Below are 48,911 nucleotides of genomic sequence, written 5' to 3' on the forward strand. Positions count from 1 at the left end.
AGCTTGCCTCGCGATCTTTTAAAGATCAAAAGATCGCGAGGCAAGCTCGCTCCTACAGGTCCAGGCAGGGTTAGCTGAGGACTCTGGCCAGTTCTTCGCGGCAATAATCGACAAACAATTGCACCGGTTTGGTCAGCGGCGCCCGGCGCAGCCAGACGGCTGAAAGCCCGGAGCCGGTGACGGTTTCGGCCAAGGGGATGCTCACCAGTTTCTGCCCGTCGTAGGTGTATTCGGTGAAGGGTTTGGTGACTAGAATCGAGAACCCGAACCCCCTGCCGACCATGCCCCGCACCATCTCGATCGACGGCGAGCTGAAGACGATGTTCGGGGTCAGTCCACGCTCTTCGAAGATGCTCACGAAGTAGGTCCGGCTCGGCAGTACGTCTAGCAAAATCATCGGTTCCAGTACCAGGTCGGCCAATGACACTTTGGCCTGCTGCGCAAAGCGGTGGTCTGCCGGTAACAGCGCGTAGGGCTGCTGCGGCGGCATCAATGGCGTGGTTTCGATACTGCCGCCCAGGTCGTGTTCGAAAAGCATGGCCATGTCGATGCTGCCGGCGGTCAGCGCCTGCACCAGCTCTTGCTGCTCGCCATCGCGAATGCGGATTTCCACCCCCGGCCAACGCTTTTTGAACCCCGCAATCAGACGCGGCAAGTACAGCGGCGCGACGGTCTCGAAGCAGCCGATGTCGATCTGGCCCGACACCACATCATTATCCGCCAGGGCGTTTTGCTCAAATTCATGGGCCACGCGAAGCAATTCCTGCGCCTTGCGATAAAACCGCGCGCCGCTGGGCGTCAACGAAACGCCTTGGGCGTGGTGACGAATAAACAGCTGCACACCAAAGCTGTCTTCCAGCTGCTTGATGGCGGTAGACACCGAAGGCTGGGCGATATAAAGCTTGCGTGACGCCTCTGCGACACTCCCGCATTCGGCCGTGGTAATAAAATATTTGAGTTGGCGCAGGTTGTAGGCAGCCATCCGGACCTCGATAAACGTGGGGTTTCGCCCCAAACAAGTGCAGAAAAAAGCCAATTTTTTCAGCGTTGACGGTGTATGCAACATACCGGAGCAAAAAAAGACATGAGCTATATTTTTTAAGGTCTATAGCAACAAACTTACTAATTTACCTGCTTGCCACCATTACAGATGATCACTCCAACAACAAAGCGCTGCCCTGAAAGCGCACTGCGAAGTACGCCCACGTACTCTTCCTGCCTTGGAGTTCATCATGGTCACCACTGCAACATCCTCCGCCCCACTCATCGAAAAGCACACGATTGGCTACGTGCCCCCGGAAGATCGCCATGGAAAGGTAAGAGACCTCTTCACCCTGTGGTTCGGCGGTAATATCGCGCCGTTGCCGATTGTGACCGGCGCACTGGGTGTACAACTGTTCCACCTGAATCTGGTATGGGGCATCGTCGCCATATTGGTCGGTCACTTGCTGGGCGGCGTGCTGATGGCGCTGCACTCGGCCCAAGGCCCGCAAATGGGCATCCCGCAAATGATCCAGAGCCGCGCCCAGTTCGGTTCTCTCGGCGCGTTGCTGGTGGTGGTGATCGCCGGCGTGATGTACATCGGCTTCTTTGCTTCCAACATCGTGCTTGCCGGTAAGTCCCTGCATGGTGTGGTCGATTCGGTGCCCGTCCCGGTCGGTATTGTGATCGGCGCAATCGGCTCCGGGATCATCGGCATCATCGGCTACCGCTTTATCCACGTGCTCAACCGCATCGGCACCTGGGTGCTGGGCGCCGGTATCGTGCTGGGGTTTGGCTATATCTTCACCCACGTCCAGACCACGGACTTTCTGACCCGCGGCGAGTTCAACATCTCCGGCTGGCTGGCCACTGTGTCGCTGGCGGCCCTGTGGCAGATCGCGTTTGCCCCGTACGTGTCTGACTACTCGCGCTACCTCCCGGCGGATGTGCCGGTGGCGTCTACCTTCTGGGCCACTTACATGGGCTCGGTGCTGGGTTCCAGCCTGTCCTTCATCTTTGGTGCGGTGGCGGTGCTCGCAACGCCGGTCGGGATGGACACCATGGACGCCGTAAAACTCGCCACCGGTGCGATTGGCCCGTTGATGCTGGTGCTGTTTCTGCTCAGCGTGATCAGCCACAACGCCCTTAACCTGTACGGCGCCGTGCTGTCGCTTATCACCCTGATTCAGACCTTTGCTTATCGCTGGATTCCAACGGCCAAAAGCCGTGCGCTGATTTCCACCGTGGTATTGGCGGCATGTGCGATTGCGGCGGTCTTCGCCTCGAAAGACTTTATCGGCCATTTCGTCGACATGGTGCTGGTGCTGTTGGTGGTCCTGGTGCCGTGGACGGCGATCAACCTGATCGATTTTTACGCGATTCACAAAGGCAAATACGACATCGCTTCGATCTTCCGCGTCGACGGTGGCATTTATGGCCGCTACAACCCGCAGGCATTGCTGGCCTACGCCATCGGCATTGCGGTGCAGATCCCGTTTATGAACACTCCGCTGTACGTCGGTCCGATCTCCGCACACCTCGACGGGGCGGATTTGTCCTGGATCGTAGGGCTGCTGGTGACGTCGCCGCTGTACTACTGGCTGGCGAGCCGGGACAGTGCGTATAAGCGCCGAATGAACGAATCGAAACTGGTGGGTAGCGTCTGATTAAAGGCCCGGCTTTTAAGCGCTGACGATGTATAAGGCTGCTATGGGATGCGAAAGCACTCATCGCAGCCTTCGTGCCTTGGCAGCGACTACAGGGTTTGGTGACAACAGTTGCCATTGGAAGACCCTGCATGCGAGCGTGGAGACTGTACATACGACATGATCTACTGCACGTAAGCGCACCCTGCCCTGCTACGCTATGTGTCTTGTCGCGTGAACAGGGAGGACGCCATGAGCGTTATGTTGAAGCGGGCTTATGAACAGCCGAGTGACACGGATGGCCAGCGCATTCTGGTCGACCGGCTTTGGCCACGGGGCGTGGCCAAGGCGAAAGCCAGGATTGATCTGTGGCTCAAGGAGGTCGCGCCCAGCACCGAACTTCGCCAATGGTTCGGGCACGCACCTGAAAAATGGCCCGAGTTCAAAAAGCGTTACTGCGAAGAACTCAAGAACAACCCCGCGCTGTCGCAACTCCAGCAACAGGCGCAGCAAGGCGACATCACGCTGATTTATGCGGCCAAGGATCAATCACATAATGAGGCGGTGGTGCTCAAAGAGATGCTTGAGGGCCGCCTTTTGCTGGGTTGAGTTGCTTTTTTCTGGTGTGACAGGAATACAGCGTATGGGCGGCCTACTTACGCGATTTACCGAACATCATGCGCCAGCGATTGCGGTTGAGCAGTACCCAGCCGGTCAACTGCATGCACCCGGCCAGCACCAGACTGCGCATGAGGGCAGGCTCTGTAGGCTTTGGCCCGGTATAGATGCTGTACAGGGCGAAAAGGACACCGAGCAAGCCGAGAATGAAAAAGATCAAACCGAGGATGGTGAGGCGATGCAACTTGAGCGAGGACATGGCGTAAATCGTTAAGGACTGGAGGCGTAACGTTACCCGGTAATGGGTCTGGCTGCCAATCGGTCAGCGATTCGAGGGGGCGACTCGCTGACACGCTCAGGCAACTTCAGCCCACTAGAACGTCAGCCCTCCTTGTTCGAGGGTCAAGATCAAGGCGTTCAAGTTATCGGGGGCCACGCGTATCAAGCCTTTGCCCGGCACATCGATCTCCGCAATCATGAACAGTGCCAGCGCTGTAAAAATTGGCATGATGCACACCAACACATTGCTCCCGGACTTGCCCCGTGCATTGTAGCCAATCAAAAAGTTAGAACAGACCGCACTTAACACAAGCAGTGCCCATGCAACGACCGGTATCTGATGCCGCCAGCTAGACATGGTTTTTTGTTGGGCCACATACAACTCACTGCTTGCATTAAGCACGGTCACAATGACCGGGTTGGGGTTAACCTTCGCAAGCTTGCTGATTTGAAACCACATATAGGCTTGTTTTTTGATGGACTCCATCCGGATATCCGCGCGTTTGGCATCATCATCGGTGGCATAAAATGCAATCCGCAGGGCCAAGTATTCCTCCAGCAGTTTCTCTGCGGTTTCCTGCTGAGACTCTGTGAGCAACGTCGTGCGCTGGAATGCATTACCGATGGCGACGGCTTCATTTTCTTCGGCGGCCATGCGTGAGTTCAAACCGCTTATTGCAAAAGAAAGAATAAAACCCACCAATAAACCGAACATCGACAAGATGCAGCCTAGAACAACTTTTAGCTCATCATCGAAATCAGCATTGCGAACAGCTTTACCGCCCCATACCACCTTGCCTGCAAACGCTGCCAGGCACAAAACCAGCAGCATCGACACTAAAATCAACCACGAATACATATCAATGGGATGGAATATTGAGAGCATGTTTTTAATTTTTAAGTTGGGATTTGAACTAGGTATAGCACGCCAAAAAATCGCGCACGCATGATTTATCAGGCGCACCTGCTGCAGGAAGGAAATGAGGATTTGTGGCAGTGACTGGTTTCGCGAAAAAGCTCAGGGGCACACAGCCCCTGAGCTTTTAATATCGTGCGCCCGAACAGCGCACATCAGTTCTGTGGAATAACTCGCGCTCCGCTACCGGAGCCTTCGATGTACACGTGCATGCCGGGCGCCAAGGCCGGGTTAACCGGCTGGGTTACTGACACCAGAACACCGCTTTTCAGACGCACAATGAGCTGTTGCGCTTCACGGGGTTTGTCGTAATTTTGCTTCTCGGCGTAATTACCCCCCACAGCCCCCGCCAGCGCCCCGGCCACCATGGCCACATCACGCCCGGTGCCTGCACCGATCAAACTGCCCAAACCGGCACCCGCGATACCGCCCACAATGGCGCCAATACCACTGTCATGGTTTGACTTGACTTGCGTGAGTTCAACTTGCTCAAGCACGCCCGTACGGATTTCAAACTCCCCACCGTTATTAGATCCACCAGTGACGCAGGCGCTGAGCACTAGCGCTGCGAGGGTGATTGTTAACGTGGATATGATGCTTCTCATTGCGCACTCCCTGTTGAAAAGAAAGGTAGATTCAAACCCGAATGAGCGTAGCACATGGTTTTCGCAGGTTCGGGTGGATGTGTGCATAGTGGGTAGGCGTGTTTTGGCGGGATGTTATGGGGGCTGACAGGCTATTGTTTGAAGAGAATTCCGTCACGTTGCCTGCCCAGCTCAATGTTCTTGGCGAGTTCATCCTGCCATTGTTTTTTCTGCTGATCCGTTGTCAGGTCCGGGTCCAGTTTCCCACTTTCGGTGAGGTTTGCGGCACGTTGCGCCGCCGATGGAATCTTGTCAGCGCTGAGTCGGTACCACTTGTAGGCCTTGGCCATATCAGCGGAAACGCCATAACCCTTTTCATACATGTAACCTAGATTGGCCTGTGCCATCGGGTCGTTGGCGAGTGCCGCGATTTCATACCAGCGAAAGGCAGCCTTGAGATCCTTGGTCTTTCCGTTACCCATTGCATAACATTTCCCTGCCTGGAAGGCTCCTTGCGCCAATCCTGCCTCACCTGCTCGCTCATAGAAATCACAGGCCTTGTACATCGACGCATCGGTAAGGATCTTGCGCTCATTGAGCGAGCCCAACTGTAATAACGCCTTTGCATAGCCAGCTGCGGCTGCGAGATTGTAGAGTTCGAGAAACTTCTGCTCAGAAAACTCAACTCCAAGTTCATGCTGGTACATAAAACCCAGGTTGTAGGTAGCTTCCGGATTTTTCTGCCTGACTGCTGCTTCCAGGTAGGTCTTGGCCAGGTCGAGGTTTTGCTCGATATCGCCACCGGCCAGATACAGGGCGCCCAAGGTTGCGTTGGCCCGCTCATAATTCTTGGCCGCCAGCGCTTTCCAGATGTCCAGCGCGCCGGGAACATCCTTGGGCGTGCCTCTGCCCGTCAGCTTAAGACCCGCCAGCATGTGCCTGGCCGCCAATTCATCGGGATTCGCAGCCAGTTGCTGAGCCATGGTGAACGCAGTGTCATAGCGCCCTGCCGAATACTCGGCGCGAGCATCCTCAATCGTTAATGCACTGGCAGAGGTATGCAGAACAACCAGTGCAAACAAGCACGGGAGCAGTGTCTTAAGTGGTTTCATATCAAACACGCCCTTGCAGATTTAACGTTGTAAACCAAGTGGTAGTGAGAGAAGCCCCTCCAGCCCAACACATAGGGTGCAGGTAGCTTGCGAGTCGCCGAAAAGATCGCAGGCATTCGGATTGTTTTATTACCCGCCCCCACCTCGACCTCGGCACTGTAAGGTTGCTCGTAAGCCGCCCCGCGTGCGTCGTTGACGACACCACTGGATGTGATGTCCCGCACAGCACCTTGCGGCATGATCGCAGTCGCCAGATAGTCGCCCGAGTACCCGGAATCCAGTGCCACGATCGTACTTTTGCCATCCACTTTGGCGATGAAGTACAAGAATTGGTTAAAGCGCATGAAATCGCTGTTCAGGAACACCCTTGCTCGACACTCTTTTTCCAGGTTTGCAAGTTCATGAGCAGACAGGTTGATGGCAATACGCTCCGGCGAGAGATACAAACTGTCGAATCGCGAGATCATATCCAGACCAATAAGCGTCATTTGTCCTCCAACCAACACCACAACATCGCGCATCTGCGTATTGCCGATCTTCAGTTCCTTGATCTGATACAAAGCCGCCTTCACTTTGCCAGCCCGATAATAAGTGCCTATCTCGGCGTCATAGTGCAGGGGCGTTAACTCAAGTTGCCTTGCATCCTGTTCGCTGATAAGGGTGACACTGGCACCGGTATCAAGTGCGCCGCTTACCTTCTGCCCATTTATTTCGATATCGACAACAGGCTTTGTGCTGTCTTGCAAAAAGCCCTCGCTCTCCGTACTCAAGGCAATATTGGTTTCAGCTTGGCTGATTAATCGCGTAGGCGATAAGGCTGCCAACTTTTCGAATAGAGCAACAGGAACGAGCTGAAACAACTGATTCTTTGCACGAGTATCAAGCGTTGCGAAAATACCGCGCAGATCATCGAATCTACCGTCACTGATCGCATTGGCGCTGACCAACAGCAGGCAACCCGACTTTAAACTGTCCTCTACATGCTCACAGGGCGACCCTTGGGCGCGGTCAGCTCGTTTTCTTATCAGCGCCCTCTCCAGTATCAATGCCGATACAACATCCCCACCCTTGCGTTCGGCTATCTTGGCGATGACTTCTTTTCGCGGGTAGGCCAACGCGACGGCAATCTCCTGCAACCCCTCTGCCAAAGCCGTCTGTGCCTGCAAGACCATGCACACGATCACTACCACTCGCTGAATCACCCTTATCACCACCCTCCTGGTCGTTTGATGTTGCGCCGGCCATTGCTTCACCGCATATCGGATTCATCCTACAACTGGATTTTTACAATTTAAGTGTCCAGCGAAATCACGCACGCAGGCCTGCGCATAACCTCATTACCACTGGGATACATAACGGGGCTGGCAAGCCAGGTGGATCAATGATAGTTAGATGGCTGCCCATCCAGAACTGCAGAAGTTGTGACAATGCCGAAGAAACAAACTGCAACATCTGCAGCCGCTACTGCTGCAGATATCGAGCGCTCCATTTTGACACTCAATAAAATGGCAGAACGTTTATGGGGCGATGGCAGAGAGACCGAGGCTAAAGCACTGCTTGAAGCACTTGATGCATTAAACCGGGCGTTAGACAGAATCCGCATTGGCGAGAGCCGCCGTGTTGTGACTCTCCACTGAACACAGCAGGAACCCACCCCATGAACAAGCCTTCAGGTAACGAGGGAATAGCCAGAGCCTCCGAAAACCTTTATGACCACGGCCAGAGGATGCGCGTCAAAGCCTGGCGACTGATTCAGGCAGGTGATAGCGAAGAAGCGCAGAAGCTACTGTCCATGGCCAATATGTGTGATCGGTCGCTGGTGCCGATGCTTTCGGGTAATGAGATGGCCTGGAAGCGGGAGTGAGGGATGGATGCGTGGCTTGGCCGGGCAACTCACCGGGTCTTAAACCATCATTCAGTCATTGTGGGGGGGCAGTAAACCCCACGGCGTGCCGTGAGGCTGTATGCCGACATCAACCAGTATTATCGCTGGCCGAAAAGCCTGAGCCCCTCGCTGTTAGATGCCCATGAGCACTGAGGGGTCGCCCGTGCGCCACACGTTGTCGACCGTCACCCGTTGAATACTCCAGACCTCACCGAGTCTGACCAAATTGATGTCGTAGCGGTTCTTCATCAAGTAGTGGCGCGCAGGATCGCTTTTAAGCACATGCTGTGCCTCCACCAATGCATCAAGATGTGCCGTGTCGCCCGCGATTGTCACTCGGGGATTGCTGACCGAATGGGTCGTATCAACTTGGCTTAGCGAACTGGATAACGCGCCAACGATGACGTCCCGACCTTCAAGCACCGGATATTCAAAGCCAGCCTTGGCTGCAGCAGGCCTGAAGTCGGAAACAGCATCCTGTGTGAAAGCCGAGCGAAGCAATGCTTCGTCACGCAAATCAATGCCAGCAGCGAAGCGGTAAAGAGTGTCAACGACAGCGAGATGATCGACTGTGTTTGTTTGATAGAGGGATGACATGGGCAACTCCGGATAGGTAGAAGTCCAATGGTATATTTTGTATACCTAATATCAATTACGCACTTTGAAGCTATCAGGTATACCCAAGGAAACCCATGCGCGAAACCACCGCTCAAACCGCAGCACACTCAGGCTCTGCATCCCCGGACCGAGGCGTAGATTGCTCCAGCCGCTTTCTACTCGATCAGATCGCTGACAAGTGGTCGGTGCTAATTCTCGCAGCGCTGTGCGAGAAACCATTGAGATTCAATGAGCTTAAACGGTGCCTGGACGGGATCACCCAAAAAGCCTTGACCCAGGCGCTGAGACGTCTGGAGCGCAATGGCATATTGGCAAGACGTGTCATTCCCTCCTCGCAGGTGGCGGTTGAATACAGCATCACCCCACTGGGCAGGACACTTGAACACCCCTTCAACGCCCTGTATCTCTGGACGCTCGACCACTTGGCTGCGGTCATGCAGGCCCAGGCTGATTTCGACTCCCGAGAAATCGAGACACTACCGACTTAAATGTTAGAGAAATGTGAGCCATCCCCCTAAGTTTTCCTGGAGCGCAGCTGTGGATCAACTTCTCGCCATACGGGTTTTCATTCGGATCACTGACGCCCGCTCGTTTGCGAAAGCAGCCGATTCGTTGAACATTCCACGCTCATCCGTCAGCAAACTGCTTCAGGACCTTGAACAACACTTGGGCACCAAGCTGATCGAACGCAGTACACGCTCATTCACTATTACCCAGGCCGGTGAAGCCTACCGGGAGCAAGCCTTGAACCTGCTCGCAGGGCTCGACGAAATGGATCTCGCCGCACGTCAGGCACGCGCCAGCCCCCGAGGCAGGCTTCGCGTGGACATTGGTTCATCGCTGGCCAATCTGGTCATTATCCCGGCACTGCCGCATTTTCATGCCCGCTACCCTGACCTGCAATTGCTGCTTGGGGTCAACGATCGCCCCGCGGATCTCATCGGCGATGGCGTCGACTGTGTCATTCGCGGAGGCGCATTACCGGACAGTTCGCTGATTGGACGCCACCTGTGCAATGCAGACTTCGTCACCTGTGCGACGCCTGATTACCTGGCCTCTTTTGGCATACCGACTCACCCACAAGCGCTTGAGCAAAACCACCGCACGATTCGCTATTTCTTTTCGAACACCGGAAAGACACTGCCGTTTCATTTCGCCAAAGGTCATGAGACATACGAGGTCAATGGTCAGCCAGCCCTCTGCGTGAGCGAGAGCACGGCACTGACCGAAGCGGTGCTGACCGGGATGGGGATCGGGCAAATTTTTCGTTTTAGCGCGCGGGCGCACCTGGCTGCCGGGCGTTTGGTGCCGTTACTTGAGGACTGGGCCCCTGCCCCCCATCCACTGCAATTGGTCTATCCGGCAGCGCGCCACCCCAGCGCAAAATTGCGTGCCTTTATCGACTGGGCAGTTGAGCTGTTCAACAACGAAAGTTGTAGCACCCAAGCCGTTGAGCGACGCTGAAGGACCCGTTGCAATACACACGTCTGATTATCCATCCAGATGAATTATGTCTCTATTTTCACGGGCTTCTGCCCTAGAGACGACGCTCCTAGACTCCCCCCAAGTTGCTGACCTGAACCCTTCAGGCCAGGCTCTTCAGGCACCAGGAGTATTCATCATGTCCGACAGACTCGACGGCAAAATCGCACTCATCACCGGCGCCACCCAAGGTATCGGCCTGGCAACCGCCAAGCTGTTCGCCGCACAAGGTGCACATGTCTACATCACCGGACGTGACGCAGAGGCGCTAAAAACGGCGCACAACGCTATCGGCGCTAACGTCACGTGCATCCAGGCAGACTCGACCCGGATGGCCGACCTTGATCATGTGTTCGAACAGATCAAAACCGAGGCGGGGCGAATCGATGTGCTGTACGCAAACGCGGGCGGTGGCACGCTACTGCCCTTGGGACAGATCAGCGAACAGCAAGTGGATGAGACGTTTGGACTGAACGTCAGAGCGCTGATCTTCACCGTCCAGAAAGCACTGCCACTGCTGGTCAGCGGTTCGTCAGTCATTCTTGCAGGATCTAGCGCCAGCATCGCGGGCACGGCGGCATTCAGCGTCTACTCTGCGTCCAAAGCGGCGGTACGTAATCTGGCTCGCAGCTGGATTCTTGACCTCAAAGGCACCGGCATCCGGGTCAATGTGTTAAGCCCGGGGCCTGTGCACACGCCTGCTTTACTGGGGTATGCGGGGGATGATCCGGCGCAGCAGCAAGGCATGATCGACTATCTGGGTACCCTCATCCCGATGGGCCGAGTCGCTGAAGCGGATGAGATCGCCAAGGCTGCTTTGTTCCTGGCGTGTGACGACTCCAGTTTCGTCAATGGCGCCGAACTCTTTGCAGACGGCGGCATGGCCCAAGCCTGATCCGGTCGTTTACCCGCCAACCGACACTTCAGGCGCACGCCAGCGTGGGCCTGAAGGTTTACCCGTCGCGCTAGTAACCGACACCGCGCACACCGCCCGCTGCGCGGATGGATTCGCCTGTCACCCAGTGCGAGTCTGCAGACGCCAGAAACACGGCCAGCGGCGCGATGTCTTCAGGCTCTGCAAAACGTCCCAGCGGAGTTCCGGCAATAAGTTTCTCACCGAACGCCCCGGCGAAATTGCCGTCGGTAGCAGGAGTGTTCGTGTGCCCCGGCAAAATCGAATTGACTCTGATGCCACGCGGCCCCAGCTCTCTGGCCAGTGCGAAGGTCAATGTATCGACCGCGCCCTTGGTTGCCGAGTACACACTCGACGCGAGGTAGGGATCAGTACTCAGAATTGAGCTGATATTGATGATGCTGCCTGTCGGCCCCAACAGTTTGACGGCCTCACGTACCGCAAGCAGGTAGCCCAGCACGTTCAGATTGAATTGTTTGTGAAAGGCCTCTTCGGTCAGGTCATCGATCATCTGAAACACCGCGACGCCGGCATTGTTGACCAAGATATCCAGGGAGCCGTACTTCGTGCGGACTGTTTCAAACAGGCGCACAACATCAGTTGCCTGACTCATGTCAGCCTGTACGGCGAAGGCTGAACCGCCGTGCTCTATGATATGGCCCACCACAACATCCGCATCGGCCTTGCTGGAGGCATAGTTGACGATGACTGTTGCGCCCTGCGCGGCCAAAGCTTTGGCGATCCCGGCACCGATGCCTTTCGATGCGCCCGTGACAACCGCTATTTTTCCTTCGAGTTTCATGACCAGCCCTTTTGACGTTACGTGACAGAAGGCTTCGGTGCAGTCAGGCGATATACTACCGCAAGGCATCGAGCCGCTTGCCATCAGTATTCGGGCATTGAAGCCGCCGAGGTTTGCCGGTTAGTCGCACATACTTGCCTATTCTTATCAGTTGGCTTGCTATGCCCCGGGGTTTGGCTCACGGTGGAAGGCATGGAAAAACCAATGGCAGAACTGCGCAGCATCGTGATGCGCGCGCAAGACAAGTGGACCGATACCGGATTGCCCCGCGTGGCGATGGTGCGGGCCGAGGCCTGTGCAAACCAGGTTTATCAACCGATGCTGCATTTGGTGCTTCAGGGCACCAAGACCCTGTCAATCGGGGAAGAAGTTTACAGTTACTCGCCAGGCCACTATTTCCTGGTGCCTGTCGATGTGCCCGCTACGGGTCAGATTCACGCAAATGCAGTGGATCAACCCTATCTCGCGGTCAGCCTGACTCTGGACATCGAGGTGATCGCTGCGCTGTTGATGGACGAAGGCAAAACGCCAAGGGCGGCGCAAAGCGCATGTTTCGAGGGCGTGCTTGCACCCGCGCACATGATCGACGCATGGCTGCGCATGATGCGGCTCATGGATCACCCGTATGAGGCTGCGATTCTGGCGCCTATGATTGAGCGCGAAATTTTGTTCCGCGCGTTACAGGGGCCACTAGGGGGGATTCTTCGAGATGTCGCGCGGCCGGATGGCCGGATGATGCAGATCCGCCGTGTCACCCAATGGATTCGCGATCACTACACCGAACCTTTTCGGGTAGAGCCGCTGGCCGTGATGGCAGACATGAGCGTGGCCGCCTTCTACCGGCACTTCAAATCGGTAACGGCCATGACCCCGATTCAGTATCAGAAGCGCCTGCGTTTGTTGAGGGCGCGATGGTTGTTGCTGTTCGACACACTAGATGCAACATCCATCGCCTACACCGTTGGGTATGAAAGCGCCTCTCAATTCAACCGGGAGTACGCGCGCCTGTATGGTCTGCCACCGGCGCGGGACGCTGCGCGATTCAAGCCCTCAAGGCCCGCGAAGATTGAGAGCAAAGCGCTCGCAACAGCCTCATGAACAACTGCCCCAAGCCTTAAAAATCGGTGATCCGAGTCCCTTCGATACTCTCGGCAAAACCACTTCCAAACACCTTCGCCGGTGTTGCAAAACCCGACAGGCGCTCACCGTTCAATACCCGCCGTGCCGCTTCTACTGCCGCCAGCGGCGTGTAGGTATAGCCATTCACGGTTTCGATGACTGAGTGTGCAATGGCGCCATCGCTGCCTGTGACCTCAACTGCTGCACGGGCGCGATGCGCATCCCGCTGCTCCGGGGTGGGCCCCTCGGGCAACAGTGACAGATCGCCTTCTGGAAAAGCGTCGCCCGAAATATGCACAAACATCGCGATATTAGGGATGCCGGTCGAATGCCATCCCGTCACCAAATCACCGAAAGAGAGTGGCACGCAGAGAACCGGACCTTCACCAAAATCAAAATGACGGGGCGCCGCATCGGGTGTTGCAACGAGTTCGCCAGCGACCCTAGCGAGCACCCCCGCACCGATGATTTCGCTGACACTCATGGCTGATCCACGAGACATTGAGCCTGGCACCTGAAGTGCAATGCTCAGTGCAAAAGGCTGCTCAACACGCTTGGCCACCTGCACCGACAGCGCATCAGTTGGCACTACATCCCATCCGACGCCTGGCAACAGCATGACCTGCTGTAAAGCGGCTTCAGCGCCTAACCGTTCTGCCAAACGGTACACGTTGATCTCGGCCGTAATGTCCAGATAGTCGACTCCGGCCCTGATGCAGGCGCGCATTAATACCTCAGCCGTGTGCACAAACGGTCCCGCGAAATTGAGCAATACCGAGATGCCAGACAATGAGTTCTCGGCATCATCGGCATCGAACACACGAAACGGTACGCCCAGATGCGCTGCCAGTGCCGCCAGCCGGGTATGATTGCGCCCGGCGATTTCAAAATTCAGACCAAGCGCCTTCGCCCGCTCTGCCGCCATGCGGCCGGTGTAGCCTGTTGCTCCGTAGATCAGAAGAGTGCTCATTGGGTGTGCTGCCATTTTTTATAGACGAATTCCAGGCTGTATCCATCAGGGTCCAGCACATTGGCGGCGTAGTAATCGGGGTCGTAGTGCAAACGGGCACCAGGCGCACCATTGTCGACGGCGCCCTGCTTCATGGCTGCACTGTAGGCCGCGTCCACCTCGGCTTTATTGTTTGCAACAAAACCTACGTGAGCGGCACGCCCTTCGACGATCCCTTCGCGCAACCAGAAAAACACTCGCCCCCTGGCGCCAAAGCCTTTCAAGTCAGGATGCCCCGGCGGGCCGTCCTTACCGTCGTAGTCCAGACGCGCAGTGATACCCAACGGCGTCAACACTGCTTCGTAAAAGCGTACGGAGCGGCTGATATCGCTCACGGATAAAAAGACGTGATCCAGCATGACAAAATCCTTCTGGGTTCAGATGATGTAGCCGCCCGCGACTTCGAGGGTCTGAGCATTGATCCACTCGCTGTCCTGCGACAGCAACATTGCAATGACGCGCGCGACGTCATCCGGCTCGCCGACTCTGCCCAGCGCAGTTTGCGCGGCCAGCATCGCTTCGAACTCGTCGTTCAATCCCCCGCCCAACTCAGTACGAATGGCACCGGGTGATACGGCATTGGCCCGTATACCCCGCCCGCCAAATTCCTTGGCCATATAGCGGGTCAGCACCTCTAGCCCACCTTTGAATGCCGCATAAGGTGCAACGCCGGCGGTGGCTACACGCGTCGTGGCGCTGGTCAGATTGACGATGCTGGCGTTTTCCGCCAACAGCGGCAGCAATGTTTGAGTGAGGAAAAACGGACCTTTAAGGTGCACCTTGAACAGTCCATCGAACTGCGCTTCGCTGACGGTTGCCAAGGGATTGAACAAACCGTAACCGGCATTGTTCACCAGCCCGCTCAACGTGGTGACAGCCCAAGTCTCGTGCAACGTCTCGACCACTGACTGGCGAAACGCCTCAAAACTGCCAACGTCGGATACATCAAGCTTGAGCGCTACCGCCTTGCCACCCGCCTTTTCGATGCGTTCGACCACCTTGGCGGCCGCCTCTGGATGAGCGTTGTAAGTGAGGATGACCCCCAGACCACGCTGAGCTATATGCTCGGCGGCACTGGCACCGATGCCGCGGCTGCCGCCCGTTATGACGATTACGCTCATATGCTATTCCTCTGTCATTCAAATGTATGACCAGAGTACTTATCGGTCCTGCCAGGAACGTACCTGTTCCTGCTCCAAACCTGCCTGTTTGTGCTTTTCGCTTGCAGGCTGCTGGCACCTGGCCTCAGCATGCCTGTATGGACAATCAACTGAACGAACTCAGGTCACTCGCGGCCACTGCTGAAAATCGCCGTACCGAAACGGGCATCCCCCGTGTGGCCATGGTTCAGGGGGAAATTCCTGAGCACATGCTCGCAGCGGTCTATGACCCGATGATCAATGTGATCCTGCAAGGCAGTAAGAGCATGACGGTAGGGGACAGAACCTTAAGGTATGACCCTGCGACATACTTTGTCATGTCTATCGAGTTGCCCGCTGTGGGCTCGGTACATCCTGCCGAATCCGGAGAGCCCTACCTGGCGGTCAGCCTGACGCTCGACCCAGTGGTGTTATCAGCGCTGTTCAGTGACCTGCCCAAACCTGCTAGCCGTATCGAGAGCAACCCTGGGTTTTCAGTCGCGTCAATGACCAGCGACCTCATGGATGCCTGGGTCCGGATGCTGAGGTTAATGGGTGATCCGGACGCTATCGCTGCCCTGGCCCCGGTTTACGAACGTGAAATTATCTTCCGGGTCCTCCAGGGGCCTCATGGCTGGATGTTGCGAGAGATAGCGGCGCCGGACAGCGCAATGGCGCGTGTAAACATGGCTATCCATTGGATCCGCCGAGACTTCGCGCAGCCCATTGGGGTTGAGCGCCTGGCAGAACGAGCGTCAATGAGCGTCTCGGCGTTCCATCGGCACTTCAAGGCAGTGACCAACCTGAGCCCGTTGCAATATCAGAAACGCGTGCGCCTGCTTCAGGCCAGAACCCTGATGGTGGCAAGCGCGAAGAGCGTCATGACGGCTGCATACGAAGTAGGCTATGAAAGTGCAACACAGTTCAGCCGTGATTATGCAAAAGTGTTTGGGCTTCCCCCTGCGCAAGACGCCAACAGAATTTTAGGCCGCACCAGAGCCCGATAGCGTTTCAGATAACAGTGACTGCCAGCTATGAGAATCCGGGCGATTCAAAGAGCCCGCCGCCGAGCGCAATGCTGTTCACATAAGCGAAAGCAACCCTGTAGCGAGCTAGTCTCGCGATCTTTTGACCTTTTAAAAGCTCGCGAGACAAGCTCGCTACTACAGTTACCCGTACGCATCTCATAAGTGAACAGCATTACGCCGCCGAGCGGGCTTTTCTTTGAGTGGCAGCAACAGTACTGACCTAGCCGAAATGCATGCGCTCTGAAAGAAGCGCACGACCTCAGGCCGGAGCAATTTCATTACTTGTCGACCATCTCTTTAATGGTCCCGGTAGGGACGCTAATCAATATGTACTTGCCCTTGATCTCCACCCACTGCTCATGCTGCTCAGGTGCTTTAAGCTTGCGATTTTTCCAGTCTTTGATTTCCAGGCTCTCACGTTGATATTCAGCCGGGACTATATCGCCAATCTTCATTTCCACTGCGCCGGCACCTGGTCGATCAAGCGTCACGCTAGGCTCATCGGCGGCAAAGGACAGGCTGGACAGTGAGCAAAGCAGCCCGATGGTTAAAGCGGCAAATGGTATTTTGTAAGTCATCAGTTATTCCCTCTGTGGACGTGGCGGAGCGAGTGTGCTGATCAATCCTCTGTCAGACCGGGCAGTGCTAAGGCAGGGCTTTCAGAATCCTTTAGCCCACTCATAGCGGATACGTTGCTGACCCAATCAAGCAGACTTTATGAAGAAGCAACCACATCTGTGCGCTCGCTGGGGTGGTATGAGGTTGACCAGCCTGCACAGGAAGCGTTCATTAAAATCCCGGCTAAGTGAGAGGTAATCCCGCTTGAACAATTGAGCAGGGGTTTATGCATCGTCCAAAAGACAGGATCGGGCATGCTGCATGAGTGCCATTAGCCACCATCTACCGCAACCGACTGAATTAAAGCGAAAAAAAATTCCCGGAAAACTGGCACGGCAAATGCGACAGGCATAGAGACATTGCCGGCAAAGATCGGCACCAGCCATCCGTGATAGTGAGGGAATACCATGAACGCCATCGACCTTCTGAAAGCCGACCACGAAAAAGTAAAAGGCATTCTTAGTCAGTTAAGCGAGTCGACTGATCGGGCCGTCAAGAAACGCACGGAGCTTTTGGAAAAGCTTGAACTGGAAGTAAGCATTCATACCCAGCTAGAGGAGGAAATCCTCTACCCGGCCTATAAAGCTGCAGGCGGTAAAGCTGAGGCTGAAATGTACTATGAAGCCAAAGAGGAGCATCGTACAGTCGACTCCCTGGTACTGCCTGACCTGAAGGGCACAGATCCGACAAGCCCAGAGTTCGCCGGTCGCGTGAAAGTGATCAAAGAACTCTTGGAACACCACATTGAAGAAGAAGAAACCGACATGTTCCCTCACGCGAAAAAGATCTTGGGAAAAGCCAAACTTGATGAGCTCGGGGATCAAATGCTTACTCTCAAAGCACGCCTGAAGAAAAGTTTGACCCCATCGAAAGCTGCTTGATAGTACCTTTTTGATTTAAACCCAAGCCCGCTACTCAGCGGGCTTTCAGTTATGGACCTAATACAAATAAATAGTGGCCGCATGCCACGAATGGTAAAGCTCATCCATAACTTGGACACACCCCAATGAAAGTCTTCGCTACGTTTATCCTGAGTAACCGATATCTACAAACCGAAAAACAGCTCTGCCCAAGACAAAAAAACAGGCAGAGCTATTAAAAATGAAATCAATGCGTAATTAAAACATCATCAATATGATGCAATTGTTCGCCATTGAAGAAAATACTCACCCCTGTAACATTTGACTCGCCAGCAATCTTATAGGTCACTGCTTTATCAGTTAATACGTTCAGGCCGATGTCTTGGGGAACCGTCAATTTAAGATCCAGCCTCAGGTCGAAAGATTTGTCCTGAATCGGGCTAACCTCCAGACTAAGCAAAATGGCCGAGTGAGGAACAGTTACAACACCATCTACCCGAAAAAATTCATCATGGGGCATACGATTAATCTGAGCTTTCCAGTCCTTGGTTTCAATATTCACAATCAATAATCCTTTTGATGTTTATGAGTTCAACTTAAAAATTTAACTGCAGCGAATTAAAAATGCGCCACAACTCCAATCAAAGCAACTCCGGAGTGAACTCTAATAGTAAGAACATCTTTCAGAAATACAATCTAACATCCCATCCAAAAAACAATTACGTAAGCACCCATACCGGGATCGCCTTATCCCCACAATATCCTCCCCTCCTCACTCGCCCCCGCCACATACGGTATCGGTTGCGCTTCACCTGCCCTTGGTTGGTATCTGGCACGGCTTCGACCGTGCCGTTGAGGTGGCCGCAGTCGTTTTGGCAAAGGGTATGAGCGGTTCTGCAGGTCGCCGCCATAGCGTACAAACTCCAAGGTTCAACACACACAACGCTTATCTTAAGACCAGCCAATTGCAGGATCTAGCCCACGACCCGGACCTGCATGCCGTGGATGTGAAGTGCATTGCTTTGCGGCGGCCGTAGACCGCTCAGACTTGCCTTCAGGGCAAGCTTGAGCGCGGTGTTTGGATCCAGTCCGCCGGTGCCATGCAGCCGGCTCAATGCCGCATTCACGCTGAGAGCGAATGAGCCTGCATGGTGCTGTCCATGCTGATCGTTTGCATGCGGCATGCGCATGTCCAGAATTTTCAGCTTACCGATCGATACGGAAGGCGCAGGAGTGCCGCTGTTTGGCATGAGCAGCAGCTCCAACTCCCAGGCACTGGCAGGTACCGGATACTCCATACGAACATCCACCAGCAGCGTAGCTCCATCCCGGTCCAGTGCATCTAGCAGCACCGCAGCGGGGACGTCTACCTGAGCATCTATGGTTTGGTCTGCGCCTATGCTGTTGGCGCTCAATATGGAATCGTACACCGTACCGCTGCGTACCGGCGCCAGTGGCAAGGGGCGCGTCTCCCCCACAATCAACGGATGATAGGAATAGTTGAAACGATCGGCCTGCAGATAGTGCTGGAGCGGGAGGTCGCGTACCGGCGCGGCATACTCATCGCTGAAGAATTCAAAATACTCCCCCGCCCAGGCCTCGAATTGCTCGGGCTCGGGGTGACCAGGAAGGTCTTCGGACGTCTGCATTTCTGTCCACACCTGCCAGAGCCGATCGACATTGGCGTGGTGCAGATAGAACAGCGGATCAATTGGCGAGAACATCGAAAGCATCGTGCCGCCGACCGCGGCATGCACGGAATTATGCGGCAAGCTCTCCAATAAATCCGAGCCGCTGAACACGCTATGGTGCTGTGCCAGTTGGCCACCGAAGCCGACGAATTTTCGCGATGCCAATACTCGGTGAATAGACTCGCCGCTGGTGCCTTGTTTACTATCGTCGTCGAACTCCGGATTGGCCTGGCTAAGATCCCTTGAATTGTTGGGCTGCATAAAATACAGCCGAACCTCCGGGGCGAGGATCTCCAACTCGGTGTAGCCGCGCAGCCCCAACAGCACGCGTTGTCGATCACTGAGTCCGCTCCAGATTCCGTCCAGGGTCTCGTCGAGCTTGTCCCTGAACACATACATGTATTGCTGGAACATATCACTGGTCGGGTCCAGCCCAGCTGAGAAAAATTCCTCGGGCGCGCGCTGCACGTGGGTCCAGTTCCAATACGGAAGTGCGAATGCACTGTTACCGCTCAATTCCCGGCAGATTTTCTCGAACCAGCCAAGATAGATCTGATGCCACGGCAGAAACCACCAGTTTATGTGTGGGCAATCGAGAAGATGGACAAGCGCCTGACGATACCAGTTGCGTGGATCCTGCGGCGGCAGGCGCAACATTGTGGCAATGGCATTGCTGTAGTCCTGCAGAATGCCGACCGGGAAGTCTTGGGCACTGACATCCAGGCGGGTAAATCGTGCGACCCCTGAGCGGGCAGCGGGCAGTGTTTGATTCATCGAGAATAGCGAACTGCTCCCAAGCAGCACGCAAGTGCCAGCAACCCCGGCGCCAACGATAAAACGCCTGCGATTCATGCCATTCATTATCGACCTCCAGATCCAGGCTGAAAAATCGTAAATTTGCGATACCAGCACGGATGCAGATTTGCCATCTGCGTGCCTCCCTGCCAGCAACGCCACAGCGGTGAAACTAACGTTCACCGGCAACGATGAGCGTGAGCGTGTTTCCAATAAATCACAAACAGCGGTCAATCCTTGATCTTGTGCACAGGCCTGCAACCGGGCAAATCGCCGCCGCGGGTCATCCTGCCCCCCACCGATGCGTTGGGGGTAGTGATCAAACTCAACCATGCGCCTGCGGGCTTGGATTTATGCAGTGCGTATACGTCCTACCGCGCGGTTAATCAGGCCTGCCGGCCGGTAGAGTCCCATTTGCAAGGTGTGCTTTCGGCTGCCGCAACAGCATTGCATGCAGGTGTCGCGGAGAAATATCGACAACGTACAAGGCCAAAGGCGACACCCTCCTCTGCCAGCAAAACTCCGCCAGGATTTGTCGAAAACTCTTACACATTCAGCGCTGCGTACTTGTTTGAGCAGATGCCATAAGTGACCCGGCTCACGATTAGCATCACTTTTGCGCGCCGGGCGCCATCAAGCGATGCAACATGCCTGATATCCTCCCTGCCAGGAATCCAAGCCCCAGCGCTTTCAAGGACGTCGTGAATGAATTCGCAAAATATCGTCCGTTATTGGCACGCCGTCGAACTGCTGCAACCTCAGGCAGTCCCAAAGCTGAAAAAGCGCGACAGCGACTACCAGCCGTTTTTCCAAGACATCCCCACCTCGGCACAAATCCTGCCCTGGATGCCAGCCAATCCTCTGAGCCGACAGCGCCTGCCGAACAAACGCGTATGGAGCCACACGCTCTACGCACACCTCTACAACAACCTGGATGTTTCTCGCCAGCTAGAGACTCTCTACGGCGCTGACCAAGGCTACAAGGAGCCACAACAAAGGCTCACCGCCCTGTACGCACTCAAGTTCAACGATCAAGGAATGATGGTGGTTGATAGCTTGGTGCTATCCAGCGAGGCATGGTTCGTCGGCTGCGCCATCAACAAGAAAGATTGGACACGCGGCTTCGAGGAGACCCAGGACTCCCTCCGCGAACAGGCTAAAAGTCTGCTCAGTGGCGTGGTCCACGCTGCTGACCTGTCACGCCTGACAAGCTGTATTCGTCAAACCTTGGGACTCGACAAGTTTTTCGCAGACGAGTCGCGCGAACATCGCTTCCGCTCAGCACCAATCAACCCGAACAAGCCCGAACAAGAAGACGATCCGCTCAACAGTTTCCTGCTAAGCGATTTGGCCGACATGGCCGATGCCCTGGCCCGTGGCGAAACCAGCGAGCCGTTGACCCGCTACTTGAGTCATCACGACACCACTCAGCACCTGCACCTCGACAAGCCCGAAGCAGATCTGGCTCTGATTGATCGCCTCGCCCCCTCGCGCTATGCGACCGGCTGCTGGCCTGCCGAAAGACATTTGGGGTTGGTGCACTCCCAACAACTGGCAGTCAACAGCCTGCTCCAAAACCTCAGTAACAACACCGGCATAATGGGCGTTAACGGTCCGCCAGGTACCGGGAAGACCACCCTGCTCCGCGACCTGATCGCAGCAGTGGTGACACAGCGAGCCGACGTACTGGCCTCGTTGACCAGAGCCTCGGACGCCTTCATCCAGGATGGTCGCGAATCCGCCAACGATGGCGGACGCGAACGCTTTGCCTATCAGCTCAACCCCCGCCTGTTTGGCTTCGAAATGGTGGTAGCCTCCTCCAACAATGGTGCCGTGGAGAACGTTACTCTCGAGTTGCCCCAGCAGGATAAGGTTGACCCATCCTGGCTGCCCGATGCCGAATACTTCAGCGAACTGGGCGAACTCACCAGCGACAAACCGGCTTGGGCAATGATCTCTGCGGCATTGGGCAGCAAAGCCAAACGTACCCAGTTCGTCGATCGCTTCTTCTATGGCAAGCGTCCACCCAAGAAGACCCAAGACGAATCCACACTCTCCCAACCAGAGGCCATCGACAACGGCATCTTGGACGAAGACCTCTACGACGGCGATCCAACGCCCGACGCGTCCGTAGCGAACAACACGCAAGACAAGCCAGCCCCCAAGGGCATGCGCGAATGGTTGTCCGAGCAAGTCCCACAAATGAAGTTGCTCTCGTCCGCCGAAAAAACCAATTTCTGGCGCACCGCCGTAAAGCAATACCAGGACGCCAAGAACGCCGAACAAGCGATACGCACTCAAGTCAGCGATATTCTGGAACGGGTTCAGGCAGTGATCAGCGCCAAAGCCCGAGTACATCAGAAGGAAAAGGAGCGCCAAGTCCGTCTGACCCAACGCAGCGGTCTTGATGACGAACAAGCTACGCTGGAAACACTGCAGCTCACGCCCGCTCGCGAGCAATTGCAACGCGAACTCCAGGCTCTTGAAGCACACCTTGCAAAAAAACCGGGTTTTCTCGCCAACCTATTCAGCCTTTGGGGTGCTCATCGCACGTGGGCAGCTCGGCAACGACTGCTCAATTGCACTTGCAGCTTGGCCAAGGACGCCTTCGACTGTGCGCAACGCCAGGCACAGCGGCTAAGCGGCCGGCTCATCGAACTCAATCAACAATTGGCTAGAGACGAACAGGAGATCAATGAAGCCGTGCTCCACGCCGCCCTGCAACTCGACAAAGCTCGCAGCATTGCTCAGGCGGGCAAGGCCAGGCATGTGCAGGTCTGGCTCGAACAAGGTCAGATCGGCAGAGGCGGCGAGATCGAGCTGCTCGAACCCTGGATAGTCGAAGGCTGGCGTCAGGCTCGGGCACAGGTATTCATCGAAGCGCTCAAGCTGCACCGCGTCTTCTTCCAGATCGAAGCCTCGCGTTTACGCGCTAACCTGGACTTCATCACCAGCACGCTTACTGGCAGTCATTATCGGGGGGTATCCAACTCCGTGGTACGTTCTGCATGGGCCTCGCTGTTCATGGTAGTACCGGTGCTCAGCAGTACCTTCGCCTCGTTCGCCCGCTCCTTCGGTAGCCTTGGCTGCGCAGAGATTGGCTGGCTGTTGGTGGACGAAGCAGGTCAAGCTACACCGCAGGCTGCAGTGGGTGCCCTATGGCGTTCGCGCCGGGCTGTGCTGGTCGGTGATCCGTTGCAATTGGAACCGATCGTCACCGTATCTGATGCCGTGCTCGAACACATGCGTACCCGCTATCAAGTCGATGCACACTGGCTACCCAATCGCCAGTCAGCCCAAACCTTAGCCGACCAGGCCACCCCTTGGGGTCGCATGGCTGGTCCCAAGGATAAGAAACATTGGGTCGGCCTGCCGCTGGTGGTGCATCGCCGCTGTGACAAACCAATGTTCGACCTGGCTAATCGCATCGCCTACGACGGAGCCATGGTCTATGGCACCATCGAGCCTTCTCCCGCCAAAGAAACTCCTGCCGGTCTACTCACCGGCTGGGTGCACGCGAGTGGCCGCTCCTCTGGCAATTGGGTCGACAATGAAGGCAAGGCGCTCGAACGTTTGTTGGCATTGCTTGATAGCGACGGAGTGCCGCTGGATAGCATCGCAGTTATCACGCCCTTTCAGGACGTGCGCAACCAGCTTAGGGATCGATTAGATACCAAGATCGTGCGCGGTACGATTCACACCATGCAAGGTAAAGAGGCTGCAATAATCATCCTTGTCTTGGGTGGGAGCAGTGAAAACGGCGGCGCTCGCGAATGGGCAGTGTCCAAGCCTAACCTGCTCAACGTCGCTGCCACCCGGGCCAAGCGCCGCTTGTATGTGATTGGCGATCGCAATGACTGGAAGCAGCGGAAACTCTTCTGTGACGTTATTGAACTGCTACCAGCTCATCACCAAATGACCACCGACATCCATCTATGACAAATACCTACGCCTTAAGTACTTCTTCTAACCTTTATACCAAATCAGAGAGCGGGATGGGTTTGGGGTTTTGATGGTTAGAGGTCAACGATTTTCAGCGGCACTACAGGCTTCAAACCACTTGCCTTGGCTTTGCCTTGTTCCCCCCGTTGCATTCAACGGTGGTGCTCCAGCCGCTTTGGGTGAAGACCTGCTCTACTGAGTCCACCGGGTATTTACCATCGAGCCCTGTCTTGAAGCCTTGGGCGTTGATGCTGCGCTCGGCGAACAGGTCGGTACGCCCGGGCATTTCCAGTCGCACGGAGGCGGTAGCACGGTTGAAGACTGTCAGCCGAGCTTTAGCCGCTTGTTCGGCGGCAGATTTGTTTGGGTAGATATGCCGGTCGGTGTGTATGGGAGGCAGCCCCTCAGGCGCGTCTTCGTTGTTGTTGAAGTCTGACTCGCTCAGTTGATCAGCCCGGGGCACTTCGGTCGTCTCCGGGCAGATGGGCAACCAACCATTTCGCACTGCCACGTCGTTGACGATGCTGCCCAGGCTGACCCCTTCCCAACTGCCACTGCGTGTGGTTTTTCCGTTGCCGCGCATGTCACTGGCTTTGCCTCGGATCAACAACGTGTGGGGTGGGCCTGACAGTTCAACTTCATCAACGGTGTAACGGCCTAAGCGGGTCAGCGCTGTACCGATATAGCCGAGGAATATCTCGATGCTTGACCCGCGATTTGGCAAGGAGACGGCGCTGTCGCGGTCATCGATGCGCAGTTCGAAGTCGTCGGACTCCATGCCGGGTTTGTCCGTAGTACGTAGTAATAGCAGGAGGTCGTTGATCAACGACGTGATGTCAGCGCCGTCTGCGACGATGCGAAAGGTGGGGGTCATAAGTGCTCCAGACGACAAAAGCCCCGCACAAGGCAGGCCGTAAAGGGCAAAATGGCTGCATTGCGGGCAGCATGTATGGAACATGACCACACGTCATACACTGCCAAGGAGTCGCTAGGTTTGGCTTTGAGGATGGAGTAGGATTAAAACCTGCTCAGCCCGGGAGGCTTATCATGCGCAGCACTCAACAATTCAGTATCACTCTGCCCATTCAGATGGCAGAAGCGGTGAAAGCTAAAGTGGCTGCTGGGGAGTACGCCACTGAAAGCGAAGTCATTCGTGATGGCCTACGAGCGTTGATGGCCCGTGACCGCGCGCTGGAAAGCTGGCTGGTCGGCCAAGTAGCTCCCGCTTACGATGCCCTGAAAGCAGACCCTTCTCGTGCATTAAGCATCGATGAGGTGCGTGCCCGGTTAGCAGCAGAGCATCAGAACGCAACGACCAAATCTTGATGGCGTATTCCATTGAGTATTCACCGGAAGCTTTGGAGCAATTGACGGCGCTCTACCGATTTATAGCCACGGCGGCGTCTCCTGAAGTTGCCAAACGCTATATCGACGCTATAGTGGCCTACTGCGAAGATTTACGAACGTTTCCCCTGCGAGGAAATCAACGCGACGATATACGTCCGGGTCTGCGTATAACGAACTATCGCAAGCGGGCCGTGATTGCTTTTGCCGTTGATGGCAAGCAGGTTTTTATCATTGGCATTTATTACGGCGAGCAAGATTTTGAGACGGCCTTGCTATTCGAGTCCGATGATTAACCCCACAACATCACCCCCTCCTCACTCGCCCCCACCACATCCGGCAAGTGAATCACCACCCCGGCCCGATACGGTTGCACCTCATCAGCCAGCCCTTAGTTGGCATCGAGCTCGGCTTCGACTGTGCCGTTGAGATAGCCGAAGCCAATGGTCAAGCCCAGCGGGTGCTGATGCTGTGCAGGATGGATAGCGCCTATGCGGATGATGCGCTCGCAACCAATGAATGAAAGTTACTCAAGCCAGCCAATACTTTTACCTAGAAGCCACATTACAAACCCTAAGCTAAGCAGCACTATTCCGCCCCACTGTAAAATTACCAATTTACGCTTGAGCAGTATGGGAAAAGTGCTTAAATCGTCCAGGCAAACACGCCCGCGTTTGACGTAAAAACCGGGAAAAGTAACGATCCCTGAAATACTACCGACCAGCAGCAATTTACCCCAAGGGCCACCTTTTCTTAACTGGGTTAAATATGTGACGACAGAACTGTTTTTTAAATGTCGCAACATTAAATCCATTTTGTATATGCAATGCGAAGCGCGATACCTATCCAAGAAAATACGCCGAGAATTACAGCACCACACAGGTATCCGAAGAAAGACTCAGCAGTATTCATTTAATAGCTTCATAGATAACCTCTCCAGCTTTCTCGCCTATAGAGCCAAACACTTCACCGCCAACATAAGATCCTGCCCCCACAACCACCACGCTACAGACTACTGTACCCACCCCGACAGTTGGTACGCCAATCGCTAAACATATCCCGGCGACGGTTGGGGCTGTTAAAAGCGCACCCGCTATTGCCCCCCCTCCAATCCCACCAGCAAATTGAGGTGGAACTAGCAGTACTGCTGGTCGTCAATGTAACCGGTGGAAGGCCCAGCGACTGGAGCCGCGTGGGGTACCGAGCTTATTGGGGACGCCTTGGACGTTGTTGTTTTGTGCCTTTGAGCTTGATGTGTCCAGCACCCAAGAAACTAGACAAATCCCAGCTTGGCCACTACACCAACAAAAACCATAACTACTAAGAGGGTTAGCCCACTCCATTGCAAAATCACTAACTTACGTTTAAGCGCACTAGGAAAGCATCGAAGATCCTCAGCATTAACACTCCCGCGCTTAAGGTAAAAGCTGGGAAATGTTATAACGCTAGAAATACTGCCCACCAACACTAACTTCCCCATGGACCACCTTGCCTAAGTGGAACAAAAGTGTTGAGGAGCGAACTATCTCTCAAATGATCCAGCATCCGATCCATCTGAGTATATGAAAGATGCAAGCACACACCGATCCAAAGAAATATCCCCCCAAAATCGATTAATCCTACAGCCAAAAATATTTTATCTGCTGTGTTAAAACTCATCGGACCATCTCATAAAGTTTATCAGCCATCGCTTCCCCAGCGGCACCACCTAAGGCTCCAGCCGTAAAAGAACCGGTTCCTACCACAAACACACCGCAAATTAATGTTCCAAAACCTGCAGTTGGTACATCCAGTCCAACACACATACCTGCAACCGCTGGGGCTGTTAAGAGCGCGCCCGCTAATGCGCCTCCTCCAACCCCTCCAGCAAAACTACCCGTTTCGGTAAACTTAACTCTCTCGCAAGCCTCAGTATTACCCGCCGAACAAACGTCTTGAACCTTCATGTAAGAGGCAGCTCCACCAATACCCGTGCCAATCCATCCACCATATTTGAGATATTTAGCAGCCTTGGACACACCTTCGATATGGGTGGCGTACCCTGGTATTTGATCGGGGCCTCCCGCTGCCGTCCAGCGATGAACCAAGCTCCGCGCAGAGATGCCAAGCGCACTTTTTAAATTTGGATGGTCCGGGAACCCTATGCCTTTACGGGTTAAAGCGGTCAAGTTCGTGTTGAGTTGTGCCAACAGCCGCTTACGCTCTGCAAAAAATTCTGCTGATCGCAGATGTCCATCCGTTTGGAATGACCGAACGTGCAGCGCTTCAATGTCTTTAAACAGTTTTTTTACGTCGTCCAGGTTCTTGGCAAACATCGCCTCCCCGATCCCGATTGATGTGGCACATTGGGCAAAAAGGGTTTCAATCTCGTCACGATACCGAACCATAAAGTTGGCCTCTTCCGGACTAAGCGCTTTTACCGCCTCATTGGCTTTGGCAGCGGCCGCCATCAATATCGCTTCTTCACGGGTGCATTGCAGGTTGTTGGGATCACTTAACACGATCATCGAACCAGCATTGACAGTGCTCAGTCCGGGGTTGAGTGCATCAAACATGCTCATCACTGCGGGGTATTGCGACGAGAACAGCGCAGCCTTTAACTGATCGACTGTCGTACTTTTGGGAACAACATAGAAGCCCAGCTCTTGCAGTGGCTGCCTGAACTCTGGCTTTGAGACTGGGAGTGGTTCTCTCTCCCGCTCAACGGGCTATGAAAACTGCCGGGCCTGCCTTGCCCCGTAATGTCCGAATACCGACCCAAGTTGTCATCGCTTAACGGACTGAAGGGGTCAGCGTCGACCAACAACAAGTCTCCGTTTTCAACAGCCTCTACGATTTGTTGGTCACTCATTGGCCGACCGAACACATCAACATGAAATAAGTTAAGAGGCGTATGGGGCAAATGCAAAGCAAGCTCGACGTTCGCTTTTGCAAAGAATGGTGATTCTATATTTCTGAAGCTAATTCCGAGTCGTTTGCGATCTTGTCGACGAATAAGGCGCATGCAGTATTTTCCCTAATTAAAACTGACCGCGCCGATTGATGCCGGCCAACGTCTTGAAGAGCGCGGACTGTATCGGCCAGTTCTGCCAAGAATCTGTCAGACCTTTCCTTTAATTGAGAAGGCTTTATCTATTTCATGCTCAGCCATTTAAAAACGATGCCGTTTGGAGTCATCAACCCCACAACATCACCCCCTCCTCACTCGCCCCCACCACATCTGGCAAGTGAATCACCACCCCGGCCCGATACGGCTATACCTCATCTGCCAGCCCTTGGTTGGCATCGAGCACGGCTTCGACTGTGCCGTTGAGGTGGCCGTAGTAGTGTTGGCAGAGGGTGTCGAGCACGTCGCCGATAGCGGTTCTGCAGGTCGTCGCCATAGCGTACAAATCCAAGATAAACCCTTGTTTACGGGGGATGCCGCCTTGCAGGAAGGCGCTTTCTTCTTCGATGTGTTTTAAACACCATCTGCCCAGTACGTCGCCATAGCCAGTGGTCAGGCCCAACGGCTGGAGCTGGGCTCCGATGCTGCGCAGGGTGTCGAGTTGTTTGAGGCCGCCTTTGAAGCCTGGGTAGATCGCACCCTTGAGGGTGATGCGTTCGCTGTCCATGCCGATGGCCTGCTGGGCTGTCCGCTGGTAAATGGAGACTATGCTCAAAGTTAAAATCAGGTGTTGGGTGCAGGAAATATGCAAGACCCAATGGTATTGGGAGATTGCGGTGGTGGCGTTGGATGCCGTGCTTTTTTGATTCCACACGGACTCTCTGGGCGAACGTTTAGAACTGGGGCAAACACTTGGTGATGCCCCACACCGTAGCCAAGTGGGTCATTGAGAAGCAGCGAGGTCAGCACAAGCTGTACGTCTTCCCTTTCGGCAAGCCAGACGGCGAAGGCGACGAAACAATGGTTCACCGGAAGAATGGCTCAGCCTGGAAGAAGGCTCGCGTCAGAGCGGCGAAGAGATGGCAGGAAAAGTATTTGCGGCTGGCACATGATGGCTTTTCCAGAATCCGCATTCATGACCTGAAGCACACCTTTGGCAGAAGGCTGCGTGCAGCAGGCGTGACACTGGAAGATCGAAAGGCATTGCTTGGGCATAAAAACGGAAGCATCACGAGCCACTATTCTACCGCAGAGCTTGGGCAACTGATCGAAGCGGCAAATAAAGCATCGTCAACTGACTCGCGCGGGCCGGTACTGACAATTCTGAAGAGGAAGCAGGCGTGAAAATTGGAGAAGTCACGCAAAAGTCACGCACATGAAAAAGCCCAACTCGCGAAAGTTGGGCTAAGTCATTGAAAAATATGGTCGGGACGGAGTGATTCGAACACTCGACCCCTAGCACCCCATGCTAGTGCGCTACCGGACTGCGCTACGCCCCGACTAGGCGTTACATCTGTGTTGCGTGTTGCTAGAACGTCGAGAAATATACCTTAAGCTTTTGAAATACGAAAGTATTTTAAATGCAGGTTTATTTGCGAAGTACCAGTAAAACGTCCTCCAATTCGGAGATCGTTTGGCGGATCAGTTGTTTGTATTGCGTGGTGTCGTCTTTGGCTTCATCGCCTGACAGACGCAAGCGAGCGCCGCCGATCGTGAAACCTTGGTCGTACAGCAGCGCGCGAATTTGCCGGATCATCAGCACGTCCTGGCGCTGATAATACCGGCGGTTTCCGCGACGCTTTACGGGGTTGAGTTGAGGAAACTCTTGCTCCCAATAGCGCAGCACGTGCGGTTTTACCGCACAGAGCTCGCTAACTTCGCCAATGGCGAAGTAGCGTTTGCCTGGGATCGGCGGGAGCTCGTCGTTATGACTTGGTTCCAGCATAGGCCTCTACTCGGGCTTTCAACTTCTGCCCTGGACGAAAGGTGACCACACGGCGGGCCGTGATCGGGATTTCCTCTCCCGTTTTCGGATTGCGGCCAGGCCGCTGTCGCTTGTCACGCAAGTCAAAATTGCCAAAACCTGACAATTTGACCTGTTCATTGTCTTCAAGAGCGTGCCTGATTTCTTCGAAAAACAGCTCAACCAATTCTTTGGCTTCGCGTTTATTCAGGCCCAGCTCTTCATAAAGACGTTCCGCCATTTCAGCTTTCGTCAGAGCCCCCATACGTCACTTCCTTAACGTGGCGTTCAACCTGTTTTCGAGCGAGGTGAGGATATTTTGTGTCGTGGTGTTCACCTCATCGTCATTAAGAGTGCGCGATGGATGCTGCCAGGTCAAGCCAACTGCAAGGCTTTTTCTAAGCGGATCAATACCTTTACCCTGGTAAACGTCAAATAGCCTTAGGTCTGTGAGCCATTCGCCTGCATTTTCACGGATTACATTCAGCACGTCGCTGGCTGCAACGTCACGATCGGCCAACAACGCCAGGTCACGACGGACTTCCGGGAAACGCGACAGTTCGTGGAATTTCGGCATTTTGCCCGAAGCCACTTCTGCCAATACCAGCTCAAACAGGAACACTGGACGATCCAGGCCCAATGTTTTTGCCAGCTCAGGGTGGATTGCTCCGACGTAGCCCACTTCACGGCCATCGCGCTCAATGCGAGCGGTTTGACCAGGGTGCAGAGCAGGATGGCTACCCACCACGAAGGTGAAGTCATCAAGCGCGCCAGCAAAACCCAGCACAGCTTCAACGTCAGCTTTGACGTCAAAGAAGTCGACTACATCGCGACCTTGCGCCCAGCCTTCCGGCAGACGGGTACCGCATACAACGCCAGCCAGCATCGGCTCTTGTTTCAAGCCTTCCAGCTGCCCGACAAACCGCAGGCCACTTTCGAAAAGACGAACGCGGTCTTGCTGACGGTTGAGGTTGTGCTGCAAGGACTTAACCAGACCCGGCCACAGGGAAGCACGCATGGCCGCCATATCGTTGGAGATCGGATTGGCCAGCAACAGAGGCTCAACGCCTGGGCTGAACAATTCAAACTGCTTCGGATCGATAAAACTGTAAGTAATTGCTTCCTGATAGCCGCGCGCGACCAACAGACGACGCAATTCTGGCAGTTCGCTACGCGCTTCAGCTTTCGCTTGTGGCGCCAGGCGAGCTTGCGGGTAACGAACCGGAAGACGGTTGTAACCATAAAGACGGGCCAGCTCTTCGATCAAATCAACTTCAAGGCTGATATCGAAACGATGGCTTGGCACTTCTACGCGCCACTGCCCTGCCCCATCAGCGGAGATGGTCAGGCCCAAAGCGCTGAGCAAACGCTCAACTTCAGCAGGGTCCATTTCCAGACCTAGCATCTGGGTGATACGCGCAGCACGCAAGGTGATCGGCGCAATTGATGGCAGGTATTGTTCGTTGACGGTTTCAACGATTGGACCCGCTTCACCGCCAGTGATTTCCAGCAGCAAGCCTGTGGCCCGCTCCATCGCTTCGCGTGCCAGTTTCCAGTCCACGCCACGCTCGTAACGATGCGAAGCGTCAGTGTGCAAACCGTAAGAACGCGCCTTGCCTGCAACAGCAATTTGATCGAAAAATGCGCTTTCGAGGAACACATCGCGTGTCGTTGCCGATACACCACTGTGTTCACCGCCCATGACACCGGCAATTGCCAATGCGCGGGAGTGGTCAGCGATCACCAGCGTATCGCTACGCAGGGTGACTTCCTGGCCATCAAGCAGAACCAGCTTCTCGCCTTCTTCTGCCATGCGCACGCGAATGCCACCATTGATCTCGGCAAGATCGAATGCGTGCAATGGCTGACCCAGTTCCAACATCACGTAGTTGGTGATGTCGACAGCAGCGTCGATGCTACGCACGTCTGCACGACGCAGGCGCTCAACCATCCACAGCGGCGTAGGACGGGACAGATCAACGTTACGAATGACACGCCCCAGATAACGCGGGCACGCAGCAGGTGCAAGCACTTCAACAGGGCGAACTTCATCGTGCACGGCTGCAACAGCAGCGACCACAGGACGTTTCACCTCAGCTGCGTACAGCGCACCCACTTCGCGAGCCAGGCCCGCCAGCGACAGGCAGTCACCGCGGTTAGGGGTCAGGTCAACTTCAATACTGGCGTCTTCCAGGTCCAGATAGACACGGAAATCCTCGCCTACCGGCGCATCGGCCGGCAATTCCATCAAGCCGTCATTGCCTTCGCCAACCTGCAGCTCAGCTTGCGAGCACAGCATGCCGTTTGACTCAACGCCCCGCAGCTTGGCTTTCTTGATTTTGAAATCGCCCGGCAGTTCGGCACCGATCATGGCGAACGGGATCTTCAGGCCTGGGCGCACATTGGGTGCACCGCACACAACCTGAAACGTCTCGGCGCCATTGCTGACCTGGCACACGCGCAATTTATCAGCGTCCGGGTGCTGTTCGGTGCTGAGCACCTCACCCACGACAACGCCACTGAAAACACCGGCGGCCGGCGTAACGCTATCGACCTCAAGACCGGCCATCGACAAACGAGCAACCAGCTCGTCGCGACCTACCTGCGGGTTAACCCAACCACGCAGCCATTGTTCACTGAATTTCATCCTGCTCTCCTAAGAATTCGTTACGACTAGCGAAATTGCGCGAGGAACCGCAAGTCGTTATCGAAGAACAGACGCAAGTCGTTCACGCCGTAACGCAGCATGGCCAGACGCTCAACGCCCATGCCGAAAGCAAAGCCCGAGAACTCTTCCGGGTCGATTCCAGACATGCGCAACACGTTTGGATGCACCATGCCGCAGCCCATGACTTCAAGCCAGCCGGTCTGCTTGCAGACACGGCAGCCCTTGCCGCTGCACATCACACATTCCATATCCACTTCGGCCGAAGGCTCAGTGAACGGGAAATACGACGGACGGAAGCGCACGGCCAATTCTTTTTCGAAGAAGACCCGCAGGAACTCTTCGATGGTCCCTTTCAGGTCCGCAAAGTTGATATCGCGATCAACCAACAGGCCTTCGACCTGGTGGAACATCGGCGAGTGAGTGATATCGGAGTCGCTACGGTACACACGGCCTGGGCAGACAATGCGAATCGGCGGCTGCTGCGATTCCATGGTGCGGACCTGTACCGGCGAGGTATGGGTGCGCAACAACATGTTCGCGTTGAAATAGAAGGTGTCATGCATCGACCGGGCCGGGTGATGGCCTGGGATGTTGAGCGCCTCGAAGTTGTGATAGTCGTCTTCGACCTCAGGACCCTCGGCAATGCCGTAGCCAATGTGGGTGAAGAACTGCTCGATACGTTCCAGAGTCCGGGTTACCGGATGCAGACCGCCGGAGGTCTGGCCACGGCCAGGCAGGGTCACATCAATAGACTCGGCAGACAGTTTGGCGGCCAGTTCAGCCTCCTCAAACAGTGCCTTGCGCGTATTGAGAACCTCTGTGACACGCTCCTTGGCAACGTTGATCAGGGCCCCCACTTGTGGGCGCTCTTCTGCCGGCAAATTCCCCAGGGTCTTCATCACCTGAGTCAATTCACCTTTTTTGCCAAGGTATTGAACCCGGATTTGCTCCAGGGCATTGATATCTTCAGCGCTTTGCACAGCCTCTAGTGCTTGAGAGACCAGCGCATCCAGGTTTTCCATGTACAGACTCCAGATACAAAATAGGGGAAGAGCTTGAAGGCTCTTCCCCTATTTAAGACGTTTAGCGCTTGCGCCCACACAGTGAACGCAAGAACTGTCGGGGGTACTTAAGCCAAGGTGGCTTTAGCTTTCTCGACAATCGCAGCAAACGCCGCTTTTTCGTTCACTGCCAGATCAGACAGAACCTTACGGTCGATCTCGATGGAAGCTTTTTTCAGGCCAGCGATCAGACGGCTGTAAGACAGACCGTTGATACGAGCACCAGCGTTGATACGAGCGATCCACAGAGCGCGGAACTGACGTTTTTTCTGACGACGGTCACGGTAGGCGTATTGGCCTGCCTTGATTACCGCTTGCTTGGCAACACGGAATACGCGCGAACGTGCACCGTAGTAGCCTTTAGCAAGTTTCAGAATTTTTTTGTGACGTTTACGGGCAATGACGCCACGCTTTACACGAGCCATGAGTTACTTCCTCTAGTCTTGATCCAAAAATTAACGAAGGCGCAGCATGCGCTCGACTTTTGCCACGTCAGACGGATGCAGCAAGCTGCTACCGCGCAGTTGACGCTTACGCTTGGTCGACATTTTGGTCAGGATGTGGCTCTTGAAAGCGTGCTTGTGCTTGATACCGTTTGCAGTTTTCAGAAACCGCTTAGCAGCACCACTTTTAGTCTTCATCTTTGGCATGTTCGGATACTCCGCATTCAGTTGATAAACATAACCGCAAGGCCTGCCGTGCCCTGGTGGTTACTTCTTCTTTTTCGGGGCGATGACCATAATCAGTTGGCGTCCTTCCATCTTAGGATGCTGTTCGACGGTCCCGTATTCGGCAAGGTCAGCTTCAACCCGCTTCAACAGTTCCATACCCAGCTCCTGGTGGGCCATCTCACGGCCGCGGAATCGTAACGATACCTTGGCCCTGTCCCCATCACTCAGGAAACGTACCAGGTTGCGCAGTTTTACCTGGTAATCCCCTTCCTCCGTCCCTGGACGAAACTTGATTTCTTTTACTTGAATCTGCTTCTGGTTCTTCTTCGCCGCAGCAATCTGCTTCTTCTTCTCGAAGATCGACTTGCCGTAGTCCATCACCCGGCAAACAGGCGGGACTGCGTCCGCTGAGATTTCTACCAGGTCCAGCTTGGACTCTTCAGCGATACGAAGCGCTTCATCAATCGAGACGATGCCAATCTGCTCGCCGTCAGCGCCAATTAACCGAACCTCGCGTGCCGAGATATTCTCGTTGATCGGGGCTTTCGGTGCAGCTCGTTTATCTTGTCTCATTTCACGCTTAATAATAATTACTCCGAATCTGGGCGACCACGCCGGGAAACCGCTTGCGCGAGGAACTCAGCGAACTGGGCGACGGGCATCGAGCCCAGGTCAGCACCTTCACGAGTACGCACAGCGACAGTCTGCATCTCGACTTCCCGATCTCCGATAACCAAAAGATAGGGAACCTTGAGCAAAGTATGCTCGCGGATTTTAAAGCCGATCTTTTCATTTCTCAAGTCAGACTTGGCACGAAATCCGCTCTGATTGAGAGTTTTTTCAACTTCGGCGGCAAATTCTGCCTGTTTATCAGTGATATTCATGATCACTGCCTGAGTTGGCGCCAGCCACGCAGGGAACGCACCTTCGTAATGCTCGATCAAAATACCGACAAAGCGTTCGAACGATCCGAGGATCGCGCGGTGCAGCATAACGGGATGCTTGCGACTGTTGTCTTCGGACACATATTCAGCGCCAAGACGGATCGGCAGGTTGAAATCGAGCTGTAAGGTACCACACTGCCAGACACGACCGAGACAATCTTTTAGCGAGAACTCGATCTTCGGACCGTAGAATGCACCTTCACCCGGCTGCAGATCATACGCCAGACCCGCGCTATCAAGCGCTGAAGCCAATGCACTTTCAGCACGATCCCACAACTCGTCGGAACCTACACGCTTCTCAGGGCGAGTCGACAGCTTGAGCTCGATGTCTTTAAAGCCGAAGTCTGCGTACACATCCAGAGTCAGCTTGATAAAAGCGGCGGACTCGGCCTGCATCTGCTCTTCAGTGCAGAAAATATGCGCATCATCCTGAGTAAACGCACGAACACGCATGATGCCGTGCAAGGCACCCGACGGCTCGTTACGGTGGCAAGCACCGAACTCAGCCAGACGCAGTGGCAACTCACGGTAGCTCTTCAACCCCTGGTTGAACACTTGCACGTGGCAAGGGCAGTTCATCGGCTTGATCGCGTAGTCGCGGCTTTCCGACTCAGTGGTGAACATGTTTTCAGCGTAGTTAGCCCAGTGACCGGACTTTTCCCACAGACTGCGATCCACTACCTGAGGTGTCTTGATCTCAAGGTAGCCATTGTCGCGCTGTACTTTGCGCATGTACTGCTCAAGCACTTGATACAGCGTCCAGCCATTCGGGTGCCAGAACACCATGCCCGGCGCTTCTTCTTGAGTGTGGAACAAGCCCAGACGCTTACCGATTTTGCGGTGATCGCGTTTTTCGGCTTCTTCAATACGCAGAACGTAAGCAGCCAACTGCTTTTTGTCGGCCCAGGCCGTGCCATAAATACGCTGCAGTTGCTCGTTTTTGGCATCGCCACGCCAGTAGGCGCCCGACAGCTTGGTCAATTTGAACGATTTCAGAAAACGCGTATTCGGGACGTGAGGTCCGCGGCACATATCAACGTATTCTTCATGGAAGTACATACCCATGGACTGCTCGTTCGGCATGTCTTCGATCAGACGCAACTTGTAGTCTTCGCCGCGCTCGGCAAACAGCTCGATCACTTCAGCACGCGGCGTAACTTTCTTGATGACGTCGTAATCTTTTTCGATCAGCTGCTGCATGCGCTGCTCGATAGCCGCCATGTCATCCGGAGTGAACGGACGCTCAAAGGCGATATCGTAGTAAAAACCTTCGTCAATAACAGGACCGATCACCATTTTGGCGGTCGGGTACAACTGCTTGACTGCGTGACCGACCAAGTGAGCGCAAGAGTGACGAATGATCTCCAGCCCCTCTTCATCCTTGGGCGTAATGATTTGCAAGGTGGAGTCATGCTCGATCAGGTCGCAGGCATCAACCAGCTTGCCGTTGACTTTGCCGGCCACGGTGGCCTTGGCCAAGCCTGCACCAATGGAAGCAGCGACCTCGGCCACAGAAACCGGATGATCGAATGAACGTTGACTGCCGTCGGGAAGAGTAATAGTTGGCATGGCGCCTCCTCTCCTAGTGGTGACCCCTACCAAAGGTCACGTGGGTTGGGATGAGCCAGTACGCGATTCGGTGGTGTACCTGCCTCACAGTGGCAGGAGCCTTGCGGCCAACCGGAAACCGAACCAGAGTGACTGGAATTCAAATCAAAAGTTTATGGCGTAGTCGGGCGGCCCAAGAGCTCACCCTCACACAAATCAGCCAAGGGCGGCATGCTAACACAGATGCCTGAGCCTCGCCCCTCCCTCTTTTTTTGCGTAAAAACAGCCAGCGAATTTTGCGAAATGATGAACTTGAGCTTAATTAGTGCCTCAGATAGTGAGTGACATCATTTCAGATTCAACGATCACAAGGAGCATCACATGCGCATGACTCATCTTTTGGCTTTCGCCGCACCACTGGCACTGTTGCTGCCACTGAGCGCCCAAGCTGCCTGGCCCAAAGACTTGAAAGCACAGTACACGGCCCAATGCGTGCCCGCAGCTGCAAAAACCATCGGCGAAGAAGCTGCCAAAGCGCACTGCGCATGTGGTGCCGATAAAATTGAAAAGAACTTCACCACGGCTCAAATCAAAGAACTGATGGGCCCGGCCGGCGCCAAGAATCCTCAACTCCAGCAAGACGCGCTGAATGCAATCGCGGAGTGCAAAGCAAGCCCTCAACCCAAGAAATAGGGTTTTGTAAGGCAACAAACAAGGCTAAAACGGCCAAAATGCAGTTTTGAATTAAAAAATACGCCTCATTAGTTGCTTTTTTTTAAGGCCGTTTTCACCCTGAAAGCCCCATAAACCGGGGCCCCAAGGGTTTTTAAGCGCCAGACAAAAGCTAACAATGCTGCAAACTACAGCTCAGGGGGGGTCCCAAAGCGCACATTTCGACTATGATAGCCAAGTGTGCCCAGTTGGCCTGAGCAGCACAGTACTACTGAAAATATAAGTTTCTTGGAGATACACCATGTCTAATCGCCAAACCGGCACCGTAAAATGGTTCAACGATGAAAAAGGCTTCGGCTTCATCACTCCTCAAGGTGGCGGTGACGACCTGTTCGTACACTTCAAAGCTATCGAAAGCGACGGTTTCAAAAGCCTGAAAGAAGGCCAAACCGTTTCCTTCGTGGCTGAGAAAGGCCAAAAGGGTATGCAAGCTGCACAGGTTCGTCCGGAGTAAATCTCCCGCGAACTAAAAAACCCCGTCCATGTGACGGGGTTTTTTATGCCTGAAACTCGGCTACATGCCGTTAGCCGCAGTTAACGCGGGTAATGACAGCGTTGTCATCGGCATTCAGGTTCAAACGATCAGAACGGTACTCAAGGGTGATCATGTCGTGCGGCGACAAGATCCGCGCAGTCTGCGCGCCAGCCTTGATACGGGCTTGCTCCAGCAGGGCTGCAGAGGCTTTTTGGCCAATCGCAAAATCGGCAGCTTTGGCATCGCAACGCGTATGCCCAGTGTCAGCAACAGGCTCCTTCACAGCATCGTGCGTGCTGCTGCACCCAGACAGCACTGCGACTGCCAACAATGAACCCAATGATGCTAGCTTCCAGGACATGAAGCCTCCTTAAGATAAATAGTCAGAACCCTTGCGACAGCGTTTGCGCACATAGGTTGCATGTGGACTGATAGCATTTTCAGATCAAGCCTACAGTCGCAAGAGTTTGCCCGACTGGATTACAACCGCACACGCCTAATCGTGACGAAATATGTACAACCCATAAACCGTCATCATTCAGGCATAAACGCCGTCGCAATAGGCAAAGGCGGATAGGTCAACTGCGAGCGACATGAATAATTTCACCATTCTGATCGTCTCGAGATGACATTTTGCTAAAATCGCGTTTTTGAAACCCCTCATGAGATACCCATGACAACAGTCAGCATCGATGCAGATATCAAAGCCAAGTGGCCGCAAGGGCAATGCTCTTATAGCCCAGGCAGCCCGGAAGAGCTGGCCATCATCGGCATTGATCTTCTAGTCAAAGAGCTGGGCACAGAGGCTGCAAGAGCGTTTGTCAGCCAGGTGTTTGAAAAATACAAACCTGCTGACAGCCCAAAATCAATCTGAGCTCCCCCTCCTCGCGCCCTCCAAAAGCATCGCCAAACTTCGTTTTGGTAGATCGCCACTCTGCATTTCAAAACACTGTTAGCAGTCGAATCCCCGAACAGACAACACCTCGAATGTTCGGGATTCCGTCACTGCGCATAAAACCAAATAAAAATTTCAAAATATCTCCTTACAAAACAACAAGTTACAAAAATACAAATTGGCACTGATAGTGGCATGGAGTGTGCTGCCCTTCCATCGGCTCATGCCTTTGCAATGACGTGCGCCGCGCCAATCTGCGCGCTTACTAATAAGAGAGAGAACAATGAAAACAGCAGTCTTGAAATCAATTATTCCGGGCGCCCTGGCCCTTCTTCTGGCTATGCCGGCAGCTCAGGCTCAAGAAGCCGCCGCCAAACCTAACGTGGTCATTCTGGCAACCGGCGGCACCATTGCAGGCGCAGGCGCCAGTGCAGCCAACAGCGCAACTTACACCGCAGCCAAAGTAGGCATCGACCAACTGATTGCGGGTGTTCCTGAGTTGAGCCAATTGGCAAACGTGCGTGGCGAGCAAGTCATGCAAATTGCCTCCGAAAGCATCACCAACGACAACTTGCTGCAATTGGGGCGCCGGGTTGCCGAGCTGGCAGACAGCAAAGATGTCGACGGAATTGTGATCACCCACGGCACCGACACCCTGGAAGAAACTGCCTACTTCCTCAACCTGGTTGAAAAAACCGACAAGCCAATTATTGTCGTTGGTTCCATGCGCCCAGGCACTGCAATGTCCGCTGATGGCATGCTAAACCTGTACAACGCGGTAGCGGTAGCCGGCAGCAAAGAAGCTCGCGGCAAAGGCGTACTGGTGACCATGAACGATGAAATCCAGTCGGGTCGTGATGTCAGCAAAATGATGAACATCAAGACTGAAGCATTCAAAAGCCCTTGGGGCCCGCTGGGCATGGTGGTTGAAGGCAAATCCTACTGGTTCCGCTTGCCGGCCAAGCGTCACACCATGGACTCTGAATTCGACATCAAAAACATCAAGTCCCTGCCTAATGTCGGCATCGCCTACTCCTATGGCAACGTAGACGACACCGCTTACAAAGCACTGGCACAAAACGGCGCCAAAGCGATCATCCACGTGGGCACCGGCAATGGCTCGGTATCGTCTCGCGTCGTCCCGACCCTGCAAGAACTGCGCAAAGAAGGCGTGCAAATCATTCGTTCTTCCCACGTAAACAACGGCGGGTTCGTACTGCGCAACGCAGAACAGCCAGACGACAAATATGACTGGGTTGTCGCTCACGACCTTAACCCACAAAAAGCCCGCATCCTGGCCATGGTCGCCCTGACCAAAACCCAAGACAGCAAAGAGCTGCAGCGGATGTTCTGGGAATACTAAAAACCCGCGCCAAACGCCGCCCGGCGTTTGGCTCCGTACCACTCATTCGCCCGAATGAGTGGTCTATTTGCTTGATTCTCTTCTTGTTTTCGCACTAAACCGAAAAAACGCAGTCCCATCCCGGCAGCGCGAGCATTGCAAACAGTTGCCAAATCTCTCGCAGTAAAATACTGTATGCGCATACAGCTAACCAAGGATTGCATCATGGCTAAAAAAGGGGCGAAAGAGCCTACCCTTCCAAGTCCGTACGAAGTTTTCGGTATGCGCATACAAAAAATCATCAGCTCGCCTAAAGCCCAAAAAAACCGGATGGCGGTGCTTGAACGGCAAGAAGGTGACAACCCGGAGTTCTGGGAACGCTTGCTGGAAGAAATCTCCGAAAACGACAACGTCACCATCGCTCACCGTGATTGTGGCGGCGTGAATGTTTTCTGGACCGTATCTGAGGAAGACTGAGTCAATGAGGGTTCGTTTACTGGCATTTGCCAGCCTCTTTACTGTGTTAAGCGCACACGCCGCAGCCCCGCAAACATTCAACGAAGCAAAAAAGGTCGCCTGGAAACTCTACGCCCCGCAGTCAACCGAGTTCTATTGTGGCTGCAAATACACCGGCAACCGCGTCGACCTTAAAGGCTGCGGGTACATCCCGCGTAAAAATGCCAATCGTGCAGCGCGAATTGAATGGGAACACATTGTTCCCGCCTGGCAAATAGGCCATCAGCGCCAATGCTGGCAAAACGGCGGACGAAAAAATTGCACCCGTAACGACCCGGTCTACAAAGTGGCAGAAGCTGACTTGCACAACCTAGTGCCCAGCATTGGCGAAGTTAACGGTGATCGAAACAACTTCAGTTTTGGTTGGCTGCCCGCACAATCCGGTCAATACGGGTCTTGCCTGACGCAAGTCGATTTCAAAGCCAAAAAAGTCATGCCGCGCCCATCCATACGCGGCATGATCGCGCGCACCTACTTTTATATGAGCAAGCACTACAACTTGCGCCTTTCCAATCAGGATCGGCAGTTGTATGAGGCCTGGAACAAGACCTACCCGGTGCAAGCCTGGGAACGCCAACGCAACCAGGCGGTGGCCTGCGTGATGGGTCGCGGCAACGAATTTGTCGGCCCGGTCAACCTCAAAGCCTGCGGCTAAGGTCGTTACATGCCCTTCAGACGCTGCAGGGCATGTAAAACGAACCGTTATCCACTTTATGCTGACGCGGCACTGGGCACTTGCAGCACAGCGGGTTGCCGAGTGCCGTCAATGGTTTCGACCCAAAGGAACCCTTCGGCTTCGGTTGGCGGCTCAATCAGGCTGAAAACGCTTTTCAGCGCCTCTTCCGGCACCCTTTTGTCAGGCGCGCGACTGGCGTTGCGCGAGAGCGCTTGCTCAAGCGCGGCTTTAACGAAAATCGCAATCACCGGCGCCCCGTGTTCACGGGCGGTCGATAGCAATTTTTCTCGATGACGCCGAGCGGGTAATGCGGCGTCAAAGGCAATCGCACGATGGCCCAAGCGCCCAAGGTTTTGGGACACCCAATGGGATTTACCCGCGCCTTGCACACCCATCACCAAATACACAAACACCCCCGCAGGCGCCTGCGCCAACTGCTTCGAGAGCTGTTCATAGGCATGGGCCCATGCTTCTTTATTACGCTCGGGGGTAAATTCACGCCCAGACGCGGTTTCGAGGTAGTCATCCGGGTTAATCACCTGGCTCCCACCAGGCACCTGCACCCTGCCGTGTTTTTGCAGCTTGCGAATCGTTGGATCATCGTCACGCGGGCCCAGGTTTTCCCAGCCGTTACGCTGATAAAACAACCAGGCAGGCGTGTTGGTAGGGCTGGCCGACAAGCGCAAAGAGGTGCACCCCAAAGCGCCCAGATACTTCCAGGCGTACGCTTCGAGCAGGGCGCCGAGCCCCCGCCCGCGGTATTGCGGTGTCAGATAGAACAAATTGACGTAGCCCACCGACTCAATGTTCGGCACCAGGCCCATCTCTATTTGCCCAATGATCTGCTCGCCATCCCACACATGAACGACTGATCCAGGCAATGCGGCAGCCTTCCCCTTAACCCACGTAATGTAAGACTCAACGCCTTTGCCATCCTCGCCATAAAAACGTTCAGCAGAGCCGAAGCCGCAGACAAAAGTGTCTGCTCTGAAGCGTATGCACGTTTCAAGGTGAGTATTTAAGTCCGCAGGCCTGAATGTAAGTGCGCCAAAATCGCTGTGCTGAGTCATAAAGTCTGCCCCCGTAAACATCAAAAACCGTCACACACGCGCCGCGCCCGGTCAAGCATACTGCCCTATCGCACATCAGCCGTGCCGCAACGCCTTCTTCTTTTCAGATCAATACCACAGTGAGCAGCACAATGCGCCAACGCCCCTCCTCCCGATTACTGGTCATAAGCCCCGAAAATCGCGTACTCCTTTTCCGCTTCACCCATAAGACAGGCGCTTTGCAAGGTCAAGAATATTGGGCAACACCCGGCGGAGGCGTAGAGCCTGGAGAAACCTTTGAACAGGCCGCCATCCGCGAACTGCATGAGGAAGTCGGCATCGTCACTACCGATGTGGGTGCAGAGTGCGCACAACGGGTATTTGAGATGCAACTGCCTGACGGCGCATGGGTGATGGCCGATGAGCGCTTCTTTATCGTGCATGTGGACGTTGAGCAGGTCAGCGATGGCGGCTGGACCGCTCAAGAACGCGAGGTGATGACCCAGCACCGCTGGTGGTCTCGCGAAGACTTACAACAGACATCTGCCCTGTTCTTCCCACAAGATCTGCTGTCGATACTGGGCTTGCACTTGCCCTGAACCGCTTTGCACTCGCCGGGACTACAAGCTCCGTACGAACCCTTCAGCCAATGCTCATGCCCGTGAAAATTTCATGGAACTCCCGGGTTGCCGAACTGTCAGGCCTGAGCTATTACTCTCTGCATGATAAAACAAGCTCGATTTAACAAAAAACAACAGGTAGTCAATGAGCTCGTCCGCCAGATCGAAAGCGGGCTCATGGAAGACGGTTATGTCTTGCCCGGTGAAGAACAACTTGCTGAGGAACTGGGTGTCAGTCGCAGCACGCTACACAAGGCGTTGATGGAGCTGGAGCGGCGTAAATACATCGCTCGACGCACTGCTGGAGGCTCGGTCGTGACCTTTGACGGTATCCCCCTCGATCAAAAAAAGGGTTGGGCGCAAGCCTTGGCCAGTACTGGCGCGCGCATCCAGACCGAACAGCTCAAACTGGAAGCCGTTGAACGCCCGGACTTGAACCTTCAGTTTGGCTTGAGCCATTTCATCGTGCTGGAGCGACGCCGTCGGCGCAACGATGGGACAGCGATATCCCTGGAGCGCTCATTCATCCCCGCAATTGGCGGACTTGAAGGCCTGCCCGGGGTCGGCATGATTGATGACTCACTAACCATTACCCTCGCCGCCTATGGCTTTATTGGCGATCACGGCGACCAGTGGATAGGCGCCGAACCCCTGAACGAAGACGACGCCTATTTGCTCGGCCGCCCGGCAGGCACGGTGTTTCTCAAAACATTACGCACCACCTATGACCGCCATGGGCGATTGATGGAGCATGTCGAAAGCTGGCTGGACCCGACGCACTTTCGCATGCACCACTCCTTTGGAGCCCCCAATGAAATCGAATGATCGTGCGCTGGGTGCCTTTTACGGCCTGGCGCTGGGTGATGCTCTGGGCATGCCCACCCAGTCGTTCAGCCGCGCCCAGATCATCACGCGCTTCGGGCAGATCACCGGGCTGGTAGACGCGCCAGCAGACCAGCCGATCGCCCCCAATATGCCCAAAGGCTCAATCACCGATGACACCGAGCAAGCGATCCTGGTCGCCCAACTGCTGGTTGACGGTAATGGCCACATCGATCCAAACACTCTCGCGCAACGCCTGATCGCTTGGGAAGCCGTGATGCAGGCCAAAGGCTCTCAAGATTTACTGGGACCCTCAACCAAGCGCGCAATCGAGATGATTCTGGCAGGCCACAGCCCTGAAGAATCAGGCCGCTATGGCACCACCAATGGCGCAGCGATGCGCATTGCCCCGGTCGGCATCGCCGCTGACATCAGCCAGCCCGACCTGTTCATCAAGGCGGTGGTACAAGCCTGCCAGGTCACTCACAACACGAGCCTTGGGATCGCCAGCGCAGCTGCCGTGGCTGCGGTGATTTCCAGCGGTCTCAACGGTAAAAAACTCGAGCACGCCCTTAATGCGGGCACTGAAATGGCCTACATCGCCGAACACCACGGCCACTGGGTCGCAGGTGGACGCATAGGGCCACGGATTCGCTGGGCCCGGCACGCCAGCCATGAGTGCACCCCGGACAACCTCGGTGACTTGCTGTACGACGTCATTGGCACGTCCGTCGCTTCACAGGAATCCGTGGTGGCCGCCTTTGCCCTTGCGCAACGGGTTGCCAGCGGCAGCCTCAGCAGCTTTAACGCCCTGTGCATTGCCGCCAGCATTGGCGGCGACACCGACACTATTGCCGGGATTCTCGGCGCGATGCTGGGCGCATGCGCCGGGCTGGAACAATGGCCGCAGGCGTTGATCCAGCAAGTCAAAGAGGTCAATAACCTGCAGCTGGAACCCTTGGTTGAACACTTACTGATACTGCGCAACACCTGAAAAACCGCGAAGGACCGCCCCACCTTCAGCGCTCACAGACAGCTGCGAGCGGCTGTTTCCGAACGGCAAAACAGCACCAGGAGCAGCACCCCATGAGCAACCCCAACGTCGGGCACAGCGCCGGGCAACTGGAAACCCGTGGCATAGAGCCCGTTCCCGAAAACGAATGCAATGGCAACCCGTTGCAACTGTTTTGGGTCTGGTTTGCGGCAAACATCAGCATTCTCGGTTTGCCATTGGGCGCCACTTTGGTGGCCTTCCACCAACTGGCCTTTTGGCAGGTGATCATTGTTGCGCTGATCGGCGCGGCAGGCTCATTTGCCGTGGTCGGCGTCATTTCCATTGCCGGGCGTAGAGGCCGTGCGCCAAGTCTGACGCTGTCACGTGCGATCTTCGGTGTGCGGGGCAATATTGGCCCTACGCTGGTTTCGCTGATTTCACGCGTAGGCTGGGAAACCGTCAACACCACCACCGCCGCTTACGTCCTGCTGGCGTTGTCCGCCATTGTGTTCGGTACCCCCACCGAGGCGACCCACGCCCCGCTGCTCACCCTGCTCTTTATCGCCATTTTTACCCTGTTGACCTTGTCGGTTTCCGGCTTGGGCCATGCCACATTGCTGGTCATTCAGCAGTGGGCCACCTACCTGTTTGGCGCGCTCAACCTGCTGGTCGCGGGGTTTCTCTGCGCCACCATCAACTGGCAGGCCGTGTTCAGCGCACCATCGGCGCCGGTCAGCGCCATGATTATCGGTATCGGGATCATGGCGGCCGGCACCGGGATCGGCTGGGCCAATGCGGGCGCCGACATGTCGCGCTACCAACACCGAAGCGTCAGTGCCCGGCAATTGGTGGCGTCTGCCGCCTGTGGCGCGGGTATCCCATTGGTGCTGCTGATTACCCTGGGCGGCTTGTTGTCTGTCGGCAATCACGACCTCGCCTCGGCAACCGACCCCATTGCGGCCATACGCAACATGTTGCCGGCCTGGATGGCGGTTCCCTACCTGCTCAGCGCCTTTGGTGGCTTGCTGTTGTCCAATCACTTGTCTGTGTACTCGGCCGGGCTCACCACATTAACCCTGGGCATCAAGATTAAAAGGGTGCAGGCCGTTGTCGTCGATATCGTCGTCATATTCGCCGGTTCGACGTACTTCATGCTGTATGCCGACAGCTTCTACGCCCCATTCATTACCTTTATTTCCCTCACAGCCATTCCGATCACCGCATGGGTCGCCATCTTTGTTGTCGACCTGATTCATCGCCACTACTACAGCCCCGCCGACCTGATGGACCTCAGCCGTCACAGCCGTTACTGGTACAACGGCGGCATTGAGTGGCGGGCGCTGGGTTCCTGGGCGCTGGCACTGGTGCTGGGCTTTTGCTTCACCCAGGTCGGCAGTTCAGACACCACCTGGTTCGTCGGGCCGCTGGCCGACTCATGGCTGGGCCATAACGGTCTGGGCTGGGTTGTCACATTTGTAGTGGCGGGTGGTTTGTATGCATTGCTGGGCGGCGCCAAAGACCGCCGCCCTGCCAGCACGGGGGCTGCCAATGCCTAGATTGCTGCACACAGGCCAAGTCATCATCGATCTGGTCATGGCCCTCGACACCTTGCCCCGCCCCGGCGGTGATGCGCTGGCCAGCAGTGCCAGCTTCCATGCCGGTGGCGGCTTCAATGTCATGGCCGCTGCCCGGCGCAACGGCCTGAACACCCTCTACCTGGGCCGTCACGGTCACGGTCAGTTCGGTGACATTGCACGTCTGGCCATGCGTGACGAAGGCATCGAGTTCATCCAGCCGATTGACCCGCACAAAGACACCGGGCTGTGCGTAGCGCTGACAGAGGCCAACGCCGAACGTACGTTTATTTCCTGTATTGGCGCAGAAGGGATTTTGTCCAATGAAGACCTTGCAAGCGTCCAGGTCGCGCCCGATGATTACGTGTACGTCAGTGGCTACAGCCTGCTGCATGCGGGCAAAGCCCACTCCCTGCTCAATTGGCTGAATGGATTGCCGCGCAGCGTGCACGTCACATTCGACCCGGGGCCATTGGTGCACAACATTGACCCCGCCTTGATCAGCGCTTTATTGCCGCGTCTGCACCTGTGGACCAGCAATCGCAGCGAAGCGCTCGGCTTTACCTCCACCAACACCGTTGCCGACGCCCTGCACGGCCTGCGAGCGCGCCTGCCCGGCGCTTGCCTGATCGTGCTGCGCGACGGCCCGCAAGGCTGCTGGGTCAGCGACGCCCACGGGTCACAGTTGATTGCCGGGTTCAGGGTGCAGGCCATCGACAGCAATGGTGCTGGAGACGCTCATTGCGGGGTCATGATTGCCGCATTGAGCACTGGCCACGCTGCGCCAGAGGCGGCCAAACGTGCCAATGCCGCGGCAGCTTTGGCCGTTACCCGCCGGGGGCCGGCGACGTCACCCAAAGCCGATGAAGTTGACAGACTGATCCAGGAAGCCCGCATTCAGGCGCAAAAACACTGCTAAAACAGCTCAAAACAAACAGAAACTGACTCGCAACCCGACCAAAGACTGTACGCACACAGACACTTATCTGTCGTCAAAGGCTGGAAAATGCGCAAACTGGTGTTTAACCTTACGCTTTGGCTCCCTTCCAGCTACACCAGTACCCGGCAATTCCTACAGGATGTCGGGCCACTTGCGTGCAAGTCGGGCAGTGTATTTCTTACTGTGTGACGATACTTTTGAAACTCATCATTATTGCTGTTTATGTCTTTTCCATCGCATACGTCCACTTGCGGGGCAACGTTCGCCACAAGCTAGGGCGCCAACTGAGCGACCACTCCACGTTTCTGGCGCCGCTCAACTGCTTCTTGTATCTGTTTTCCAAGGTGCCCAGCCAGCCTTACCTCAAGCCGGAAGACTTCCCGCAGCTCCAGATCCTGCAGGACCATTGGCAAGAAATTCGCGAAGAAGCACGAAACCTGATGCAGGCCGGAGAGATCAAACGCTCCGAACAACCGAACGACGTGGGTTTCAACTCGTTCTTCAAGAGCGGCTGGAAGCGCTTCTACCTGAAATGGTACGGCGATAACCACCCTTCAGCGGTGGAACTGTGCCCACGCACGATTCAATTGCTCAATGGTATCGGCACCGTCAAGGCGGCGATGTTTGCCGAGTTGCCACCCGGCTCGAAACTGGTTCGCCATCGTGACCCTTACGCCGGTTCGTTGCGCTACCACTTGGGCCTGGACACCCCGAATGATCCGGGCTGCTACATCAATGTCGATGGTCAGAACTATGCCTGGCGGGACGGTGAAGCGGTGATGTTCGACGAAACCTTTATCCATTACGCCGAAAACACCACCGACAAGAACCGCATCATCCTGTTCTGTGACGTTGAGCGCCCAATGAAGTATCGCTGGGCGGCGGCCTTCAACCAGTGGTTCAGCCGCACCGTCATGGCGTCGGCCAGCTCACCGAACGATGACAACGATAAAACCGGCGGGCTGAACCGGGCCTTTACCCGGCTGTACAAGATCCGTCTGCGCGGCAAAGAACTGAAAAAGCGCAATCGCACGCGCTACTACCTGGAAAAATGGGCGATCTTTGGTGGATTGTTGGCAGTGTTCTTGCTGATTTAGCCCACCCTGTTGGAGCGGGGGGGTGGGGGGCGGGGTTGTGTTGTTTTAAATAAACT

General features: G+C 55.1%; 53 protein-coding genes, 1 tRNA gene and 4 pseudogenes. 27 read left to right on the top strand and 31 right to left on the bottom strand.

Annotated features, from left to right (window positions below; translation table 11 throughout):
- Nucleotides 1-70: 70 nt before the first annotated feature.
- Complete coding sequence (locus QMX84_RS12880; protein ID WP_262126775.1) at nt 71-982, bottom strand: LysR family transcriptional regulator; 912 nt, start codon at nt 980-982, stop codon at nt 71-73.
- A 250-nt stretch (nt 983-1,232) separates the two neighbouring features.
- Here QMX84_RS12880 and QMX84_RS12885 point away from each other — a divergent pair, with 250 nt between their 5' ends.
- Both QMX84_RS12885 and QMX84_RS12890 read left to right on the top strand, forming a co-directional pair.
- Nucleotides 1,233-2,648 (top strand): cytosine permease, encoded by a 1,416-nt coding sequence (locus tag QMX84_RS12885; protein WP_278937875.1) that lies wholly within the window; start codon nt 1,233-1,235, stop codon nt 2,646-2,648.
- A 231-nt stretch (nt 2,649-2,879) separates the two neighbouring features.
- A complete protein-coding gene (locus QMX84_RS12890; RefSeq protein WP_262126773.1) occupies nt 2,880-3,236 on the top strand; it encodes a DUF488 family protein in 357 nt (118 codons plus the stop codon).
- A gap of 43 nt (nt 3,237-3,279) precedes the next feature.
- On the opposite strand, the gene QMX84_RS12895 is transcribed toward QMX84_RS12890, so the two are convergent.
- From QMX84_RS12895 to QMX84_RS12915, 5 genes are all read right to left on the bottom strand, one after another.
- A complete protein-coding gene (locus QMX84_RS12895; protein WP_048369307.1) occupies nt 3,280-3,504 on the bottom strand; it encodes a hypothetical protein in 225 nt (74 codons plus the stop codon).
- A 114-nt stretch (nt 3,505-3,618) separates the two neighbouring features.
- Nucleotides 3,619-4,410 (bottom strand): hypothetical protein, encoded by a 792-nt coding sequence (locus QMX84_RS12900; RefSeq protein ID WP_047294703.1) that lies wholly within the window; start codon nt 4,408-4,410, stop codon nt 3,619-3,621.
- A gap of 185 nt (nt 4,411-4,595) precedes the next feature.
- Nucleotides 4,596-5,045, bottom strand: a complete 450-nt coding sequence (locus QMX84_RS12905; RefSeq protein ID WP_048369308.1) for a glycine zipper 2TM domain-containing protein — start codon at nt 5,043-5,045, stop codon at nt 4,596-4,598.
- Nucleotides 5,046-5,176: 131 nt separating this feature from the next.
- Nucleotides 5,177-6,136 carry a tetratricopeptide repeat protein gene (locus QMX84_RS12910; protein ID WP_262126771.1) on the bottom strand — a complete coding sequence of 320 codons (960 nt, stop codon included), beginning with the start codon at nt 6,134-6,136 and terminating at the stop codon, nt 5,177-5,179.
- Nucleotides 6,133-7,326 (bottom strand): retropepsin-like aspartic protease, encoded by a 1,194-nt coding sequence (locus tag QMX84_RS12915; protein WP_282363963.1) that lies wholly within the window; start codon nt 7,324-7,326, stop codon nt 6,133-6,135. Before QMX84_RS12915 ends, QMX84_RS12910 begins: the two co-directional genes overlap by 4 nt.
- Nucleotides 7,327-7,563: 237 nt before the next feature.
- Between QMX84_RS12915 and QMX84_RS12920 the strand changes: the two genes are divergently transcribed.
- Together QMX84_RS12920 and QMX84_RS12925 are read left to right on the top strand one after the other, a co-directional pair.
- Nucleotides 7,564-7,773 carry a hypothetical protein gene (locus QMX84_RS12920; RefSeq protein WP_082148698.1) on the top strand — a complete coding sequence of 70 codons (210 nt, stop codon included), beginning with the start codon at nt 7,564-7,566 and terminating at the stop codon, nt 7,771-7,773.
- Between the two features lie 20 nt (nt 7,774-7,793).
- On the top strand, nt 7,794-8,000 hold the full coding sequence (locus QMX84_RS12925; RefSeq protein ID WP_262126769.1) for a hypothetical protein: 207 nt from the start codon (nt 7,794-7,796) through the stop codon (nt 7,998-8,000).
- Nucleotides 8,001-8,153: 153 nt separating this feature from the next.
- Here the strand turns inward: QMX84_RS12925 and QMX84_RS12930 are convergent, their stop codons facing one another.
- Nucleotides 8,154-8,618 (bottom strand): nuclear transport factor 2 family protein, encoded by a 465-nt coding sequence (locus QMX84_RS12930; protein WP_262126768.1) that lies wholly within the window; start codon nt 8,616-8,618, stop codon nt 8,154-8,156.
- A gap of 95 nt (nt 8,619-8,713) precedes the next feature.
- Between QMX84_RS12930 and QMX84_RS12935 the strand changes: the two genes are divergently transcribed.
- From QMX84_RS12935 to QMX84_RS12945, 3 genes are all read left to right on the top strand, one after another.
- A complete protein-coding gene (locus tag QMX84_RS12935) occupies nt 8,714-9,127 on the top strand; it encodes a helix-turn-helix domain-containing protein (RefSeq protein ID WP_048369313.1) in 414 nt (137 codons plus the stop codon).
- Between the two features lie 49 nt (nt 9,128-9,176).
- A complete protein-coding gene (locus QMX84_RS12940) occupies nt 9,177-10,103 on the top strand; it encodes a LysR family transcriptional regulator (protein WP_282363964.1) in 927 nt (308 codons plus the stop codon).
- 157 nt (nt 10,104-10,260) lie between these two features.
- Nucleotides 10,261-11,016: an SDR family oxidoreductase gene (locus QMX84_RS12945; protein WP_282363965.1), complete on the top strand. Its 756-nt coding sequence runs from the start codon at nt 10,261-10,263 to the stop codon at nt 11,014-11,016.
- Between the two features lie 70 nt (nt 11,017-11,086).
- Here QMX84_RS12945 and QMX84_RS12950 read toward each other — a convergent pair whose 3' ends face one another.
- Nucleotides 11,087-11,836: a glucose 1-dehydrogenase gene (locus tag QMX84_RS12950; RefSeq protein ID WP_282363966.1), complete on the bottom strand. Its 750-nt coding sequence runs from the start codon at nt 11,834-11,836 to the stop codon at nt 11,087-11,089.
- 204 nt (nt 11,837-12,040) lie between these two features.
- On the opposite strand from QMX84_RS12950, the gene QMX84_RS12955 reads away from it, so the two are divergent.
- Nucleotides 12,041-12,934: an AraC family transcriptional regulator gene (locus QMX84_RS12955; protein ID WP_262126829.1), complete on the top strand. Its 894-nt coding sequence runs from the start codon at nt 12,041-12,043 to the stop codon at nt 12,932-12,934.
- Nucleotides 12,935-12,950: 16 nt separating this feature from the next.
- Here the strand turns inward: QMX84_RS12955 and QMX84_RS12960 are convergent, their stop codons facing one another.
- From QMX84_RS12960 to QMX84_RS12970, 3 genes are read right to left on the bottom strand one after another with little or no spacing between them, the layout of a single operon-like run.
- Nucleotides 12,951-13,925 (bottom strand): saccharopine dehydrogenase NADP-binding domain-containing protein, encoded by a 975-nt coding sequence (locus QMX84_RS12960; RefSeq protein WP_262126764.1) that lies wholly within the window; start codon nt 13,923-13,925, stop codon nt 12,951-12,953.
- Nucleotides 13,922-14,323, bottom strand: a complete 402-nt coding sequence (locus QMX84_RS12965) for a VOC family protein (RefSeq protein ID WP_153334664.1) — start codon at nt 14,321-14,323, stop codon at nt 13,922-13,924. The genes QMX84_RS12960 and QMX84_RS12965 overlap by 4 nt, the downstream gene beginning before the upstream one ends.
- A gap of 18 nt (nt 14,324-14,341) precedes the next feature.
- On the bottom strand, nt 14,342-15,085 hold the full coding sequence (locus QMX84_RS12970; protein ID WP_048386865.1) for an SDR family oxidoreductase: 744 nt from the start codon (nt 15,083-15,085) through the stop codon (nt 14,342-14,344).
- A gap of 137 nt (nt 15,086-15,222) precedes the next feature.
- Here QMX84_RS12970 and QMX84_RS12975 point away from each other — a divergent pair, with 137 nt between their 5' ends.
- Entirely contained in the window at nt 15,223-16,110 is an 888-nt protein-coding gene (locus tag QMX84_RS12975; protein WP_048386862.1) for an AraC family transcriptional regulator, read from the top strand.
- 299 nt (nt 16,111-16,409) lie between these two features.
- On the opposite strand, the gene QMX84_RS12980 is transcribed toward QMX84_RS12975, so the two are convergent.
- Complete coding sequence (locus QMX84_RS12980) at nt 16,410-16,709, bottom strand: RcnB family protein (RefSeq protein WP_282363968.1); 300 nt, start codon at nt 16,707-16,709, stop codon at nt 16,410-16,412.
- 447 nt (nt 16,710-17,156) lie between these two features.
- Here QMX84_RS12980 and QMX84_RS12985 point away from each other — a divergent pair, with 447 nt between their 5' ends.
- Complete coding sequence (locus tag QMX84_RS12985; protein WP_282363969.1) at nt 17,157-17,630, top strand: hemerythrin domain-containing protein; 474 nt, start codon at nt 17,157-17,159, stop codon at nt 17,628-17,630.
- Between the two features lie 226 nt (nt 17,631-17,856).
- Here the strand turns inward: QMX84_RS12985 and QMX84_RS12990 are convergent, their stop codons facing one another.
- Entirely contained in the window at nt 17,857-18,171 is a 315-nt protein-coding gene (locus tag QMX84_RS12990; RefSeq protein ID WP_262126762.1) for a hypothetical protein, read from the bottom strand.
- A 412-nt stretch (nt 18,172-18,583) separates the two neighbouring features.
- Entirely contained in the window at nt 18,584-20,428 is a 1,845-nt protein-coding gene (locus QMX84_RS12995; RefSeq protein WP_282363970.1) for a tyrosinase family protein, read from the bottom strand.
- 372 nt (nt 20,429-20,800) lie between these two features.
- Between QMX84_RS12995 and QMX84_RS13000 the strand changes: the two genes are divergently transcribed.
- A complete protein-coding gene (locus QMX84_RS13000) occupies nt 20,801-24,034 on the top strand; it encodes an ATP-binding protein (protein ID WP_282363971.1) in 3,234 nt (1,077 codons plus the stop codon).
- A 77-nt stretch (nt 24,035-24,111) separates the two neighbouring features.
- Here the strand turns inward: QMX84_RS13000 and QMX84_RS13005 are convergent.
- Nucleotides 24,112-24,911 (bottom strand): annotated as a pseudogene (locus QMX84_RS13005) (hypothetical protein).
- A gap of 173 nt (nt 24,912-25,084) precedes the next feature.
- Here QMX84_RS13005 and QMX84_RS13010 point away from each other — a divergent pair.
- Nucleotides 25,085-25,363, top strand: coding sequence for a type II toxin-antitoxin system ParD family antitoxin (locus QMX84_RS13010; protein WP_262126759.1), 279 nt, complete (start codon nt 25,085-25,087; stop codon nt 25,361-25,363).
- Nucleotides 25,363-25,677, top strand: a complete 315-nt coding sequence (locus tag QMX84_RS13015; RefSeq protein WP_282363972.1) for a type II toxin-antitoxin system RelE/ParE family toxin — start codon at nt 25,363-25,365, stop codon at nt 25,675-25,677. The genes QMX84_RS13010 and QMX84_RS13015 overlap by 1 nt, the downstream gene beginning before the upstream one ends.
- On the opposite strand, the pseudogene QMX84_RS13020 reads toward QMX84_RS13015, so the two are convergent.
- Nucleotides 25,674-25,820: pseudogene (locus QMX84_RS13020) on the bottom strand (tail protein X); the annotation flags it as partial. The gene QMX84_RS13015 and the pseudogene QMX84_RS13020 sit on opposite strands and share 4 nt — an antisense overlap.
- Here QMX84_RS13020 and QMX84_RS13025 point away from each other — a divergent pair.
- A complete protein-coding gene (locus QMX84_RS13025) occupies nt 25,752-25,904 on the top strand; it encodes a hypothetical protein (RefSeq protein WP_282363983.1) in 153 nt (50 codons plus the stop codon). The pseudogene QMX84_RS13020 and the gene QMX84_RS13025 sit on opposite strands and share 69 nt — an antisense overlap.
- Before the next feature lie 3 nt (nt 25,905-25,907).
- Here the strand turns inward: QMX84_RS13025 and QMX84_RS13030 are convergent, their stop codons facing one another.
- From QMX84_RS13030 to QMX84_RS13050, 4 genes and pseudogenes are all read right to left on the bottom strand, one after another.
- Entirely contained in the window at nt 25,908-26,195 is a 288-nt protein-coding gene (locus tag QMX84_RS13030; RefSeq protein WP_348775197.1) for a hypothetical protein, read from the bottom strand.
- An 841-nt stretch (nt 26,196-27,036) separates the two neighbouring features.
- Nucleotides 27,037-27,936, bottom strand: coding sequence for a hypothetical protein (locus QMX84_RS13040; protein WP_282363973.1), 900 nt, complete (start codon nt 27,934-27,936; stop codon nt 27,037-27,039).
- Between the two features lie 702 nt (nt 27,937-28,638).
- A pseudogene (locus tag QMX84_RS13045) lies at nt 28,639-28,764 on the bottom strand (tail protein X); the annotation flags it as partial.
- Nucleotides 28,745-29,022 (bottom strand): annotated as a pseudogene (locus tag QMX84_RS13050) (phage tail protein); the annotation flags it as partial. The pseudogenes QMX84_RS13050 and QMX84_RS13045, both read right to left, overlap by 20 nt.
- A 164-nt stretch (nt 29,023-29,186) precedes the next feature.
- Here QMX84_RS13050 and QMX84_RS13055 point away from each other — a divergent pair.
- On the top strand, nt 29,187-29,612 hold the full coding sequence (locus QMX84_RS13055; protein WP_262126828.1) for a tyrosine-type recombinase/integrase: 426 nt from the start codon (nt 29,187-29,189) through the stop codon (nt 29,610-29,612).
- A gap of 78 nt (nt 29,613-29,690) precedes the next feature.
- Here QMX84_RS13055 and QMX84_RS13060 read toward each other — a convergent pair.
- From QMX84_RS13060 to thrS, 9 genes are all read right to left on the bottom strand, one after another.
- Nucleotides 29,691-29,767 (bottom strand) — tRNA-Pro (locus tag QMX84_RS13060).
- 89 nt (nt 29,768-29,856) lie between these two features.
- Nucleotides 29,857-30,213 carry a MerR family transcriptional regulator gene (locus QMX84_RS13065; protein WP_019829202.1) on the bottom strand — a complete coding sequence of 119 codons (357 nt, stop codon included), beginning with the start codon at nt 30,211-30,213 and terminating at the stop codon, nt 29,857-29,859.
- Nucleotides 30,194-30,496, bottom strand: coding sequence for an integration host factor subunit alpha (gene ihfA / locus QMX84_RS13070; protein WP_002553164.1), 303 nt, complete (start codon nt 30,494-30,496; stop codon nt 30,194-30,196). Before ihfA ends, QMX84_RS13065 begins: the two co-directional genes overlap by 20 nt.
- Nucleotides 30,497-30,499: 3 nt before the next feature.
- Nucleotides 30,500-32,878 (bottom strand): phenylalanine--tRNA ligase subunit beta, encoded by a 2,379-nt coding sequence (gene pheT / locus QMX84_RS13075; RefSeq protein ID WP_262126754.1) that lies wholly within the window; start codon nt 32,876-32,878, stop codon nt 30,500-30,502.
- A 26-nt stretch (nt 32,879-32,904) separates the two neighbouring features.
- The gene (gene pheS, locus QMX84_RS13080) at nt 32,905-33,921 is read right to left on the bottom strand and encodes a phenylalanine--tRNA ligase subunit alpha (protein WP_048369332.1); all 1,017 of its coding nucleotides are present in this window, start codon (nt 33,919-33,921) and stop codon (nt 32,905-32,907) included.
- A gap of 107 nt (nt 33,922-34,028) precedes the next feature.
- Nucleotides 34,029-34,385 carry a 50S ribosomal protein L20 gene (gene rplT, locus QMX84_RS13085; protein ID WP_048369333.1) on the bottom strand — a complete coding sequence of 119 codons (357 nt, stop codon included), beginning with the start codon at nt 34,383-34,385 and terminating at the stop codon, nt 34,029-34,031.
- 30 nt (nt 34,386-34,415) lie between these two features.
- The gene (gene rpmI / locus QMX84_RS13090) at nt 34,416-34,610 is read right to left on the bottom strand and encodes a 50S ribosomal protein L35 (RefSeq protein WP_002553160.1); all 195 of its coding nucleotides are present in this window, start codon (nt 34,608-34,610) and stop codon (nt 34,416-34,418) included.
- A 60-nt stretch (nt 34,611-34,670) separates the two neighbouring features.
- A complete protein-coding gene (infC, locus tag QMX84_RS13095; protein ID WP_173430611.1) occupies nt 34,671-35,222 on the bottom strand; it encodes a translation initiation factor IF-3 in 552 nt (183 codons plus the stop codon).
- Nucleotides 35,222-37,144: a threonine--tRNA ligase gene (gene thrS, locus QMX84_RS13100; protein WP_282363974.1), complete on the bottom strand. Its 1,923-nt coding sequence runs from the start codon at nt 37,142-37,144 to the stop codon at nt 35,222-35,224. Before thrS ends, infC begins: the two co-directional genes overlap by 1 nt.
- A 360-nt stretch (nt 37,145-37,504) precedes the next feature.
- On the opposite strand from thrS, the gene QMX84_RS13105 reads away from it, so the two are divergent.
- Both QMX84_RS13105 and QMX84_RS13110 read left to right on the top strand, forming a co-directional pair.
- Entirely contained in the window at nt 37,505-37,816 is a 312-nt protein-coding gene (locus tag QMX84_RS13105) for a hypothetical protein (RefSeq protein WP_153336232.1), read from the top strand.
- A 280-nt stretch (nt 37,817-38,096) separates the two neighbouring features.
- Nucleotides 38,097-38,309 carry a cold-shock protein gene (locus QMX84_RS13110; RefSeq protein ID WP_003179963.1) on the top strand — a complete coding sequence of 71 codons (213 nt, stop codon included), beginning with the start codon at nt 38,097-38,099 and terminating at the stop codon, nt 38,307-38,309.
- A gap of 70 nt (nt 38,310-38,379) precedes the next feature.
- Here QMX84_RS13110 and QMX84_RS13115 read toward each other — a convergent pair whose 3' ends face one another.
- Nucleotides 38,380-38,691 carry an I78 family peptidase inhibitor gene (locus QMX84_RS13115; RefSeq protein ID WP_048369337.1) on the bottom strand — a complete coding sequence of 104 codons (312 nt, stop codon included), beginning with the start codon at nt 38,689-38,691 and terminating at the stop codon, nt 38,380-38,382.
- A 312-nt stretch (nt 38,692-39,003) separates the two neighbouring features.
- Here QMX84_RS13115 and QMX84_RS13120 point away from each other — a divergent pair, with 312 nt between their 5' ends.
- The 4 genes from QMX84_RS13120 to QMX84_RS13135 all read left to right on the top strand — a co-directional run bounded on the left by QMX84_RS13120 (nt 39,004) and on the right by QMX84_RS13135 (nt 41,738).
- Complete coding sequence (locus QMX84_RS13120; RefSeq protein WP_048369338.1) at nt 39,004-39,204, top strand: hypothetical protein; 201 nt, start codon at nt 39,004-39,006, stop codon at nt 39,202-39,204.
- 304 nt (nt 39,205-39,508) lie between these two features.
- On the top strand, nt 39,509-40,588 hold the full coding sequence (locus QMX84_RS13125) for an asparaginase (RefSeq protein WP_282363975.1): 1,080 nt from the start codon (nt 39,509-39,511) through the stop codon (nt 40,586-40,588).
- Nucleotides 40,589-40,792: 204 nt separating this feature from the next.
- A complete protein-coding gene (locus QMX84_RS13130) occupies nt 40,793-41,044 on the top strand; it encodes a DUF1654 domain-containing protein (protein ID WP_262126751.1) in 252 nt (83 codons plus the stop codon).
- Nucleotides 41,045-41,048: 4 nt separating this feature from the next.
- Nucleotides 41,049-41,738 carry an endonuclease I family protein gene (locus QMX84_RS13135; protein WP_262126750.1) on the top strand — a complete coding sequence of 230 codons (690 nt, stop codon included), beginning with the start codon at nt 41,049-41,051 and terminating at the stop codon, nt 41,736-41,738.
- Nucleotides 41,739-41,794: 56 nt separating this feature from the next.
- Here the strand turns inward: QMX84_RS13135 and QMX84_RS13140 are convergent, their stop codons facing one another.
- Nucleotides 41,795-42,640, bottom strand: a complete 846-nt coding sequence (locus QMX84_RS13140) for a GNAT family N-acetyltransferase (protein WP_282363976.1) — start codon at nt 42,638-42,640, stop codon at nt 41,795-41,797.
- A gap of 320 nt (nt 42,641-42,960) precedes the next feature.
- On the opposite strand from QMX84_RS13140, the gene QMX84_RS13145 reads away from it, so the two are divergent.
- From QMX84_RS13145 to lpxO, 6 genes are all read left to right on the top strand, one after another.
- Entirely contained in the window at nt 42,961-43,407 is a 447-nt protein-coding gene (locus tag QMX84_RS13145) for an NUDIX domain-containing protein (RefSeq protein WP_262126749.1), read from the top strand.
- A gap of 123 nt (nt 43,408-43,530) precedes the next feature.
- Complete coding sequence (locus QMX84_RS13150) at nt 43,531-44,253, top strand: GntR family transcriptional regulator (RefSeq protein ID WP_282363977.1); 723 nt, start codon at nt 43,531-43,533, stop codon at nt 44,251-44,253.
- Nucleotides 44,240-45,244, top strand: coding sequence for an ADP-ribosylglycohydrolase family protein (locus tag QMX84_RS13155; RefSeq protein WP_282363978.1), 1,005 nt, complete (start codon nt 44,240-44,242; stop codon nt 45,242-45,244). Before QMX84_RS13150 ends, QMX84_RS13155 begins: the two co-directional genes overlap by 14 nt.
- Nucleotides 45,245-45,336: 92 nt before the next feature.
- The gene (locus QMX84_RS13160) at nt 45,337-46,800 is read left to right on the top strand and encodes a cytosine permease (protein ID WP_282363980.1); all 1,464 of its coding nucleotides are present in this window, start codon (nt 45,337-45,339) and stop codon (nt 46,798-46,800) included.
- A complete protein-coding gene (locus QMX84_RS13165; RefSeq protein ID WP_282363981.1) occupies nt 46,793-47,737 on the top strand; it encodes a PfkB family carbohydrate kinase in 945 nt (314 codons plus the stop codon). The genes QMX84_RS13160 and QMX84_RS13165 overlap by 8 nt, the downstream gene beginning before the upstream one ends.
- Nucleotides 47,738-47,955: 218 nt before the next feature.
- Nucleotides 47,956-48,855: a lipid A hydroxylase LpxO gene (gene lpxO / locus QMX84_RS13170; protein WP_282363982.1), complete on the top strand. Its 900-nt coding sequence runs from the start codon at nt 47,956-47,958 to the stop codon at nt 48,853-48,855.
- Nucleotides 48,856-48,911: the final 56 nt, after the last annotated feature.

The sequence above is a fragment of the Pseudomonas sp. PS01297 genome (assembly GCF_029959305.1).
Taxonomy (GTDB): domain Bacteria; phylum Pseudomonadota; class Gammaproteobacteria; order Pseudomonadales; family Pseudomonadaceae; genus Aquipseudomonas; species Aquipseudomonas helleri.

Excerpts from the sequence above, each read along its gene's own strand:
- QMX84_RS12880 (WP_262126775.1), bottom strand. The coding sequence starts at position 982 with ATGGCTGCCTACAACCTGCGCCAACTCAAATATTTTATTACCACGGCC.
- QMX84_RS12885 (WP_278937875.1), top strand. The coding sequence starts at position 1,233 with ATGGTCACCACTGCAACATCCTCCGCCCCACTCATCGAAAAGCACACG.
- QMX84_RS12890 (WP_262126773.1), top strand. The coding sequence starts at position 2,880 with ATGAGCGTTATGTTGAAGCGGGCTTATGAACAGCCGAGTGACACGGAT.
- QMX84_RS12895 (WP_048369307.1), bottom strand. The coding sequence starts at position 3,504 with ATGTCCTCGCTCAAGTTGCATCGCCTCACCATCCTCGGTTTGATCTTT.
- QMX84_RS12900 (WP_047294703.1), bottom strand. The coding sequence starts at position 4,410 with ATGCTCTCAATATTCCATCCCATTGATATGTATTCGTGGTTGATTTTA.
- QMX84_RS12905 (WP_048369308.1), bottom strand. The coding sequence starts at position 5,045 with ATGAGAAGCATCATATCCACGTTAACAATCACCCTCGCAGCGCTAGTG.
- QMX84_RS12910 (WP_262126771.1), bottom strand. The coding sequence starts at position 6,136 with ATGAAACCACTTAAGACACTGCTCCCGTGCTTGTTTGCACTGGTTGTT.
- QMX84_RS12920 (WP_082148698.1), top strand. The coding sequence starts at position 7,564 with ATGCCGAAGAAACAAACTGCAACATCTGCAGCCGCTACTGCTGCAGAT.
- QMX84_RS12925 (WP_262126769.1), top strand. The coding sequence starts at position 7,794 with ATGAACAAGCCTTCAGGTAACGAGGGAATAGCCAGAGCCTCCGAAAAC.
- QMX84_RS12930 (WP_262126768.1), bottom strand. The coding sequence starts at position 8,618 with ATGTCATCCCTCTATCAAACAAACACAGTCGATCATCTCGCTGTCGTT.
- QMX84_RS12935 (WP_048369313.1), top strand. The coding sequence starts at position 8,714 with ATGCGCGAAACCACCGCTCAAACCGCAGCACACTCAGGCTCTGCATCC.
- QMX84_RS12945 (WP_282363965.1), top strand. The coding sequence starts at position 10,261 with ATGTCCGACAGACTCGACGGCAAAATCGCACTCATCACCGGCGCCACC.
- QMX84_RS12950 (WP_282363966.1), bottom strand. The coding sequence starts at position 11,836 with ATGAAACTCGAAGGAAAAATAGCGGTTGTCACGGGCGCATCGAAAGGC.
- QMX84_RS12955 (WP_262126829.1), top strand. The coding sequence starts at position 12,041 with ATGGCAGAACTGCGCAGCATCGTGATGCGCGCGCAAGACAAGTGGACC.
- QMX84_RS12960 (WP_262126764.1), bottom strand. The coding sequence starts at position 13,925 with ATGAGCACTCTTCTGATCTACGGAGCAACAGGCTACACCGGCCGCATG.
- QMX84_RS12965 (WP_153334664.1), bottom strand. The coding sequence starts at position 14,323 with ATGCTGGATCACGTCTTTTTATCCGTGAGCGATATCAGCCGCTCCGTA.
- QMX84_RS12970 (WP_048386865.1), bottom strand. The coding sequence starts at position 15,085 with ATGAGCGTAATCGTCATAACGGGCGGCAGCCGCGGCATCGGTGCCAGT.
- QMX84_RS12975 (WP_048386862.1), top strand. The coding sequence starts at position 15,223 with ATGGACAATCAACTGAACGAACTCAGGTCACTCGCGGCCACTGCTGAA.
- QMX84_RS12980 (WP_282363968.1), bottom strand. The coding sequence starts at position 16,709 with ATGACTTACAAAATACCATTTGCCGCTTTAACCATCGGGCTGCTTTGC.
- QMX84_RS12985 (WP_282363969.1), top strand. The coding sequence starts at position 17,157 with ATGAACGCCATCGACCTTCTGAAAGCCGACCACGAAAAAGTAAAAGGC.
- QMX84_RS12995 (WP_282363970.1), bottom strand. The coding sequence starts at position 20,428 with ATGGTTGAGTTTGATCACTACCCCCAACGCATCGGTGGGGGGCAGGAT.
- QMX84_RS13000 (WP_282363971.1), top strand. The coding sequence starts at position 20,801 with ATGAATTCGCAAAATATCGTCCGTTATTGGCACGCCGTCGAACTGCTG.
- QMX84_RS13010 (WP_262126759.1), top strand. The coding sequence starts at position 25,085 with ATGCGCAGCACTCAACAATTCAGTATCACTCTGCCCATTCAGATGGCA.
- QMX84_RS13015 (WP_282363972.1), top strand. The coding sequence starts at position 25,363 with ATGGCGTATTCCATTGAGTATTCACCGGAAGCTTTGGAGCAATTGACG.
- QMX84_RS13030 (WP_348775197.1), bottom strand. The coding sequence starts at position 26,195 with ATGGATTTAATGTTGCGACATTTAAAAAACAGTTCTGTCGTCACATAT.
- QMX84_RS13040 (WP_282363973.1), bottom strand. The coding sequence starts at position 27,936 with ATGTTTGATGCACTCAACCCCGGACTGAGCACTGTCAATGCTGGTTCG.
- QMX84_RS13055 (WP_262126828.1), top strand. The coding sequence starts at position 29,187 with ATGCCCCACACCGTAGCCAAGTGGGTCATTGAGAAGCAGCGAGGTCAG.
- QMX84_RS13065 (WP_019829202.1), bottom strand. The coding sequence starts at position 30,213 with ATGCTGGAACCAAGTCATAACGACGAGCTCCCGCCGATCCCAGGCAAA.
- ihfA (WP_002553164.1), bottom strand. The coding sequence starts at position 30,496 with ATGGGGGCTCTGACGAAAGCTGAAATGGCGGAACGTCTTTATGAAGAG.
- pheT (WP_262126754.1), bottom strand. The coding sequence starts at position 32,878 with ATGAAATTCAGTGAACAATGGCTGCGTGGTTGGGTTAACCCGCAGGTA.
- pheS (WP_048369332.1), bottom strand. The coding sequence starts at position 33,921 with ATGGAAAACCTGGATGCGCTGGTCTCTCAAGCACTAGAGGCTGTGCAA.
- rplT (WP_048369333.1), bottom strand. The coding sequence starts at position 34,385 with ATGGCTCGTGTAAAGCGTGGCGTCATTGCCCGTAAACGTCACAAAAAA.
- rpmI (WP_002553160.1), bottom strand. The coding sequence starts at position 34,610 with ATGCCAAAGATGAAGACTAAAAGTGGTGCTGCTAAGCGGTTTCTGAAA.
- thrS (WP_282363974.1), bottom strand. The coding sequence starts at position 37,144 with ATGCCAACTATTACTCTTCCCGACGGCAGTCAACGTTCATTCGATCAT.
- QMX84_RS13105 (WP_153336232.1), top strand. The coding sequence starts at position 37,505 with ATGCGCATGACTCATCTTTTGGCTTTCGCCGCACCACTGGCACTGTTG.
- QMX84_RS13110 (WP_003179963.1), top strand. The coding sequence starts at position 38,097 with ATGTCTAATCGCCAAACCGGCACCGTAAAATGGTTCAACGATGAAAAA.
- QMX84_RS13115 (WP_048369337.1), bottom strand. The coding sequence starts at position 38,691 with ATGTCCTGGAAGCTAGCATCATTGGGTTCATTGTTGGCAGTCGCAGTG.
- QMX84_RS13120 (WP_048369338.1), top strand. The coding sequence starts at position 39,004 with ATGACAACAGTCAGCATCGATGCAGATATCAAAGCCAAGTGGCCGCAA.
- QMX84_RS13125 (WP_282363975.1), top strand. The coding sequence starts at position 39,509 with ATGAAAACAGCAGTCTTGAAATCAATTATTCCGGGCGCCCTGGCCCTT.
- QMX84_RS13130 (WP_262126751.1), top strand. The coding sequence starts at position 40,793 with ATGGCTAAAAAAGGGGCGAAAGAGCCTACCCTTCCAAGTCCGTACGAA.
- QMX84_RS13135 (WP_262126750.1), top strand. The coding sequence starts at position 41,049 with ATGAGGGTTCGTTTACTGGCATTTGCCAGCCTCTTTACTGTGTTAAGC.
- QMX84_RS13145 (WP_262126749.1), top strand. The coding sequence starts at position 42,961 with ATGCGCCAACGCCCCTCCTCCCGATTACTGGTCATAAGCCCCGAAAAT.
- QMX84_RS13150 (WP_282363977.1), top strand. The coding sequence starts at position 43,531 with ATGATAAAACAAGCTCGATTTAACAAAAAACAACAGGTAGTCAATGAG.
- QMX84_RS13155 (WP_282363978.1), top strand. The coding sequence starts at position 44,240 with ATGAAATCGAATGATCGTGCGCTGGGTGCCTTTTACGGCCTGGCGCTG.
- QMX84_RS13160 (WP_282363980.1), top strand. The coding sequence starts at position 45,337 with ATGAGCAACCCCAACGTCGGGCACAGCGCCGGGCAACTGGAAACCCGT.
- QMX84_RS13165 (WP_282363981.1), top strand. The coding sequence starts at position 46,793 with ATGCCTAGATTGCTGCACACAGGCCAAGTCATCATCGATCTGGTCATG.